This window comes from Curvibacter sp. GW821-FHT09D12 (assembly GCF_059416245.1).
Map to the genome: position 1 here is coordinate 1 of NZ_JBWKOU010000019.1, position 55,859 is coordinate 55,859.

At 64.0% G+C, this 55,859-nt stretch carries 53 protein-coding genes (1 of these 53 running past the window's edge); 28 read left to right on the plus strand and 25 right to left on the minus strand.

Translation table 11 applies throughout. From position 1 onward, the window contains the following. The 6 genes from AC07PT_RS23415 to AC07PT_RS23440 all read right to left on the minus strand — a co-directional run. The coding region (locus AC07PT_RS23415) for a DUF1302 family protein (protein ID WP_494658287.1) at window positions 1–365 on the minus strand (365 nt) is incomplete at its 3' end. Window positions 366–451: 86 nt separating this feature from the next. After that, window positions 452–1,810, minus strand: coding sequence for a DUF1329 domain-containing protein (locus tag AC07PT_RS23420; protein ID WP_494658288.1), 1,359 nt, complete (start codon window positions 1,808–1,810; stop codon window positions 452–454). A gap of 127 nt (window positions 1,811–1,937) precedes the next feature. Continuing rightward, window positions 1,938–2,564, minus strand: a complete 627-nt coding sequence (locus AC07PT_RS23425; RefSeq protein ID WP_494658289.1) for a nitroreductase family protein — start codon at window positions 2,562–2,564, stop codon at window positions 1,938–1,940. Window positions 2,565–2,605: 41 nt separating this feature from the next. After that, a complete protein-coding gene (locus tag AC07PT_RS23430; protein WP_492347800.1) occupies window positions 2,606–3,223 on the minus strand; it encodes a cytochrome b in 618 nt (205 codons plus the stop codon). 35 nt (window positions 3,224–3,258) lie between these two features. Continuing rightward, window positions 3,259–4,710: an aldehyde dehydrogenase family protein gene (locus AC07PT_RS23435; RefSeq protein ID WP_494658290.1), complete on the minus strand. Its 1,452-nt coding sequence runs from the start codon at window positions 4,708–4,710 to the stop codon at window positions 3,259–3,261. Window positions 4,711–4,748: 38 nt separating this feature from the next. After that, window positions 4,749–6,092, minus strand: a complete 1,344-nt coding sequence (locus AC07PT_RS23440) for an aspartate aminotransferase family protein (RefSeq protein WP_492347798.1) — start codon at window positions 6,090–6,092, stop codon at window positions 4,749–4,751. 409 nt (window positions 6,093–6,501) lie between these two features. Between AC07PT_RS23440 and AC07PT_RS23445 the strand changes: the two genes are divergently transcribed. Further along, window positions 6,502–7,473 (plus strand): helix-turn-helix domain-containing protein, encoded by a 972-nt coding sequence (locus AC07PT_RS23445; RefSeq protein WP_494658291.1) that lies wholly within the window; start codon window positions 6,502–6,504, stop codon window positions 7,471–7,473. Window positions 7,474–7,478: 5 nt separating this feature from the next. On the opposite strand, the gene AC07PT_RS23450 is transcribed toward AC07PT_RS23445, so the two are convergent. The 5 genes from AC07PT_RS23450 to AC07PT_RS23470 form a co-directional block, all read right to left on the minus strand. Further along, entirely contained in the window at window positions 7,479–7,778 is a 300-nt protein-coding gene (locus tag AC07PT_RS23450; protein WP_494658292.1) for a hypothetical protein, read from the minus strand. A gap of 103 nt (window positions 7,779–7,881) precedes the next feature. Continuing rightward, the gene (locus tag AC07PT_RS23455) at window positions 7,882–9,495 is read right to left on the minus strand and encodes a bifunctional 3-(3-hydroxy-phenyl)propionate/3-hydroxycinnamic acid hydroxylase (protein WP_494658293.1); all 1,614 of its coding nucleotides are present in this window, start codon (window positions 9,493–9,495) and stop codon (window positions 7,882–7,884) included. A gap of 136 nt (window positions 9,496–9,631) precedes the next feature. After that, window positions 9,632–10,084, minus strand: a complete 453-nt coding sequence (locus tag AC07PT_RS23460) for a VOC family protein (protein ID WP_492347795.1) — start codon at window positions 10,082–10,084, stop codon at window positions 9,632–9,634. Continuing rightward, window positions 10,081–11,133 (minus strand): WD40/YVTN/BNR-like repeat-containing protein, encoded by a 1,053-nt coding sequence (locus AC07PT_RS23465; protein ID WP_494658294.1) that lies wholly within the window; start codon window positions 11,131–11,133, stop codon window positions 10,081–10,083. Before AC07PT_RS23465 ends, AC07PT_RS23460 begins: the two co-directional genes overlap by 4 nt. 1,164 nt (window positions 11,134–12,297) lie before the next feature. Beyond that, window positions 12,298–14,208 carry an FAD-dependent monooxygenase gene (locus AC07PT_RS23470; protein ID WP_494658295.1) on the minus strand — a complete coding sequence of 637 codons (1,911 nt, stop codon included), beginning with the start codon at window positions 14,206–14,208 and terminating at the stop codon, window positions 12,298–12,300. Window positions 14,209–14,361: 153 nt separating this feature from the next. Between AC07PT_RS23470 and AC07PT_RS23475 the strand changes: the two genes are divergently transcribed. Continuing rightward, window positions 14,362–14,781, plus strand: a complete 420-nt coding sequence (locus tag AC07PT_RS23475; protein WP_494658296.1) for a MarR family winged helix-turn-helix transcriptional regulator — start codon at window positions 14,362–14,364, stop codon at window positions 14,779–14,781. Between the two features lie 127 nt (window positions 14,782–14,908). Here the strand turns inward: AC07PT_RS23475 and AC07PT_RS23480 are convergent, their stop codons facing one another. Continuing rightward, complete coding sequence (locus AC07PT_RS23480; RefSeq protein ID WP_494658297.1) at window positions 14,909–15,355, minus strand: SRPBCC family protein; 447 nt, start codon at window positions 15,353–15,355, stop codon at window positions 14,909–14,911. A 163-nt stretch (window positions 15,356–15,518) separates the two neighbouring features. On the opposite strand from AC07PT_RS23480, the gene AC07PT_RS23485 reads away from it, so the two are divergent. Next, entirely contained in the window at window positions 15,519–15,926 is a 408-nt protein-coding gene (locus AC07PT_RS23485) for a cupin domain-containing protein (RefSeq protein ID WP_494658298.1), read from the plus strand. Window positions 15,927–15,959: 33 nt separating this feature from the next. Here the strand turns inward: AC07PT_RS23485 and AC07PT_RS23490 are convergent, their stop codons facing one another. Further along, on the minus strand, window positions 15,960–17,084 hold the full coding sequence (locus tag AC07PT_RS23490; protein WP_494658299.1) for a branched-chain amino acid ABC transporter substrate-binding protein: 1,125 nt from the start codon (window positions 17,082–17,084) through the stop codon (window positions 15,960–15,962). Between the two features lie 525 nt (window positions 17,085–17,609). On the opposite strand from AC07PT_RS23490, the gene yddG reads away from it, so the two are divergent. Beyond that, the gene (gene yddG, locus AC07PT_RS23495; protein ID WP_494658300.1) at window positions 17,610–18,521 is read left to right on the plus strand and encodes an aromatic amino acid DMT transporter YddG; all 912 of its coding nucleotides are present in this window, start codon (window positions 17,610–17,612) and stop codon (window positions 18,519–18,521) included. A 16-nt stretch (window positions 18,522–18,537) separates the two neighbouring features. Here yddG and AC07PT_RS23500 read toward each other — a convergent pair whose 3' ends face one another. Then, window positions 18,538–19,476 (minus strand): LysR family transcriptional regulator, encoded by a 939-nt coding sequence (locus AC07PT_RS23500; RefSeq protein ID WP_494658301.1) that lies wholly within the window; start codon window positions 19,474–19,476, stop codon window positions 18,538–18,540. Between the two features lie 116 nt (window positions 19,477–19,592). On the opposite strand from AC07PT_RS23500, the gene AC07PT_RS23505 reads away from it, so the two are divergent. The 8 genes from AC07PT_RS23505 (at window position 19,593) to AC07PT_RS23540 (ending at window position 28,860) form a co-directional block, all read left to right on the plus strand. Further along, entirely contained in the window at window positions 19,593–20,600 is a 1,008-nt protein-coding gene (locus AC07PT_RS23505; RefSeq protein ID WP_494658302.1) for a Bug family tripartite tricarboxylate transporter substrate binding protein, read from the plus strand. 6 nt (window positions 20,601–20,606) lie between these two features. Further along, window positions 20,607–22,133 carry a UxaA family hydrolase gene (locus AC07PT_RS23510; RefSeq protein WP_494658303.1) on the plus strand — a complete coding sequence of 509 codons (1,527 nt, stop codon included), beginning with the start codon at window positions 20,607–20,609 and terminating at the stop codon, window positions 22,131–22,133. Window positions 22,134–22,175: 42 nt separating this feature from the next. Further along, window positions 22,176–23,675, plus strand: a complete 1,500-nt coding sequence (locus AC07PT_RS23515; RefSeq protein ID WP_494658304.1) for an NAD-dependent succinate-semialdehyde dehydrogenase — start codon at window positions 22,176–22,178, stop codon at window positions 23,673–23,675. Between the two features lie 102 nt (window positions 23,676–23,777). Continuing rightward, window positions 23,778–24,581: a 4-hydroxy-2-oxoheptanedioate aldolase gene (gene hpaI, locus AC07PT_RS23520; RefSeq protein WP_494658353.1), complete on the plus strand. Its 804-nt coding sequence runs from the start codon at window positions 23,778–23,780 to the stop codon at window positions 24,579–24,581. Window positions 24,582–24,613: 32 nt separating this feature from the next. Beyond that, entirely contained in the window at window positions 24,614–26,041 is a 1,428-nt protein-coding gene (locus AC07PT_RS23525; RefSeq protein ID WP_494658305.1) for an FAD-binding oxidoreductase, read from the plus strand. Between the two features lie 97 nt (window positions 26,042–26,138). Further along, window positions 26,139–27,704: an acyl-CoA synthetase gene (locus AC07PT_RS23530; RefSeq protein ID WP_494658306.1), complete on the plus strand. Its 1,566-nt coding sequence runs from the start codon at window positions 26,139–26,141 to the stop codon at window positions 27,702–27,704. Window positions 27,705–27,826: 122 nt separating this feature from the next. Then, entirely contained in the window at window positions 27,827–28,378 is a 552-nt protein-coding gene (locus AC07PT_RS23535) for an Xre family toxin-antitoxin system antitoxin (RefSeq protein WP_494658307.1), read from the plus strand. 50 nt (window positions 28,379–28,428) lie between these two features. Beyond that, window positions 28,429–28,860 carry an RES family NAD+ phosphorylase gene (locus AC07PT_RS23540; protein ID WP_494658354.1) on the plus strand — a complete coding sequence of 144 codons (432 nt, stop codon included), beginning with the start codon at window positions 28,429–28,431 and terminating at the stop codon, window positions 28,858–28,860. 53 nt (window positions 28,861–28,913) lie between these two features. Here the strand turns inward: AC07PT_RS23540 and AC07PT_RS23545 are convergent, their stop codons facing one another. From AC07PT_RS23545 to AC07PT_RS23560, 4 genes are all read right to left on the minus strand, one after another. Continuing rightward, a complete protein-coding gene (locus AC07PT_RS23545; protein ID WP_492347772.1) occupies window positions 28,914–29,636 on the minus strand; it encodes a response regulator in 723 nt (240 codons plus the stop codon). A gap of 15 nt (window positions 29,637–29,651) precedes the next feature. Continuing rightward, the gene (locus AC07PT_RS23550) at window positions 29,652–31,463 is read right to left on the minus strand and encodes an ATP-binding protein (protein ID WP_494658308.1); all 1,812 of its coding nucleotides are present in this window, start codon (window positions 31,461–31,463) and stop codon (window positions 29,652–29,654) included. 46 nt (window positions 31,464–31,509) lie between these two features. Beyond that, a complete protein-coding gene (locus tag AC07PT_RS23555) occupies window positions 31,510–32,823 on the minus strand; it encodes a cytochrome-c peroxidase (protein ID WP_494658309.1) in 1,314 nt (437 codons plus the stop codon). A gap of 154 nt (window positions 32,824–32,977) precedes the next feature. Beyond that, on the minus strand, window positions 32,978–33,691 hold the full coding sequence (locus tag AC07PT_RS23560; RefSeq protein ID WP_494658310.1) for a GntR family transcriptional regulator: 714 nt from the start codon (window positions 33,689–33,691) through the stop codon (window positions 32,978–32,980). Window positions 33,692–33,775: 84 nt separating this feature from the next. Here AC07PT_RS23560 and AC07PT_RS23565 point away from each other — a divergent pair, with 84 nt between their 5' ends. Continuing rightward, window positions 33,776–34,816 (plus strand): Rieske 2Fe-2S domain-containing protein, encoded by a 1,041-nt coding sequence (locus AC07PT_RS23565; protein ID WP_492347768.1) that lies wholly within the window; start codon window positions 33,776–33,778, stop codon window positions 34,814–34,816. Then, window positions 34,813–35,793, plus strand: a complete 981-nt coding sequence (locus AC07PT_RS23570; protein WP_492347767.1) for a PDR/VanB family oxidoreductase — start codon at window positions 34,813–34,815, stop codon at window positions 35,791–35,793. Before AC07PT_RS23565 ends, AC07PT_RS23570 begins: the two co-directional genes overlap by 4 nt. A gap of 56 nt (window positions 35,794–35,849) precedes the next feature. Here AC07PT_RS23570 and AC07PT_RS23575 read toward each other — a convergent pair whose 3' ends face one another. Further along, complete coding sequence (locus tag AC07PT_RS23575) at window positions 35,850–36,380, minus strand: GNAT family N-acetyltransferase (protein WP_494658311.1); 531 nt, start codon at window positions 36,378–36,380, stop codon at window positions 35,850–35,852. Continuing rightward, on the minus strand, window positions 36,377–36,850 hold the full coding sequence (locus AC07PT_RS23580; RefSeq protein ID WP_494658312.1) for a cupin domain-containing protein: 474 nt from the start codon (window positions 36,848–36,850) through the stop codon (window positions 36,377–36,379). The genes AC07PT_RS23575 and AC07PT_RS23580 overlap by 4 nt, the downstream gene beginning before the upstream one ends. A gap of 378 nt (window positions 36,851–37,228) precedes the next feature. On the opposite strand from AC07PT_RS23580, the gene AC07PT_RS23585 reads away from it, so the two are divergent. The 3 genes from AC07PT_RS23585 (at window position 37,229) to AC07PT_RS23595 (ending at window position 40,925) form a co-directional block, all read left to right on the plus strand. Further along, entirely contained in the window at window positions 37,229–39,085 is a 1,857-nt protein-coding gene (locus AC07PT_RS23585) for an FAD-dependent oxidoreductase (RefSeq protein WP_494658313.1), read from the plus strand. Further along, on the plus strand, window positions 39,066–39,977 hold the full coding sequence (locus AC07PT_RS23590; RefSeq protein WP_494658314.1) for a VOC family protein: 912 nt from the start codon (window positions 39,066–39,068) through the stop codon (window positions 39,975–39,977). Before AC07PT_RS23585 ends, AC07PT_RS23590 begins: the two co-directional genes overlap by 20 nt. Window positions 39,978–40,136: 159 nt before the next feature. Further along, window positions 40,137–40,925: a phosphotransferase family protein gene (locus tag AC07PT_RS23595; protein WP_494658315.1), complete on the plus strand. Its 789-nt coding sequence runs from the start codon at window positions 40,137–40,139 to the stop codon at window positions 40,923–40,925. Between the two features lie 274 nt (window positions 40,926–41,199). Here AC07PT_RS23595 and istB read toward each other — a convergent pair whose 3' ends face one another. Together istB and istA are read right to left on the minus strand one after the other, a co-directional pair. Beyond that, window positions 41,200–41,997: an IS21-like element helper ATPase IstB gene (gene istB / locus AC07PT_RS23600; RefSeq protein ID WP_494658316.1), complete on the minus strand. Its 798-nt coding sequence runs from the start codon at window positions 41,995–41,997 to the stop codon at window positions 41,200–41,202. Next, window positions 41,987–43,513 (minus strand): IS21-like element ISCsp3 family transposase, encoded by a 1,527-nt coding sequence (gene istA / locus AC07PT_RS23605; RefSeq protein WP_494658317.1) that lies wholly within the window; start codon window positions 43,511–43,513, stop codon window positions 41,987–41,989. The genes istB and istA overlap by 11 nt, the downstream gene beginning before the upstream one ends. A gap of 247 nt (window positions 43,514–43,760) precedes the next feature. Between istA and AC07PT_RS23610 the strand changes: the two genes are divergently transcribed. Continuing rightward, window positions 43,761–44,138 carry a hypothetical protein gene (locus AC07PT_RS23610; RefSeq protein ID WP_494658318.1) on the plus strand — a complete coding sequence of 126 codons (378 nt, stop codon included), beginning with the start codon at window positions 43,761–43,763 and terminating at the stop codon, window positions 44,136–44,138. Between the two features lie 233 nt (window positions 44,139–44,371). Here the strand turns inward: AC07PT_RS23610 and AC07PT_RS23615 are convergent, their stop codons facing one another. Further along, window positions 44,372–45,286, minus strand: a complete 915-nt coding sequence (locus tag AC07PT_RS23615; protein WP_492346123.1) for a LysR family transcriptional regulator — start codon at window positions 45,284–45,286, stop codon at window positions 44,372–44,374. 165 nt (window positions 45,287–45,451) lie between these two features. Here AC07PT_RS23615 and AC07PT_RS23620 point away from each other — a divergent pair, with 165 nt between their 5' ends. From AC07PT_RS23620 to AC07PT_RS23640, 5 genes are all read left to right on the plus strand, one after another. After that, a complete protein-coding gene (locus AC07PT_RS23620) occupies window positions 45,452–46,213 on the plus strand; it encodes an SDR family NAD(P)-dependent oxidoreductase (RefSeq protein ID WP_492346124.1) in 762 nt (253 codons plus the stop codon). Between the two features lie 55 nt (window positions 46,214–46,268). Further along, window positions 46,269–46,802, plus strand: a complete 534-nt coding sequence (locus AC07PT_RS23625) for a carboxymuconolactone decarboxylase family protein (protein WP_494658319.1) — start codon at window positions 46,269–46,271, stop codon at window positions 46,800–46,802. Between the two features lie 7 nt (window positions 46,803–46,809). After that, entirely contained in the window at window positions 46,810–47,745 is a 936-nt protein-coding gene (locus AC07PT_RS23630; protein ID WP_494658320.1) for a DMT family transporter, read from the plus strand. Further along, window positions 47,742–48,395 carry a peroxiredoxin-like family protein gene (locus AC07PT_RS23635; RefSeq protein WP_492346127.1) on the plus strand — a complete coding sequence of 218 codons (654 nt, stop codon included), beginning with the start codon at window positions 47,742–47,744 and terminating at the stop codon, window positions 48,393–48,395. Before AC07PT_RS23630 ends, AC07PT_RS23635 begins: the two co-directional genes overlap by 4 nt. Window positions 48,396–48,604: 209 nt before the next feature. Beyond that, the gene (locus AC07PT_RS23640; protein WP_494658321.1) at window positions 48,605–50,341 is read left to right on the plus strand and encodes a methyl-accepting chemotaxis protein; all 1,737 of its coding nucleotides are present in this window, start codon (window positions 48,605–48,607) and stop codon (window positions 50,339–50,341) included. Window positions 50,342–50,399: 58 nt separating this feature from the next. Here the strand turns inward: AC07PT_RS23640 and AC07PT_RS23645 are convergent, their stop codons facing one another. After that, the gene (locus AC07PT_RS23645; protein ID WP_492346129.1) at window positions 50,400–50,546 is read right to left on the minus strand and encodes a hypothetical protein; all 147 of its coding nucleotides are present in this window, start codon (window positions 50,544–50,546) and stop codon (window positions 50,400–50,402) included. A gap of 220 nt (window positions 50,547–50,766) precedes the next feature. Beyond that, the gene (gene gcvA, locus AC07PT_RS23650; protein ID WP_492346130.1) at window positions 50,767–51,684 is read right to left on the minus strand and encodes a transcriptional regulator GcvA; all 918 of its coding nucleotides are present in this window, start codon (window positions 51,682–51,684) and stop codon (window positions 50,767–50,769) included. Window positions 51,685–51,896: 212 nt separating this feature from the next. Here gcvA and AC07PT_RS23655 point away from each other — a divergent pair, with 212 nt between their 5' ends. The 5 genes in view from AC07PT_RS23655 to AC07PT_RS23675 are tightly spaced (at most 29 nt apart) and all read left to right on the plus strand, a layout consistent with a single transcriptional unit that may run on beyond the window. Then, complete coding sequence (locus tag AC07PT_RS23655) at window positions 51,897–52,763, plus strand: fumarylacetoacetate hydrolase family protein (protein ID WP_494658322.1); 867 nt, start codon at window positions 51,897–51,899, stop codon at window positions 52,761–52,763. Between the two features lie 29 nt (window positions 52,764–52,792). After that, window positions 52,793–53,776 carry a tripartite tricarboxylate transporter substrate binding protein gene (locus AC07PT_RS23660; RefSeq protein ID WP_494658323.1) on the plus strand — a complete coding sequence of 328 codons (984 nt, stop codon included), beginning with the start codon at window positions 52,793–52,795 and terminating at the stop codon, window positions 53,774–53,776. Between the two features lie 2 nt (window positions 53,777–53,778). Then, window positions 53,779–54,330 (plus strand): VOC family protein, encoded by a 552-nt coding sequence (locus AC07PT_RS23665; RefSeq protein ID WP_492346133.1) that lies wholly within the window; start codon window positions 53,779–53,781, stop codon window positions 54,328–54,330. After that, window positions 54,327–55,766: an aldehyde dehydrogenase family protein gene (locus AC07PT_RS23670; protein WP_494658324.1), complete on the plus strand. Its 1,440-nt coding sequence runs from the start codon at window positions 54,327–54,329 to the stop codon at window positions 55,764–55,766. Before AC07PT_RS23665 ends, AC07PT_RS23670 begins: the two co-directional genes overlap by 4 nt. A gap of 12 nt (window positions 55,767–55,778) precedes the next feature. After that, window positions 55,779–55,859 carry the 5' portion of a malonic semialdehyde reductase gene (locus AC07PT_RS23675; protein ID WP_494658325.1) on the plus strand. The gene runs 522 nt beyond the window's last position, so the window shows 81 of its 603 coding nt (coding positions 1–81); its start codon is at window positions 55,779–55,781; its stop codon lies beyond the right edge, outside the window.

A 55,859-nucleotide genomic window follows, 5' to 3' on the forward strand; every position in this document is an offset into this window, starting at 1 on the left:
GTGTTGGTGGCGCTCACGTCCTTGAGCCAGGTGATGCGGCCCATGAAGGTCAGGTCTTCACTGGGCTTGAGCACCAGTTCGTGCGAGCCCTTGAGGTAGGTGGTGAAGGGCTGGCCCTTCTTGTAGTTGAGGTCGCCCTGGTCGCCCAGGCCCGACACGGCGCTCAGGCCGCCGCCCGGCGAGCCGGTGTTGCCCGCCGCGATCAGGCCGGGGCTGGGGTCTTTGGCACGGATGCCCGTGCCCACCGACACGGTCGAGTCGAAGCTGCCGCGCAGGCCGTCTTCGGTCTCGAAGGTGAAGGCTGCAGCATGGCCACACGCCAGGCAGGCAGCCGTTGACAGAACGGAGAAGCGAAGTCCGATCATGGGGAACCCTCTTGTAAGTCAATCTTGGAATGGGCAGACACCGACCCCCAGCCCTTGCTGGCGGTGTCTGGATGGAAGACCATGAATCAACGCTCGCTGATTGAGCGCAGGTTGTCCGCCGTGTAGAAATTGGCCTTCAGGCGAGGATGCTTGCCAGGTTCAGTGAGCCAGCGAATGTCTTTGCCGGTGCCTACGGTATGGGTGTCAAAGACATATCGACCTTCAGCCAAGTTGTTTTGCACCATGGCCATGGCATCACAGGTGCCCGTTTCATAGACCGGGATCAGAAAGCCTTCACGCATCTTGGCGAGTTGGTTGCGACCGTCAAAGTCATCCATCAGCACGGGTGCCCAGCTGTCCTCATCCAGGTAGATCGTCCGTTTGGGGGCCGAGTGGCGCATGCCAGCCTTGACTGTGGCTTCGATGACCCAGACCCGATGCAGTTCATACCGGCGATGGGTCTGCGCGATGAAGTCATTGCCCGCCACGTCTTCGAACTTGGCTTTGAAGTCGTGCGCACCGAAGGCGTTGTAGGGCACGTAGATTTCCTTCTTGCCCACCAGCTTCCAGTCAAAACGATCCAATGCACCGTTGAAGACGTTGGGCTCATCCAGCGTGTACTGGTTCTCCATACCGATCTGGGGCGAATCATGGGAGTAGGTCGGCATGCGACGAACCCGCCGTTGGCCAGGGAAGTAGTAGAAGGTTTCGTTTTCAGGCTGGTTGATGTACTGCGTGATGGCCAGAGACTGTCCAGCCAATGCCGCTGGTGCGACATAGCCAAAATAGACATAAAACTCGACGGGCGGGTATGACGAAAGTGCGTTGGAGCCCTTCACGCCCCAGGGGATGAACAGTGTCTGCTCGGAGTCTGCACGGATCCACTCGTTGCTGCCGCGGCGGGGCGACACCGCCGTGATCGTGGCTTTGTAGTCGATGCCCACGCCCCGATAACGCATCTTGGCGTTCCACATCGCTTCAACACCTGTTGCGGGAATGGGAAACGGATACCCAGGAACCGCGGCGTCTTTGAGACTCCAGCCGTCTGAATTCAGCGTTGCAGTGCCAACATTCTTGCGCGTATTGCTGGCCACAAAGTCAGGGACGCCGCAGGTTCGGTGGCTGGGGAACACATCCATTTTGTAGCCCTTGGTTTGCTTGACCATGGCCACCTGTCCAGCAGATAGCTTATCGGCGTACTTGTCAACGTTGTTGGCATCAATGGTGAAAAGGGGCTTCTCATCCTTGTATTTCCAATGCGCCTGGCGCAGCTTTCCCCATTCCCAGCCTGGCAATGGAGGCTCTGCGCCCTCCCATGCAGGAATGCTGCCGTCTTTGTTGCCACTTTTTTCCGCACCTGATGGTGTCAGCTTGTCGAGTTGGGCGAGATCGGCCGCCAGCGCCAGGGGGCTACCTACCACCAGGCCCACCACGATGGCGGTCATTTTGAGAGTGTGCGCAATCGGGCCGCGGTGCAGACATGAGACAGACATGGATTCTCCAATCGAGTAACAGTTGAAGGAGTGAGTTGAAAAAGACGGAAGAGCGATGGCGTACGTGCGAGCCAGCGACTTACAGCACCTGAAGCATCTCGGCGACGGGACGCCGCCTCTTGCGTGGCCAATTGCCGGCAGCCGGCTTGCCCACAGCGATCAGCATCACAGGCAGGTCCTCAGGCGCCAGGTCAAACTCTTGCCGCAGCGCGTCGACATCAAAGCCCCCGATGGGAGCCGTGACAAGGCCCATGGCCTGGGCGGCCAGCATCAGGTTCATGGACGCCAAGGAACCCGACCGGATGGCTTCATCCCGTTGTTTGGCGGGCTTGTCCTGGAAGGCAGCCTGCGCATCGCCAACCCAGGCTGCCAGCTCTTTCTCGCTGATGCGGCCCTCGTCATGAAGGGGCAGCAGTGTCAGTCCAAGTTCAAGGTGAGCGTCCAGCCGGCCGCACACAATGAAAGTCACCGCAGCATCGGCGACCTTGCGCTGGGCATACGCCGCCTGCGCCAACGCTTGTTTGCGTGCCGGCGATTTGACCGCGATGAACCGCCAGTTCTGCAGGTTGTAGGCACTGGGCGCTTCTGTCGCATAAAAGGTCAGCGTTTGCAACACCGAGTCATCGATTTCAAAGGTCGGATCAAACCTGTCGATGGAAGTGCGTTCGCTGATCAGATCGAGCACGGGATGAAGAGAAAGGTCCATGAAGTCAGTAGGTCAGAGGTGATCGGTTGAGGCAGGACGGCTTATCGACGAGGCAGCATGCGACGCAACACGGCGTCGCGGCGAATGAAGTGGTGCATGAGCGCGGCAATGACATGCAAAGCGACGAGTACCCACGCGACCCATTTGCCCAGAAAGCTGTGGACGGCCCACATGCCCTCCTCCAGTTCGAGTACCGTCCACCCCATGCCCGAGCGGAGCATCTCGGCCCAGGCGGTGTCGCGGCAGGCCGGCAAGACAAACAGGCCGAAATCCGTCGGGTCGTAGGTGGTCATGTAGCCCGAGATCGGCATCAACAGAAGCAGGCCGTAAAGGGCTCGATGGGTCATCTCGGAGGCCAGATGCTCAAGGCGGGTCCCCGGCACCGGGTCAGGACGTGTTCCCACCAGGCGCCAAAGCAGGCGTGGCAGTGTCAGCACACCGATCGTGATGCCCAACACCCAATGGATGTTGAGCACGGGAACCACTCGATGGGCGTCCGCCGTCAGACCCAGAAGGGGGGGCTTGATGCTCGTCTCAGGGTCCACGATCCAGATGACGTAATAGACAACGACATAGGCGGACAGGAACCCGGCGGCAGTGAGCCAATGAAAGAGCATGGAGGCTGAACCATAGGCATCAACCGTGTTTTTCCACTTCATGGGTCTCTCCTTGAATTGAGGGTGACGCGTCAGTTTCAGGGCAGAAGCACCGTGATGACCTTCTCTTCGGTGTAGGCAATCGCACCTGACAGGCCACCTTCACGACCGATACCACTGGTCTTCAACCCCCCCCAGGGCAGATTGGCATCCAGGGGACTCCAGCAATTCACGCCGACGGCGCCCACCTTCACGGCCCCGGCCACCTTGTGTGCGCGAGCCAGGTCACGGGTCCAGACGGTGGCGGCAAGCCCGTAATCAGAGTCGTTGGCCAAGGCAATGGCCTCTTCGTCCGTGTCGAAAGCGATGATCGTGCCCACCGGCCCGAAGATCTCTTCGCGAGCGATCGTCATCTGGTTGTCGGCGTCAGCAAAGATCGTGGGCTTCACAAACCACCCCTTCTGGGAGGTCGCGACACCACCCGCCAACAACCTGGCTCCCTCATGAATACCGACCTCGATGTATTTGTTGACCCGGTCGTATTGCGCCTTCTTTGCCACAGGCCCCATCTGGACACCTGGCAGGCTCGGGTCGCCGATGGTGATCGCTTCCGCCGCCTGTGCCAGCGCGGCGGCGAATCGATCGGCGATGCTGCGATGCACCAGAATCCGAGAACCCGCTGCGCAGACCTGCCCCTGATTGACGAACAAGCCCAGAGCACAGCCGCGCACCGCGTCATCAAAGACTGCGTCGTCGAAGACGATCTGCGGGCTCTTGCCCCCCAGTTCCAGAGCAACCCGTTTGAACATGGGCCCTGCGATGCGCTGGATGGCGCGTCCGGCTTCCGGACTGCCAGTGAAGCTGATCTTGTCCACGCCAGGGTGCTCACACAGGGCACGTCCGACGACTTCACCGTCACCCGTGACCACGTTCACGACGCCATCTGGAAAGCCCGCCTCTTGGCACAGCAAGGCCAGGTGCAATGCCGATTGCGGTGTTTCTTCCGAGGGCTTGATCACGACGGTGCATCCAGCAGCCAGCAGGGCCGCCAGCTTCCAGGTCGTGATCATCAGGGGCGAATTCCAGGGCACGATGGCCCCAACCACCCCGATGGGCTCCCGCACGGTGTAGGACAAGGTCCTGGTGCCCATGTAACCCGCGGTAGGAATGGTTCGCCCTTCGAGCTGATTCGCCCAGCCTGCCGCGGCGCGCAGATTCGCCACCGCATTGGGAACGTCCATCATGCGCGGCTCCATGGGCGAACGACCGATGGCCATCGCATCCATATCGGCCAGGAGATCCGTGTCGCGCAACACCAGATCGGCCAACTTGCTGAGCAGCAAGCTGCGTTGGGAGCCATTGAGCTGGCTCCAAGGCCCGCCATCCAGCTGGGATCGGGCCGCGGCAACAGCCCGCTGCACGTCTTCAGCGGTACCACGCGCCGCGGTCGCGTAGACCTGTTCACTGACGGGGCTGATCAGGTCCATTCGGGCGCCATCCGAGCTTTCGGCATGCGCGCCTTCGATGAAGTGTTTCCAATGTTGATTCATGGCAATGCCTGCATGGTTGGGATCGATGAACCGGCCACTCAGCGCACAAAAGGCACTTCGCTGAAGCCGGCTTCCAAGGCCGAGACGATCGAGTCGATCTCGGGGCGCTGCATGACCAATGGGGGCGAGAGAATGATCTTGGTGCCCACCGGCCGCACGATCGCGCCGTGCCGACGCGCCACCTCTGCCACGCTGTAGGCGTACCCTGACATCGGGCTGATGGACTCGCGGGTCTTCTTGTCATTGACCAGATCGATGGCGAGCATCAACCCCTTGCCACGCACTTCGCCCACGGCTTCAAAGCGGTCCACAAAGGGCTTCAGGGCCTCAAGCAGATACGCCCCCTGCCGACCGGCATTGGCCGGCAGATCTTCTTTTTCGACGATGTCCAGGCTGGCGATCGCCGCGGCGCAACCCACCGGATGCCCGGCATAGGTATAGCCGTGCATCACGACGCCGGAAAAGTCCTGGTTGGACTCGAAGGCATTTGCAACTCGGCTGTTGAACACCGTAGCGCCAAGGGGCACATAACCAGAGGACAGGCCTTTGGCGAAGCACATGAAGTCAGGCTTGACACCCCAAGCCCGTGCGCCGAACAGACTGCCTGTGCGACCAAAGCCAGTGACGACCTCGTCGGCAATCAACAGCACGCCATATTTGTCACACACCTCGCGAACGCGCGGCCAGAAGCTGGCCGGCGGAACGATCACGCCACCGGCGCCCTGCACGGGTTCCGCAATGAAGGCTGCCACGGTATCCGGACCCTGGAACTCGATTTCACGCTCTAGCAAGGAGATGCAGATGTCGACGAGTTGCTCGGGATCCTGGGTAAATGGATTGCGATAGACCCAGGGGTTTTGCACCTGCGAGCAGCCCGGCATCAGTGGCTCGTAATTGCGACGAAACACTGTATTGCCGTTGACGGACGCACTCAGGAAGTGACTGCCGTGATAGCCCTCCTTGAGTGAGATGAACTTGGTGCGGTCCTTCTGGCCCAGCACCTTCCAATACTGGCGGGCCAGCTTCAAGGCGGTTTCGGTCGCATCCGATCCGTTGGAGCTGAACACCACACGCTTCATGTCTTCCGGGGCCAGCGCGGCGATCAACTTGGCCGACAACTCTTCGGCCGGCGGATTGGAAACGCCGTCAAACAACTGGAAGTACTCGAGCTGATCGAGCTGATCAACGATGGCCTTCTTGACCTCACTTCGGTTGTGCCCGACGTTCACGTTCCAAAGGCCGCCAACGCCATCAACGTACTGCTTTCCAGCATCGTCAAAGACGTAGCAACCGTCGCCACGGACGATGCGAAGCGGCTTGCGCTCCTTCATTGCTCCAGGGTGCATCATGGGGTGCCAGAAGCGGGCGTTTTCGTAAGTCATCGGTTCTCCGAACAAGACGCGCACACACGGAGGTGTGCAGATTTCAAAGGGGCGTTGCCACCCGTTGAGGTAGTGGACGAGCAAATTCTCGCCAGCCCCCTTGTTCATCGTTAGCCCAAATTGGCATCTGCCGACGCCACCGCTTCACGTCATCCGCGCACCAATTTCAAGCACGTCGATGACGGCATGCACCAGCTGCACGCAAAGGAATCAGCGCACGCCAACCCGGCACGAGAGCCGCCGCACAACGCCGCTGAATCCCAAGGGTTTCCCCGATCAACGGTCCCTCTGAACCGGTCGCAAAATCCGCGCTCTGAGCAGTCACACGGACATCGTTCCGGACTTGCACGGTTCTTGCAGCGTCGCCCACACGTCAGCCCGCCCCTCATTCAAACAACACAGAAACGCCATGAACCTCAGCATGAATTGCTTCAATGATGTGCAGATGCACGCCTCAGCAGTGAATGATTGGCGTCAGACCTACAGCCAGATCAGTGCGGGCAATCTGCAAAGCTCTCTGGCGCAGATCAAGAGCCAGCGCCTGCATGTATTTCGCGAACAGATCAATCAACGCGTGGTTCAGCACGGTGAAGCGCCCCGCGGAAAGGTTTGTTTCGCTGTTCCCATTGCGATCCCTGGTGCCATCAGAATGCAAGGGCGGGAGGCGGATGAAACCAGCTTGTTCGTGCTGCGCGGTGGCGAGGAATTCATGTTCCACATGCCCATGGGCATGGACATGCTGTCACTCACCTTCGACAGCGACCTCTTCGACCATGCACTTGATGACTCGCCGGATGCCGAAAACATCGAGAAGCTGCTCAAGCAACCCGTGATCCGAATCCCGACGTCCCGTTTCAGTGAATGCCGGCGTCGATTGCTGGCCATGTTCTCTGAAGCGATTGCCGATCGTCGTGCGACCCTGCAAACGGGGTTCGAGCCCAATCTTGAAAGTGCCATGCTCCATGAGCTGATGGAGTTGCTGGCCGATCCCCACCTGAAGACGCTGGAACGACAACCCACGTCTGTTCACAGTTTCATTGTTGAGAAGTGCCATCACCTCACGGTGTCCGACACCTTCAACCCACCGAATGTGATCGACCTTTGCCATCGACTGAAGATCAGCCGCCGCACGATTCAGAACAGCTTCAAGAACGTCACAGAAACCACCCCGACGCACTACATCAGGTCCATTCGCCTCAACGGTGCCAGGCGCGAGCTGATGACCAGCAACGCCTCGGAAGTGTCGATTGGAGATGCAGCCAGCAAATGGGGCTTCAGTCACTTGAGCCACTTTGCCGCCGACTACCACGGCCTGTTTGGTGAGTTGCCATCGCAAACCCACCGAGCAGACCAGCGCCAGCCCGCACGTCACCAACACTGATCCGCCTATTGGACCGCCTTCTGCGACCGTAGCAGCCCCGCGTGTAGAGGCCGGGCCTTTGGCTCTGCTTCAGTGGTCATCATCTGCCCCTTGACGCCCAGGCGGAGCATCGCGTCCAGACAGGCGATGGCGGCGGCGGCGCCCGCCACGGCCACCTGGGCGCTGCCGATGTCCTTGCCCACCCGCTCCCGGCCGTTGTGCAGGGCGGCCGGCGAAATGATGGCGGAGTATTCAAGGGCGGCTTCGCACAAGGCTTGCTTGGCGGCGCACAGGGACACAGGGACACAGTGGGATGTGTGGAGCATGGCTCGTGTCGTTCTTGAGGCTGTAAAAAGGGCCTCCCCTTTCGCACGGCCCTGTTGGGGTTCAGGCGACAGGGGAGGCCCCAGGAAAGGGATTGATCCTGGCTCAATGTCCCCGCAACTGCCGGGCCAGCTTGTCCAACACTTCGGGCACCCGTCCGGTGGTGCTGATGGCCGCCACGAATCGGTCAGGACGCACGACGGCGACATGCGCACGCGCCTTGTCGAACCAAGCCTCCAGCTTGTTGTCGGCGTCTTCGACGCTGATCACACCGGGTGTCACCAGGGGTTGATGACGGCCACTGCCACTGCGAGACCGGTTGACCTGGATGAAACGTGCGCCCATGCCTTCCCAATGGCGAATATCGTCGTCCGACAAACCCGCCTTGGGGTTCGTTCGATAGCCGATGATGGCGTAAAAGTCGCCCAGCACATCGTCAAAACGCAATCGCGTGCCACGGCCATCTTCGACAAAGGGCTGGATGAACAACTGCCCGACGACGTCGTCGTCGCGAATGTCTGGCCACTCTCGGTGGATCAGACCTTTCGCGATGGTGGCCTTGGGCTTGAACTTGAACTCCAGCAAGTGGGAGCGCAGGTTCTCGACCGTGTCGACCGCCTGGAAGACCCAGTCACGCACCCCCGCCAGCAGAGGACTTGTCATGCCCAGAATCGCGCCCATGTTGTCAGCCAGCGCGATCAGATCAGTGGCATGCCCACGCCGCTCCACATCGTAGCTGGCCAGGATCGAAGCGCCGGCATGGCCCTTGACGATGGCTGCCACCTTCCAGCAGACATTGACCACATCGCGCAGACCAGAGTTCAGACCCTGCCCCGCCCAAGGTGGCGTGATGTGGGCCGCATCACCGATCAGCGCCACCCGCCCCTGCACAAAGCGCTCGGCCACACGCGAGTTGTGGGTGTAAGCCCGGATGCGGATGATGTCGAGCTGGTCCACAGCATCGCCAATGTGAGAACGAATCAGGGCTCGGATATTGGGCTCTTCGCACATCTTCTCTTCGTCTTCATGCTCCATCAGCATGAACTCCCAACGACGTTGGCGATAGGGAAGGTAGATGCACACGAAGGGACGGCTTGGGTCGGCATGCAGCGCCGTGTAGGGCGCATCGAGCGTGTCATTGGCGGCATCGACAACGACCCATTTGCGTGGATGCGTCAAGCCCACCAGTTCGATGCCCAGTTGCTTGCGTACCCCCGACCGGCCCCCGTCTGCACCGATCACATACTGAGCCTTGAGCTCGTAAACCTCGCCCTCCGGGTTCTTGACCTTCAGGGTGACGCCAGATTCATCCTGGGTCAATTCCAACATCTCATGGCCCAGACGCAACTCAACTGTGGGGCGCTTCTGTAGCTCTTCGCGCAGGGTGGCCTCCAGCAGTTGCTGCATGAAGATGTTGCGCATGGGCCAGCCATACTCTGCAGTCGTTGGCTTCACTTCTGCAAAGCAGACCCCACGCGCATTGAAGTAACGCAGTGGCACATCGGAGATCATGTCCTGCACCGCAGGCTCAGCCACGCCGGCACCTTGCAGAACCCGAAGCGCTTCATCATCCATGCCGACGGCCCGCGGATAAGGCAGGATCTCACGGGCCACCTCAAGGACCACGCATTCAATGCCGTGGAGGCCCATGTAGTGGGCTGCTGCAATGCCGTTCGGGCCACCACCGACGATGACGACCTGGGTTTGTTGCTTGTTCATGTTCAATCCTGTTGGGACAGGGCACCGGCGCTCTGGCCGGGCCGATGTCGGTGAAGAAGGCGATGTCAATGGAGAATGGCGAACTCGTTCGTTGCGCCCGAAGGTTTTCGAGGCCGAACCGAAGCAACGCCTGGGATCAGAGGCGATCGAGCGTGATGTTCCTGCTCGGTGCATGCGCATCGGCAAAGCGCTGCTTGGCTCGCTCGTCGTCGTGGTCGGTTTCGAGAAAAAACTCGATCCGATTACCGTCTGGGTCGTTGAAGTACAAACCGGTTCCAATCTCGTGGTCGGTCACCTTCACAATCTCCACGCCCCTATCCAGCAGCATCCCGTACAAGCGCCGCAAGGTGTCCAGATCACCCGCGATCTCCAGCCCGTAGTGCTGCAGGCCCAGGCCACCTCGTTGCGCCCCCGGCTCGGCTCGAATCAAGGCGATGTCATGGTGCTTGGGCCCGAAGGACATCATGATCCAGTTGTCGGCACGGGCACTTACAGTCATGCCGATGATGTCCACATACCAGCGCGCAGACAGCTCGGGATCTTTCACCAGCAAGGCCAGGTGAGTTCGCAACACTTTGGGATGGGTCATGCGGCAGCCTCTTCATGGGCGACGACCGAGCGATGCGCGACATTGATCTGGGCAACCACGGGTGACCAGGCCACCTCGGTGATCTCACTGAACTCCCGCCACTGCTTTTGCCAGCTGTTGCCGCCATCCACCGAGGTGAACAGGTGGCCGTACTTGGTGCCTGCCACGATCCTGCGCGGATCCGACGGGTCCATTGCAATCGTCCAAAAGCAGGAGTTGGGTTGCTGTGGAAGCGGCAGCACCTCCCAGTTTTCGCCGGCGTCGACAGAGCGCAGAATCCGGCTGGTGGTCCCCGGCGTACCGTCCGACAAGCTCAGGTACAGGGTGCTCTCGGTTCCCAGCGGGGCACTCAGTGCGCGGGCGTAATAAAGCCCATGGGTATCGTTGGGCAGAAAACCTGTCCAGCTCAGGCCTTCATCGAAGCTGCGGTAGACCGCGTTCACGCAGGCCACCACGACCACCTTGTTCCCATGGTTGGACAGCACCTGGATGTTGTGAATGTCCGAGCGGAAGGGCCAAAGCAGGCGGGCGTCCACCCGCTCCCACGCCATTCCACCATCGCGGCTATGAAACAGGCCCCCCTCCTCCAAGCCAAACCACAGTTGATCTGGGTCGACAGGGTCGAATGCGAATGCCAACAGACGTGGTCGGTTGACCCCGGCGCAGAACTCAGGGATGTCAACCGCGGCACGTTCCCAACTCAGGCCGCCATTCAGCGTGCGCCACAGGACAGCATGCGATGGCGCCCCGGTTCCCACGAAAATGCGTGCCGAATTCCCCGGATCCACCAGTACCTTCCAGACCATCTGCCCGGTGAAGGGGCTCTGCACCTGCTCCCAGGTGTTTCCCAGATCTTGACTGACACACAGCCCGATGTCCGTGCCGGCATAGACACGCCGAGGCTCCGACGGATCGAGGCAGACTGAGCGCACCACCGCATCGAACTCCAAGGGCTGCCCAAGACCCAGTCGATGCCAGGTCAGGCCCTGGTCGTTGCTGCGCACGACAGCTTGGCCAGCCGTGCCTACCAACCACGTTCCTTCGCTCATGTAACACATCCTTCCAAAGTTGACGGCCCCAACGCCAGTGGCTGAAAACGGCCAGCCAAGCGCCCTGTCGCCGCAATGAAGCTCATCGATGCACGCTGGATTGCCACCCCATGCGAGTGCACCGCCCACAAACAAGGGTTGACACCACTTTTGCAAACACCCGCCTAAAAAGTCGTGCATATGCCCCTTATTTATTGCTAGTTTATTTCATAGAGATAAATTAGCAATAAATAAAAAGGCATTTTTCTCAGCAAGGACGCACTTTCTCCCAAAGCTGATTCAACGCAAATCCAAGAGGCAAGAAATGAAGTAACGACGCGAACATTGCCGTGTTCCAGCGGGAACGGAGCAGATGCTCCATGGTCGCCAGACCCACTCAGGACCGAGGTTGCTTGTAGTCAACGCCGTTCACGGTCCAAGTGCTGAAAAATGAAGCGAGGTTGCCTCGTGACAGTGCCAGCCCCGCCCTCACAGAAGGTTTGACGCGCGAGGCCAGTGCGGCGGCGAGACACATGGCCAAGGGGGCGACGGTGCGTTCAGGTGCGAGGTGAACCCTTGACGGTACTTCGGGGCGCCAGGGCATCGGGTGTGACGCGGGTGGAAGCATCGGTGCAACCCATGCCATGCGGCGCCCAGAGCGGGTCGCCAGGGTCTTGAGGGGGACCGTTCGTGGTTGACCGCCACGGAGTTGGCACGCACGGTGTCGCCCACGCCGAGCGGCGTGTCCAGCGGACGCCGCACCGCCACCCGGGGCAAATCGACCTCGACGTTGACAGCGTTGTGCCACAAGTCAATCCAGCCACCGAGGGCGCGATCCGGCGCCAGGCGCCAGGACTTGGGTGCTGGGTGCTGGGTGCTGGGTGCTGGGTGCTGGGTGCTGGGTGCTGGGTGCTGGGTGCTGGGTGCTGGGTGCTGGGTGTTGGGTGCTGTTGCGAGAGGGCACCCAGGGTCTACAACCAAGGGGCCAAGCAAGCGGTCAATGGCCTGATAAGAGCCCCCATCAAACTGATGCGGCCTCTTGAACACCGGCACCATGTTGCGCAGCAGTGCCGACTTGTGGGTCGAAAACCTGGCCAACGCCAGTTCAGCGGAGAGACTCAAGGCCTGATCTGCCCAGACTGAGGCGGCCAAGTGGGCGTTCGACGGTCTATAGCCGGCGCCTCTTCAACGCAGGATGCCGGCAAAGAAGGCCGACAAATCGGCATACCCGTCAAGGGGCAACACATGGGCGATGTACTGATCGGGACGGACCACGATCAGGCATCCGCGCTCGCGATCGATGCCGCGCAGGTCAAAGATATCGCCCGCGCCCTTGTGATCAACACAAAACGCCTTCTCGTGGTCCTGCAGGCCCAGCCGGCCGGTCCTGGGCTTGAGCAGCGAGGGCAGGTGCTCATAGGCCAGTTGGTCGAACGTCTGCTGGAAGATGGCACGCAAATCGATCACGGCATCAATGTCATCGCCTGGGCGGGTGTGGCGGCGCACGGGCGAGGCGGGGTCGGTCTCCAGCCAGTCGGCCAGGCGGTGGATGGCCGAGCCGGGAGCCGAGCTGTCGGCCTGGCCGGCAAAGGCGTACAGGCGCCAGCGGGCGTCGGCCTCGGCCGCATGGCCCAGTTGCATCTGCTTGGCATCGGCCAGCCGCACCACGGGGGCCGAATGGAAGCGGCGGCCGATCTCCTCACCGCGGGCCAGGGCCTGGTGGGTGGCAGGGCCGACCAGGGCCGAGGCATCGTACTTGACGGCGGTGCCGCCGGTGAACTCGAGGTTGGCCTTGAATTGGCGGATGATGCGCGGCTCTTCGGTACCGTCACGCTCGGCCTGGGTGGTGGGTGCAGACATGATGCGGGCCCACTCGTGATCGGTCTCCACCAGCCGGCGCGCCTCGGTCAGGCGCTCTTTGGAGTAGCTGCGCAGCAGGCTGGGATCGGCCCGACCCTGCAGCACATGCACCAGCTTCCAGCCGAGATTGAAAGTGTCTTGCATCGAGACGTTCATGCCCTGACCGGCCTTGGGCGAGTGGGTGTGGCAGGCATCACCCGCGGTGAACACGCGCGGATTGCGGTGGCTGCCCTCGGGCACATCGTCAAACTTGTCGGTGATGCTGTGGCCGATGTCGTAGATGGACCACCAAACCACCTCCTTCACGTCGATCGAGTACGGGCGGATGATGCGGTTGGCCGCGGCAATCATGTCGTCCTGCGTGAACTTGCGGCTGGCCGCCTTCTCGTCGGGGCGCAGCTTGTCGAGTTCGACATACATGCGGAACACATAGCCGCCTTCGCGCGGCAGGATCAGCACATTGCCCTCCTGGGCCGACGAGATCAGGCATTTCTGGCGCACATCGGGGAAATCGGTGTTGGCCAGGATGTCCATCACGCCCCAGGCCTGGTGGGCCGCATCGCCGTGCAGCACGCCACCGATGGCCTTGCGCACCGCTGAGTGGGCACCATCGCAGCCCACCACATAGTTGGCCCGCACGGTGCGGGTGGCGCCCCAGTTCACGCCGCTGGCGTCCTTGAGCGTCACGGTCACGGGGTGGTCTTCGGTGTCGGGGTCCACCGTCAAGCCGACGATCTCCCAGCTGTAATCCGGCTCCAGTCGCGAGGGCGAATTTTTCATCACCTCCAGGAACAGCTCGTGCAGGCGGGCCTGGTTGATCAGGATGTGCGGCATCTCGGAGCTGTCATCGGCCACGTCCTGCACCCGGCCCACACGCTTGATGTGCTGAGGGTTGATGGGATCGGGCATCCAGAAGGCCGTCTGATTGACCCAATAGGTCTCGCGCTTGACCTTGTCTGCAAAGCCGAAGGCCTGGAACATCTCCATGGTGCGCGTGTTGATGCCGTCGGCCTTGCCCTTGATGATGTTGGTGGGCATGCGCTCGATGATCAGGGTTTCGATCTCGGGAAACTGCGCCAGCTGGGCTGCCAGGCACAGGCCGGCGGGCCCGGTGCCGGCGATCAGCACATCCACCTTCTCGGGCAGCGGTTCGTTGATGCCGCGGTTGCGGCGATTGGGCGCGGCCTGCTTGACGTCGGGGTTGCCGCCTCGGAATCCGTCTTTATAGAACTGCATGTCTTGTCTCCTTGGGATGGGGTGGTGCCGGTCCGGGGCTGCCGGCGTGCCCGCAAATAATAACTATGCTTACTATTTGTTGTCAATTAAATAAGTACACTTACCAAAACACCCGTTACAGTTCTTCTCCAGACCCCATCCCGGAACGCAGGCATGAACTCACTCGACATGGCGGGGCACCTGATACGTCGGCTGCACCAGCAGTCCACCCAGGTGTTCACCCAACGCACGCAGGCCGCAGGCTTTGACCTGACCGCGGTGCAATTTGCCGCACTCGATGCCATCCAGGCCAACCCTGCAACCGATCAGGCCACGGTGGCCGAATTGATTGCCTACGACCGGGCCACCATCGGTGGGGTGATTGATCGCCTGGAGCAGAAGGGTTGGGTCAAACGAATCGTCAGCGAACGCGACCGTCGCGCCCGCGAGCTGTCGCTCAGCCCCGAGGGGGCCCGCATCCACGCCGCCTTGTTGCCCATCGTGCAAGAGTTGCAGAACGACATACTGAATCCACTGAGTGAGGCCGAGCAGAGCGCGTTTCTGGCGCTGGCCAGCCGCGTGGTGCAAGCCTGAGAGGGCTGCCACCTTGGCCGGTCAGGATTGACGGGATGGGGCACGCTCAGGCTGAATCCCCTCCCGGATCGGTGCGCCAGACCGCTTGATCAACACGGTAGCCGCTTTGCGGCGCGCGAGGTTGCACTCACCCCGGGATCTCAGGCTCCACCAGCCAGGCCAGCAACTGCAGGGACTCCTGCCAGCCAAGGTAGCAGGCCTCGGCCGGAATGACGGCGGGAATGCCCTCTTGCTTCACCTGCAGCTCCACCCCGCAGGACACGGGCTTGAGCATCACCGTGGTCTGCATGGTGCCTGGCAGATGGGGATCGTCGAAGAGGGCGGTGTAGCGCAGCTTTTCGTGGGGCACCAGTTCCAGGTATTCGCCACCGAACGCGTGGCTGTGGCCGGTGCTGAAATTGGTGAATGACATCCGGTAATGCCCCCCGACCCGAGGCTCCAGCAGCTCGACCGCGCCGGTGAAGCCATGGGGCGGCAGCCATTTGGCCCAGGCCGCCGGATCGATGAAGGCACGGTACACACGCTCAGGCGTGGCGCGCAAAACTCTGTGCAATTGAATGGTCTGGGTCGGCATGGTGGGCTCAGCTCCTTTGGACATGATCAACGCCCCCAGCGGGGACCGGTGGGCCAGTATGCCGTAGCCGGCCCGGCGACCTCAATCACCGCCCTGGCACAAACCCGCAGTGCTTCATGCCGCCTTGCTTTCATACTGCCGGCTGCACAACACAGGAGGTTTCATGTCCGGATTTCTTCAACGCACCCTGTTCGGGATCGGCTGCCTGGTGGCGGCACCACTGTGCCTGGCCCAGGCTTCGGGCCTGAGTCGCACCCTGGTCGCCAAGGCCGATGTCTCCGTCACCAACCGCGAGGCCGTGGTGGCGCGGGTCGAGGTCAGCCCGGGCAGTGCGGCGGGCTGGCACACGCACCCGGGTGACGAGATCAGTTACGTGCAGGATGGCGAGGCCACCTTGCTGCAGGCCGGCCAGCCTCCGCGCAAGGTAGCGGCAGGCGAAGCCTTTGTGATCCCGGCCGGGGTGGTGCACAACGCCATCAACCACGGAACCGCCCCCATCAAGCTGATCGGCGTGTATGTCGTCGAAAAAGGCCAGCCCCTGGCCACGCCGGCACCTGAGCCGGCGCGCTGAAGTGCGGATGCAAGGCCGCTCGGCCTGTGTTGATTACAGGCTCTTCAAGGGCACCACGTCCTTGCCCTTGAAGGTGTAGACCGTCACGGCCGACGATTTCAGGTCGTGCTTGGGGTCGTAGGCAAATTCGCCGGTCACGCCCGCGTATTTGCCGGCCGCGATGGCTTGCACGATCTTCTTGGTGTCGAATGACTGGGTGGCCTCGATGGCGCCGGCCAGCAGGTACATGCCGTCGTAGAAGGCCGCCGCGTAGGTCAGCGGGTCGCGCTTGTACTCGGCGCGGTAACGCTCGACAAACTTCTGGCCCTTGTCGCTCTTGTCGAGCATCGAACCGCCCTGGGTGCAGAAGGTGTTCAAGTCGCCGCTCACCTGGGCCAGCGTGGCCGTTTCAGACGAGCAGATGCCGTCACCGCCCAGCAGGGGCACGGTCAAGCCCAGCGAGCGCATCTGGCGCAGCATCGGGCCACCCTGCGGCGAGTAGCCGCCATAGAACACGGCGTCGGCCTTGGAGGCCCGCACATTGGTCAGGATGGCGCTGAAGTCGGTGGCCTTGTCGGTGGTGAACTCATTGGTCACCACCTTGAGGCCCAGTCGCTTGGCCTGTTCACTGAACTCCTTGGCCACGCCCTGGCCGTAGGCAGTGCGGTCGTCGATCACGGCCACGGTCTTGACCTTGAGGTCTTGCGCGGCATAGGTGGCCATCTTGGCGCCCAGTTGGTTGTCGCTGGCCCCGATGCGGAACAGGTTGTTGTAGCCCAGTTCGGTCACCTTGGGGTTGGAGGCCACGGTCAGCACCACCACATCCGACTCATTGAGCACCCGCGAAGCAGGCACGGTCACGCCCGAGTTGTAGGGGCCCAGAACAAACTTCACCTTTTTGTCGGCCAGGGTCTGCGCCACTTGCACGCCTTGCTTGGGGTCGGCGACGTCGTCATTGATGTCCAACTCGAACACCACGGGCTTGCCGCCCACTTTCAGGCCCTTGGCGTTGAGCTCCTTGATGGCCAGTTGCGCACCATCGCGGTTGTCAATGCCATTGGCGGCCTGGGGCCCGGTGATCGGGCTCATGAAGCCGATGCGGATGCGCTCTTGCGCCTGGGCGGCCACCGCGGTCATGGCCAGGGCCACTGCTGTCATGCTGAACAGGATTTTTTTCATGAAGACGTCCTCGTGAGTCGTGGTTGAAAAAGGAAAAGGCAAATTTAAAAAGAAGCTGCCCACCAGCTGTCCCAACCCGGCGCGGGCCGTCGACCGGGAAACAGACGCTCGGGAGCGGGCGAACGGAACACTCAGAGGCGCGGCGCGAGACGGTGCGCCAGCACAGAGCGCAGCAAACCTGGTGTGATCAAAAGGGGGGGTTGGGCCCGGGCCGCTGAAGGCGCCTGGTGCGAGCGTGGCAGCACGGCAAAAAGTGGCACGTGCGCCAAGGCGTGGATCGCCATGTTGAATTCTTTCTTGTCTCGGGTATCGCGTTGGTGTGCCGCCCTGGTGAGGTGGCCACCCCGTCTTGTCACTCCGCCGGTTCGTGCCGACGGATCCGCAAAGTGGGGGTGATATTAGCCACCGCCGGCATGGCCTGCCGGCTCAGCGGCCTTGCATCAGTTTTTTTCAAGCACCACAACTGCAACCATCAGCAAACGCTTCGGCCTGCCTGCGGCGGCCTGGACTCGGATAATCCGCCTGATGCCCTCACCCCAATTCAGTGCCCGCAACGCCACCCTGATCGGCCTCATCGCGATTGTTCTCTGGTCCTCCGTCGTGGGCCTGATCCGCAGCGTCAGCATGGGGCTGGGGGCCACCGGGGGCGCCGCCATGATCTATACCCTGGGGGCGCTGCTGCTGGCCCTGACGGCGGGTTTCACCCCCCTGCGCAGCATTCCGCGGGCCTACCTCGTTTGGGGCAGTCTGCTGTTCGTGGCCTACGAATGGTGTCTGTCACTGTCCATTGGCTACGCCAACACCGCCCAGCAGGCCATCGAAGTCGGCATGGTCAACTACCTGTGGCCCACCTTCACCTTGCTTTGCGCCATCGCCTTCAACGGCCAGCGTGCCAACGCCTTGATCGTGCCGGGCGTGCTGGTTGCCCTGGCCGGCATCTGCCAGGTGCTGGCGGGCGAACGCGGGCTGGACCTGGCCGGCATGCTGGCCAACGTCCAGAGCAACCCCTTGAGCTACGGGCTGGCCTTTCTGGGGGCCCTGCTGTGGGCGGCCTACTGCACGGTCACCGCCCGGATGGCCCAGGGGAAGAACGCCATCACGCTGTTCGTGACGCTCACGGCGCTCACGCTGTGGTGCAAATACGCCTTGGCGGGGGGCGAGCCCATGCACTGGAGCCTGGGCACCGGCATCCACCTGGCCTTTGCCGCCGCCGCCATGGGCCTGGGTTACGGGGCCTGGAACGTGGGCATCCTGCACGGCAACGTCACGGTGCTGGCGGGCGCCTCGTACTTCACGCCCGTGTTCTCGGCCGCCCTGGCCGCGGTGCTGCTGCAGGTGCCCCTGACGCCCGCCTTCTGGCTGGGCACCGGCATGGTGTGCGGCGGGGCGGTGCTGTGCTGGCTGGCGACGCGGGCAAAGTCACCCTGCACCGCCTGAAAACCGGTTGCCGTACTCAGGCCCGCTCGGTCGCCACCGCCCGCAGCAGGCTCACCAGGCGCTGGGTGATCGGCGTCAGCGGCCGCCCGCGCAGGGTGATCAGGCCCACGGGAGGCACCTCGGCCTCCACATCGAGCGCCAGGGGCGTGAGCAGGCCCAGGGCCGCAAAATGCCGGGCCACCGAGTCAGCCATCAGGGCCGCGGCGTTCTGGTCGCGCAGCAGGGTCAACTGGCCCAGGAAGGACGCGGTCTCGACCACATCGAGCGGTGGCGTCAGGCCCAGGCGGAAGAACTGCTGCTCCAGCTTCACCCGCATCGAGGCCCAGGGCGGCGGGGCCACCCAGCGGCCATTGGCCAGCTCAGGCCAGCCTGGCTCAGCCGTGCCCGCCAGCAAAGGGTGATCGGGGCGCAGCACCACGCGCATGCGCTCCTCATACAGCGCCTCGGTCAGCAGGTCGGGGGCGGCATAGCCGGGCTCCAGCCGGCCCACGAACAGATCCAGCTCACCCAGGCGCAGCTTGGGCAACAGGTGGGTCAGGTCGCCCTCCTCGATCAGCACGGTGGCCTCTGACGATTCGGCCTTCAGGCGCTCGATGGCGGGTGCCAGCAGCGTGGGCAGGCCCACCACCATGGCACCGACACGGGCGCGCCCAGCCACCCCGCGTTCGATGGTGCTGATCTCGTCGCGGGTGCGTTCGTAGTCGGCCAACACCGAACGGGCAAAGCGCAGCATCGACAGGCCCGCCGCCGTGGGTTCGGTGCCCCTGCGGGAGCGATCAAACAGCTGCAGGCCCAACATGTCTTCGACCTCGCCCAGCATCTTGGACACCGCCGGCTGTGTGACCGACAGAAATTCGGCCGTGCGGCCCAGGTGGCGGAACTCGTTGAGCGCCAGCAGCAATTGCAGGTGGCGCAGCTTGATGTTGGAGCGCAGAGCGCGGTCAATGTGGGACATGGGCGCGCATGTTACATGAGGTATTACTCATATCAAGTTTCCATTTTTCGATTGGACGGTTATGAATCAAAAGCGCACCATGCGGCCCAACAACCACAGACGGAGACACTGTCATCATGAAATTGCCTCGCCTCAATCGCCGCGAGTGGCTGGCTGGCGCCGCGCTCGGCCCCCTGGTGGGCGCCGCCGCCACCACCGTGCCGGCCCTGGCCGCCGCCGCAGACGACTACCCCAGCCGCCCCATCAACTTCATCTGCCCCTGGCCGGCCGGGGGCACGGCCGATGTGTCGATGCGGGCCATCTGCCAGGTGGCGGCGCGCATCCTCAAGCACCCAGTGACCGTGGACAACAAGGCCGGTGCGGCCGGCATGATCGGCGTGAAAGCGCTGGCCGGGGCCAAGGCCGACGGCTACACCATCGGCCAGATCCCGATCTCGGTCACCCGCTTCTCGCAGCTGGGCACGGTGCAGACCAACCCGCTCAAAGACTTCACCTACCTGGCCCGCAGCTCAGGCCAGACCTTCGGCATCGCCGTGCCGGCCGACTCGCGCTTCAAGACATTGAAGGACATGGTCGAGTACGCCAAGACCCACCCCGGCGAGCTGACCTATGCACACGCAGGCATCGGCGGGGCCACCCATGTGGGCATGGAAGAATTTGCGTTTGCCGCCGGCATCCAGCTCAACGGTATCGCCTACAAAGGCGGCGCCGCAGCCCTCAACGACACCCTGGGCGGCCAGGTCGACATGCTGGCCGATTCCAGCTCCTGGGCACCCCATGTCGAGGGCGGCAAGCTGCGCCTGCTGGCCACCTGGGGCGAGCAGCGCACGCCTCGCTTCAACAGCACACCCACCCTGCAAGAGCTGGGTTTCAAGGTGGTGGTCGATGCCCCTAACGGCATCGGCGCCCCGGCCGGCCTGCCGGTTGCCGTCGAGAAAAAGCTGCGCGATGCCTTCCGCCAAGCCATTGCCAGCGAAGAATTCAAGGCCGTCGCAGCCCGCATCGACGCCCCCCTGATGTACCTGGACGGCCCCGACTACAAGCGCTATGTGGCTGAGGTCTACAAGCGCGACACCGCCCTGATCGAGCGACTCAAACTCAAAGAACTTCTGGAAAAAGGCTGATTGGCCATGAGCACCTCCCCCCACCTGATCCGCCTGCACACGGCCGACAACGTGTTGATCGCGAAGCTGCCAGTGGCCATCGGCCAGGCCCTGCCCGAGCTGGGCGCCAAGGCCCGGGCCCAAGTACCCGCCGGCCACAAGATCGCGGCCTGCCGCATTGCAGAAGGTGAGGCGGTGCGCAAATACAACGCCGTCATCGGTGTCGCCGCGCGCGACATCGAGCCCGGCGACTACGTGCACACGCACAACTTGCGCCTGGTCGAATTCGACCGCGACCCGGGCTTCGGCCTGGATGTGCGCCCGGTCGACTATGTGCACGAATCCGAGCGAGCCACCTTCCAGGGTTATGTGCGCGAAGACGGCCGAGTGGGCACCCGCAATTTCGTAGGCATTCTGGCCTCGGTGAACTGCTCGGCCACCGCCATCAGCCACATCGCGGCCCATTTCACGCCTGAGCGCCTGAGCGCCTATCCCAACGTGGACGGCGTCGTCGCCTTCACCCAGACCACAGGCTGCGGCATGTCCTCGCCCAGCCCGCACTTCGACCTGCTGCGCCGCACCCTGGCTGGCTACGCCCGCCACCCCAACCTGGCCGGCGTCCTGGTCGTGGGCCTGGGCTGCGAGCGCAACCAGGTGGCCGACCTGATGGACTCCCAAGGCCTGAAAAGCGGGCGCTTGATGCGCAGCATGGTGATGCAGGACGTGGGTGGCACCCGCGTCACCATCGAGGCCGGCATCCGCGCCATCGAAGAGATGCTGCCCCTGGCCAATGCCTGCCAACGCCAGACCGTGCCGGCCAGCCACATCAGCATCGGCCTGCAGTGTGGCGGCTCGGACGGTTTCTCGGGCATCACAGCCAACCCAGCCCTGGGCGCGGCCATGGACATCCTGGTGCGCCACGGTGGTACGGCCATTCTGTCCGAGACGCCCGAGATCCACGGCGTGGAATACATGCTGACGCGCCGTGCCGTCTCCCCCGAGGTAGGCCAGAAGCTGCTGGACCAACTCACCTGGTGGGCCGAGTACACCCGCGGCCACAACGGCCAGTTCAATGGCGTGGTGGGCCCGGGCAACCAGGCCGGCGGCTTGGCCAACATCTTTGAAAAATCGCTGGGCTCGGCCATGAAGTGCGGCACCACCCCGCTGCAGGGCGTGTACGCCTACGCCGAGCCCATCGACCGCAAGGGCTTTGTCTTCATGGACTCGCCGGGCTACGACCCGGTTTCGGCTACCGGCCAGATTGCCAGCGGCGCCAACCTGATCTGCTTCACCACCGGGCGTGGGTCAATGTTCGGCAGCAAGCCGGCGCCCACCATCAAGCTGGCCAGCAACACCCCCATGTACCAGCGCCTGAGCGAGGACATGGACATCAACTGCGGCGCCATCCTCGACGGCGAGGTGGACCTGCCCGGCATGGGCCAGCGCATCTTCGAAGCCATCCTGCGCCACGCCTCGGGCGAACGCACCAAGAGCGAACTGCTGGGCCTGGGCGACCACGAGTTCGTGCCCTGGCACCTGGGCATCGTGAGCTGACAGCCCTCCTTCGCAGCTGACCCTTTTTCAAGACGAGACCCCATGACCGTGTCCCACCCGCTGGCCCTGAACCGGGCCGACCTGATCGAAACCCGCCATCTGATTGCAGGCCTTTGGTGTGCCAGCCTGCAGGCAGACGGCGCCACGCTGCCCGTCTACGACCCCGCCGACCTGAGCCAGATCGCCACCGTGCCCGACGGCGGTGCCATGGATGCCCATGCCGCCCTGAACGCGGCCCAGGCGGCCTTTCCGGCCTGGAAGGCCCTTCCTGCACGCGAGCGCGCCGCCATCCTGAAGCGCTGGAACGACCTGATCGTGGCCCACCAGGACGACCTGGGCCGGCTGATCAGCCGCGAGCAGGGCAAGCCCCTGGCCGAAGGCCGTGGCGAGGTGCTGTACGCCGCCAGCTATGTGGCGTGGTTTGCCGAGCAGACCACCCGCGCCAATGGCGAGGTGATCCCCACCCCGGCGCGCAACAAGCGCCTGCTGGCGGTGCGCGAGCCCGTGGGCGTGGTGGCGGTGATCACACCGTGGAACTTTCCAGCCGCCATGATCGCGCGCAAGATCGCCCCGGCCCTGGCCGCCGGCTGCACCGTGGTAGCCAAGCCTGCCGAAGACACCCCGCTCACCGCCCTGGCCCTGGCCAAGCTGGCGCAAGAGGCGGGCGTACCCGCCGGCGTGTTGAACCTGGTCACCGCCTCACGAGACCGCACCCCCGAGGTGGTCGACGTGTGGCTGGCCGACGAGCGCGTGCGCAAGATCAGCTTCACCGGCAGCACCCCCGTGGGCCGCCACCTGGCGCGTGAATCGGCCGCCACGCTCAAGAAGCTCTCGCTGGAGTTGGGCGGTAACGCCCCCTTCATCGTGTTCGAGGACGCCGACCTGGACGCCGCGGTCGAAGGCCTGATGGTGGCCAAGTTCCGCAACGGCGGCCAGACCTGCGTCTGCCCCAACCGCGTTTATGTGCACGAGGCCGTGCACGAGGGCTTCGTGGGCAGGCTGGTGGCCCGTGTGGCTGCACTGCAGGTGGGGCCGGCCAGCGACCCGGCCTCGCAGATCGGCCCCATGATCAATGAGCGCGCCGTGGCCAAGATCGAGCGCCACGTGCAAGACGCCGTGGCCAAGGGCGCGGTGGTGCGCACCGGCGGCGAGCGCCTGAAGCGCGATGACGCCCCCGGCGCCGCCTACTACGCACCCACCGTGCTGACCGAGGCGCAACCGGACATGGAATGCGCCTGCGAGGAAACCTTCGGCCCCGTGGTGCCGGTCACCCGCTTCCAGACCGAGGCCGAGGTGATCGCCGCCGCCAATGGCACGCCTTATGGCCTGGCCGCCTACTTCTACACCCAGGACCCGGCGCGCATCTGGCGCGTCAGCGAGGCGCTGGAGTGCGGCATCGTGGGCATCAACGAAGGTGCCCTGGCGGCAGAGGCCGCGCCCTTTGGCGGCGTCAAGGCCTCGGGCTACGGTCGCGAGGGCTCGGTGCATGGCCTGGACGACTACCAGCACATCAAGTACCTGTGCCAGGGCGGGCTGGGCTGATTCTGCCAACCCGCCCCGCGGCCATCCCCATTTTCAACCCCTGGCGGCAGCAAGTTGCCGCCAGCGCAAATCCATCCTCAAGCCATGACACCCACCAGCAGCCTGCCCAGCGGCAACCCCTTCAAATACGCCCTGCAACAACGCCAGGCCCAGGTGGGTCTGTGGCTGTCCATGGCCGACCCCTACCTGGCCGAGGTCAGCGCCACCGCCGGCTTCGACTGGTTGCTGATCGACGGCGAGCACGCCCCCAATGACCTGCGCAGCACCCTGGCCGCGCTGCAGGCCGTGGCCCCTTACCGGGCTCAGCCCGTGGTGCGCGCCGTCCAGGCCGACACGGCGCTGATCAAGCAACTGCTGGACATCGGTGTGCAGAACCTGCTGGTGCCCATGGTGGATACCGCTGAACAGGCCGCCCAGGTGGTCAGTGCCACCCGCTACCCGCCCCAGGGCATCCGCGGCGTGGGCAGCGCCGTGGGCCGGGCCTCCCGCTGGAGCGCCCGCGGCGACTACCTCCAGGTGGCCGACAGCGAGGTGTGCCTGTTGGTGCAGGCCGAAACCGTGACCGCGCTCAGCCATCTGCAGGCCATCTGCGAGGTCGACGGCGTGGATGGTGTCTTCATCGGCCCGGCCGATCTGGCCGCGTCGATGGGCCACCGCGGCAACCCGGGCCACCCCGAGGTGCAGGCCGCCATCGAAGGCGCCATGCGCACCATCATCGCCAGCGGCAAGGCCGCCGGCACCCTGACATCCGACCCGGTCCTGGCCCGCCGCTACCTGGAACTGGGCTGCACCTTCGTCGCCACCGGGGTCGACGTGCTGCTGTACGCTCAGGCAGCCCGTCGCCTGGCCGCCAGCTTTCTGAACACCGCCCCCGTGGCAGCGCCGGCCCCCGGTGCGGCCTACTGAGCCCCGCCACACGCCTCACAACGTCATCTGCCATGCCTACCTCCGCTGAAACCCTCCAGGCCCTGGGCCAGATCGTCGGTGCCGCCCACTGCCTCACCGCCACGGTCGACACCGAATCCTTCACCACCGACTACCGCAAGCTCTACCGGGGCGACGCGCTGGCCGTGGTACTGCCTGCCAGCACCGAAGAGGTCAGCCAGGTCATGGCCTGCTGCCACGCCCACGGCATCCGTGTGGTGCCCCAGGGCGGCAACACCTCTTTGATGGGCGGTGCCGTGCCCGAGCGCGACTCGGGCGCCATCGTGCTCAACCTGCGCCGCATGAACCAGGTGCTGGGAGTGGACACCGTCAACGACACCTTGACCCTGCAGGCCGGCGTGACCTTGAGCGGCGCCCGTGCCGCGGCCGACGAGGCCAAGCGCCTGTTCCCGCTGCGCATCGGCTCGGAGGGCTCGTGCCAGATCGGCGGCAACCTGGCCACCAATGCCGGCGGCACCGCGGTGCTGCGCTACGGCAACATGCGCGATCTGGTGCTGGGCATCGAGGCCGTGCTGCCCGATGGGCGCGTCTATTCCAGCCTGCGCGGCTTGCGCAAGGACAACACCGGCTACGACCTCAAGCAGTTGTTCATCGGCTCGGAAGGTACGCTGGGCATCATCACCGCCGCCGTGCTCAAGCTCTACCCGCAGCCGCGGGCCGTGTCCGCTACCTTCGTGGCGGTCAGCGACCCGGCGGCCGCGGTGCAGTTGCTGGGCCTGGCCAAGCAACTGGCCGGCCCTCATGTGACCGCCTTCGAACTGGTCTCGGCCGACGCCATGGCCCTGGTCTGCGACTACCTGGGCGGTGCCCGCCCGCCACTGGCGGGCCAGCCGGCCTGGATGGTGCTGATGGAGTTCAGCTCCACCGGCGAGCAGGCCGCCCTGGACGCCCAACTGACGGGCGTGCTCGAAACCGGCATGGAACAAGGCTGGGTGCAAGACGCCGCGCTGGCGGCCAGCCTGTCGGATGTGCAGGCCTTCTGGCGCCTGCGCGAAGAAATCTCGGACGCCCAGACCCGCACCGGCGGCAGCATCAAATGCGATGTGTCGGTCCCGCTGTCGGACATCCCGGCCTTCATTGAACAGGCCAGCCAGCAGGTGCAGACCCTGGCCCCAGGCAGCCGCATGGTGATCTACGGCCACATGGGCGACGGCAACGTGCACTTCAACCCGCTGCGCCCCGCCAACACCCCGGCGCGCGACTACCTGGACGCCCACTACGCCGAAGTCTCGACCGCCGTGGACCAGCTCGTGCACCGCCTGCATGGCTCGATTTCGGCCGAGCACGGCATCGGTGTGGCCAAGCGCGACGACCTGCGCCTGTACAAATCCGAGGTGGAACTGGCCCTGATGTGGCAGGTGAAGCGGGCATTGGACCCGCAGGGCCTGCTCAATCCCGGGAAGATGCTGCCGGCGGTATGAGGCCGGGCTGACAACAGGCTCCCCAGGCTTTCACCGATTGCCAGTGCCGGCGGCGGCGGTTCAGATGGGGGCTGCCTTCACCAACCCTGCCGCCGCCATGAACCCTTCTCTCAGCCGTCGCCAGACCTTGGGCGACATCCTGCGCCGTACTGCGCAGCGCCTGCCGAACAAGACCGCCATCGTGTGCGGTGCCACCCGCTGGAGTTACAGCGAATTCGACGCCCTGGTCACCCGCCTGGCGGCCGGCCTGGCCCAACAGGGCATTGCCCCTGGCGACAACGTGGCCCTGCTGGCGCGCAACTCACACGCCTTTGCGGCCATGCGCTTTGCCCTGGCCCGCCTGGGGGCCGTGCTGGTGCCGATCAACTTCATGCTCAAGGCCGACGAGGTGGCGTTCATCCTGCGCCACGCAGGTGCGCGCACCCTGGCCACCGACTCCGAGTTTGCCCCGGTGGCACGCCAGGCCGCCACCTTGCAGACCCAGGTGCGGCAGTTCATCTGGCTGCCCAGCGAGGAGCCCACTGAGCCCGAACCCGACATGCTCGATTTCGACCACCTGGCGCGCTGTGACGCAACGCTTCAGGCCACTGGCCCCGACAGCACCGATCTGGCCCAGATCGTCTACACCAGCGGCACCGAGTCCAGCCCCAAGGGCGCCATGCTGACCCACGATGCGGTGTTGTGGCAGTACGTGAGCTGCGTGATGGACGCAGCCATTGCCCGCGACGACCTGATGCTGCATGCCCTGCCGCTGTACCACTGCGCCCAGCTAGACGTGTTCTTCGGGCCCGCCATTTACGTGGGCGCCACCAACATCATCACCGGGCGGCCAGTCGCCGATCGCTTGCTGGACCTGATCGAAACCCACCGCATCACCAGCTTCTTTGCCCCGCCCACGGTATGGATTGCCCTGCTGCGCTCGCCCGCCTTCAGCGAACAGCGGCTGGCCAGCCTGGCCAAGGGCTATTACGGCGCCTCGATCATGCCAGTGGAGGTGCTCAAGGAACTGGCCCAGCGCCTGCCGCGCGTGCAACTGTGGAACCTGTATGGCCAGACCGAGATCGCGCCCCTGGCCACCATGCTGGGCCCCGAAGACCAGCTGCGCAAACCGGGCTCGTGCGGGCGCGCCGTCACCAATGTGGAGACCCGGGTGGTCGATGACCAGATGCGCGATGTGGCCGCCGGCGAGGTGGGCGAGATCGTGCACCGCTCGCCGCATCTGATGCTGGGCTACTTCCATGACGAAGAACGCACCCGGGCCGCCTTTGAGGGCGGTTGGTTCCACAGCGGCGACCTGGCCACGGTGGACGCCGAGGGCTACATCACGGTGGTCGACCGCAAGAAGGACATGATCAAGACCGGTGGCGAAAACGTGGCCAGCCGCGAGGTCGAAGAAACCATCTACCGCCTGCCCCAGGTCAGCGAGGTGGCAGTGGTAGGCCTGCCCGACGCCCGCTGGGTCGAGGCGGTGACCGCCGTGGTGGTGGTGAAGGCCGGCCTGGCCCTGAATGAGGCTGAGGTGATGGCCCATTGCAGCGCCCACCTGGCCGGCTTCAAATGCCCCAAGCGCGTGGTGTTTGTCGAGGCCCTGCCCAAGAACCCCAGTGGCAAGCTGCTGAAGCGGCAATTGCGCTTGGAGTTGAATGAGGCAGGCGCCGGCTAGACGCTGCATCTTGTCGGCGACACGACTTGAATTTGACACCCCTGCACAAGGGGCTTTGATATTGCATGTTGCAAATTCAACTCCACCATGATGCAATTGCATCATCATAAGGAGAACCCTGGATGTCCAGCCTGACCTCAAAACGCCCCTCAACGAGAGCCGAGCAGCGTCTACAAGACTACAGGGCGCTCATGGCCATCATCGTCTCTGGCGGGCACGGAACGGCCTGCAAAGAGTCTGAATCCTCTGGTTCGACTTTCCGGCTTCCGGATCTGGATGCTCTGATCACGGTGAATTCGATCCCCGCAACCACAGCCCATTGCATCGTGCGTCAGGGGATCCCCAGTCGCTCCTTGGTTGCGCTCGGTGAGTACTTGGGGATTGGCAAAGGGGCCCTGGCCGAACTGGTAGATCTGGACAGAGCCACGGCGTTCCGAAAGGTGGCCGTGGAGAAGCCCCTTCCGATGCATGCCGCTGAGAGCGTGCTGCGCCTGCTGGAGTTGAACCAACTGGCCGAGGACACTTTTGAGAGCCCGGAGGAGGCGGCGGCGTGGTTGCGTCGCGGCCATCCGATGTTGGGCGGTGAATCGCCCTTGGATTGGGCAAGGACGGCCTACGGGGCTGAGCGCGCGAAGGAAATACTGATCGCTGTGAAGTACGGCGGTGCAGTTTGACCTCGGTGTTTCGCATCGGCTTCTGCAGAGCCCCTGTCCCCGCCTTACCCGTGTTGCTTGCGGAGTTGGGTCTTGGTTCTACCCTGGCCAACGGACGCTGGCACACCCGAGGCCCGCTGCAGATGGTCTACGCCGGTAGCACCCGCTCCCTGTGCCAGCTGGAAATGCGAGTCCATGCCAACGGGTCCAATCCCAAGAATCAGGTTCTGATGCGTCTGGATTTGCCTGCAGGAGCCGAGCTGCCAAGCGTGCACGATTTAGGACTGCACGGCGATTGGCGCAACAACGAGGCGGCGACACGCGCCATCGGTGACCACTGGCTTGCTGGAGGGCTCTCTCTCGGTCTGTGGGTCCCTTCGTTTGTGGAGCCGAGAGAATTCAACCTGCTCATCAATCCCCAAGTGCCCGCCTACGCGAGCATCGTGGTCGATATCGAACGCAACCCCTTCGTTTTCGACCCCCGCCTCTTCTCTGGGTCTTGATGTGAGCTGCAGCGCTACCGTTTGACCTCAATCGGTCAACCTCGGATCAAGCCTCACCCCGGCAACTCCATCCGATACCCCACCCCATACACCGACACAATGCCCGAGCCCTCAGGGCGCAGGCGCTCGATCTTCTTGCGCAGGTTCTTGATGTGGCTGTCGATCACCCGGTCGCTCACGTCGCGCAGGTCGCCCTCGTGCACCTCATCAAGCAGGCGGCTGCGCTCCAGCACCTGGCCGGGGCGCGACAGCAACAAGCGCAGCAGGCGAAACTCAACCGCAGTCAGGCCCAGGGGCTGGCGCTGCCAACGCACCTGCAGGGCCGACTCGTCCACCACAAAGCCCTGTTCGGGCGGCCAGGCCGCCTGGGCCAGTCGACCTTCGGCGCGGCGCAGCAAGGCATTCAACCGGGCCACCACCTCGCGCGGGCTGAAGGGCTTGCAGACATAGTCGTCAGCGCCGGTCTCCAGGCCTTCCAGGCGATCGATCTCGTCGACACGGGCCGTGATCATCATCACCGGCACGTCGGAGAAAGCACGCAGCTCGCGGCAGACCGACAGGCCGTCCTGGTCGGGCAGCGTGAGGTCCAGCAGCACGGCCGAGGGCTGCAGCTCGCGAACACAGGGGCAGACCTGCCGCCCCTCCGACAACCAGACCCCCCGGAAGCCCTGGGCCCCCAGGTAATTGCTGAGCATGTCGGCGATCTTGAAGTCGTCCTCCACCACCAGCACGGTGCGTTTCGGGGCAGAGACTGGGGGGGCGGCAGGGGTTGACATGACGGGGTTAGGAACTCAGGCGGGTTGACGGGGCAGTTCGATGTCCATGCGCAGGCCGCCCAGCGGGCTGAGGCTGGCCGCGATGCGGCCCTGGTGGGCCTTGACGATGGCCTGGGCAATGGCCAGGCCCAGGCCGCTACCGGCCGAGCCTGGGCGCTGGCGCAGGCGGGCGCCCTCGGTGCGAAACAGCGGCTCAAACAGGCGGTGCAACTGTTCGGGCGCCACGCCCGGGGCACTGTCTTCGACGATGAAACGCACGCCCAAGGCGCTGGCCTCACAGCGCAGACGCACCAGGCCGGGTGCATCGGTGTAGCTCAGACTGTTGTCGATCAGGTTGGCCAGCATCTGCTCGATGCGGCCCAGGTCCCAGCACACGGCAATGGGCTCGTCCAGCACCAGCAGTTCCAGACGCAGGCCCTGGCGCGCTGCCTGCCCCTCGAAACGGTGCGCGCAGCGTTGCACCAACTCAGCCGCGTTGCCGTCACGCCACACACAATGCAGCTCGCCCATGTCCGACAGGGCCAGGGTGTGCAGATCGTTGACCAGGCGGCCCAGCTTGAGCACCTCTTCGCGCAGGCTGGCCAACACTTCGGGCGTGGCCTGTCGGGCCCCGTCCTCGATGGATTCGAGTTCGCCTTGCAGGACCGACAAAGGTGTGCGCAGCTCGTGTGAGACCTGGGCGATCCAGGTTCGGCGGGCGTTTTCCTGGCTGGCCAGGGTCTGGCCCATCACGTTCATGTCGGCCATCAACGCCGCGATCTCGGTGGCGCCTCGGGGCTTGAGCTGGGCCGTGAAGTCACCACGGGCCATGCGCCGGGCGGCAGCTTGCACCGCGCGCAATGGCGCGCTCCAGCCCCGAGCAATCAGCACCGCCGCCGCCAAGGCCAGCAACACCGTGACCGCCAGGGCCCAGGCCAGGCGCCCGTACTGTTGGCGCAGAAAGACCGAGTCGGCCGAGCCCTCGGCCGGGCGCAGGTTGAGGCTGGCGTAGCCGATCACCTGGCCTTGCCATTGGATGGCGTGCGTCAGCACCTCGTCCCCCGGCGGTGGGGCGGCTCCCGCCAGGCGCCGGTGGTTCTTGTCGAAAATCTGCACCCGCCCCGCCATGCTGCCCGGCGGATGCGGCAAGGGATGCGGCGGCGACCAAGCCTCGGTGGCCGCCTGGGCGGTGCCAGGCTGGACCAGCAGATCCACCCAGCCGGCCAAGCCGGCCGGCAACGAAGAGACGGGCCCGGGGCCCCAGCCGGGCTCGGGCGCCCGCGGGCGCGGCGGGTGAGGTGGGTGAGCTGGGGGAGGCGGCCGCCCCCACCCTGAACCCGGGCCTTGCCCAGGGTGCGGAGGCGGTGGCCGCCAGCCGGGCGCGGGCGGCTCGGGCCAGGGGGGAGGGCCGCCCTGTGGCTGTGGCTGTGGCTGTGGCTGTGGCTGTGGCTGTGGCTGCGGTTGCGGTTGCGGTTGCGGTTGCGGTTGCGACCAGGAGGGTGCCGTGACCGGAGGAGCACCGGACGACGGATCGGCTGCCGGCCGGGGCGCTGCGGGCTCCGGCAGCGGCGGGCGGGGGCGATCGCCCTGCAACAGCAGTTCGTGCTCATCCACCAGTTGGCGCATGGCCTCGGGGGCATGGTCCAGCCATTGCAGGCTGGGGTCTTTCTCTGCGTGGCGCTCGACCACACCGATGAAGCGGTCCAGCTCCTGCTCCTCGCGGGCGCGCAGGTAGTCGTTGAAGCCGTTGCGCAGGCTGATGGCCATCACCGTGCCCAAGCCCAATGTCGAGGCGAGCACGGCCGCCAGCAGCAGCAGCGCCAATTGCTGGGCCAGGCCTAGACGCATGGCGGGTACCGGCGAGAGCGCCACGGAAAGCGACAGGCGGGGCAGGTCATGGCGCAGTGTAGCCGTCGCTCAGGGTGCCCAGAAACACCACCAGGTCATTGATCTCGGCCGGGGTCAGCACGGGCCCCTGGGCCGCACGGCGGTTGAACGGTGGCCGCTGGGTTTCGAGGTTGGCCTGGTAGGTGGCCGGCAGGTCATTCGGCACACCGCTGGGGCCGTACCAGTGCTGCGGGTTGCTGACGCGGGTCGAATAGAAGGCCACCACATCATGCAGGTCGCTGAAAAAGCCGTTGTGCATGTAGCGCTGGCGCAAGGCCACATTGCGCAGCGAGGGCATGCGGAACTTGCCACAGAGGCTGGCCACGTCCACGCCGACCGGCGGCGTGGGGGCGGCGCGCTTGGGGCCGCACAGACCCAGATCGAAGAACGCCGGGTTGGCATTGGCCGGGATGGCCGGGTTGCGCGGCACGCCGGTGGCCATGTAGCTGAAATCGGTGAAGGGGGAATCCAGCGGATTGCCGGTCGCGGGGTTGGCCCGATGGCAACCCGCGCAGTTGCCGCGCTGGCGATCCACGAACAGATTCAGGCCCCGCTGTTCGGCCGGCGTGAAGGTGGCTTGTTGCCGCACGACGGCGTCGTACTTGGAGGTGAAGGGCTGCAGCAGCTGCGATTGCTCGAAGGCCTGCAGGGCCTGCCCGATGGCGGCAAAGGCCTGGGCTGGCGTGCTGAACACCGAGTTGCCGAACTGCGCCATGAAAGCCGGTGCATAGGCCGCCTGGGCTACGGCCCGCACCACGGCGCCGGCGTCGGGGTTGTTCATCTCGGAGGGTTCAAGAAACGGCCCCAAGGCCTGCTGGGCCAGGGTGTCGGCGCGCCCGTCCCAGAACAGGCCGCCACGGGCGATCACCCCCTGCCCGTTGGCGGCGGGCACAAAGCCGAAGGCGGGCGTGCGGGCACTGTAGGCATTGGAGAGCGAGTTGCGCAGACCGATCGAGCCCGGCAGGCTGCCCACCGCCACGCCAAAATTGCCGCCGTGGTTGTCGGCGAAGCCCTTGCCCGGGGTGTGGCACGAAGCGCAGGAGGTGCCCCGGGGCACCGACAGATTGCCGTCGTTGAAGATCTGCTGCCCCAGCTGGGCCAAGGGCGACAAGGGCGACAAGGGCGACAAGGGCACGGTGGCACGGGCCGTGACCGTCACCGGGGCATCCAGGGCGGCCAGGTCGACGGTGCTGCTGGCGGCCAAGGCCCCGTTGCCCGGATCACCGCCACCGCCGCAGGCACTGAGCAGCGCAGCGAGTCCGATCAAGGTGGCCGACCGGGCCAGTTCGCGCAAGGACGATTCGACGGGATGAGGATGCATGGCTGACTCCGTGGAGGATTTGTATCAGCAATGTATCGATCGAATCTGGATGAATTGTGGAGCCAGCTCCGTGAAATCCCGTGGGCCGGTGCCCTCGCCCCGTCGAGGGTTCGGCAACTGAACTCAGGTGCTCAAAACGATGACCCCGATCGGCTCAGGGCCGCAAACCGCCCACCCCCGCCGGCCCCAGCAGGGGCCCATAACGCAGCCCGATGTAGGCGTGCTCACGCATCAGCATCTCCACCCTCGCCGACTCACCGCGCAACAGGGCATCGAACACCAGTTGATGCTGCAACTGGGCCACTCGCAGTTTCTGGTATTCGCGGTCGAGCGCCAGCTTGTCGATCTGGATCGAGCCGGCCGAGGCAAAAGGCAAGTGGTTGTTGCGCGTGATGGCGTCGCCGATCACCTGGCTGCCGGCCGCCCCCACGATGGCGTTGTGGAAGCTGTCGTTGAGCGCGCTCCAGGCAGCCACGCTCTCCAGTTGCAGGGCACCCGGGGCCAGCACCCGCTCGCCCTCGTCCAGGCAGGCCTGCAAGCGCTCGCGCAGCGTCGCATCGAGCCCGCGCTCGGCCAGGCGCCGTGCGGCCAAGCCTTCGAGCACGCCCCGCACCTCCAGCGCGCACAGCACGTCGGCCTCGGAAAAATCGCGCACCACCAGGCCGCGCTTGCCGGTCTTTTCGAGCAGGCCCTCTTGCTCCAGCGTGCGAAAGGCCAGCCGGATGGGGGTGCGTGAAACGCCCAGCGCCTCGGCCACCGCCTCTTCGGCCAGGCGCGCACCCGGCGGAAAGTGCCCATCCATGATGAGCTGGCGCAGACTGGCCACGACACTGAGCGAATCGGCGGACGCGGGCCTTATTGGATCCATTTTTAAGATTTCTTTTGTGTTTTCAGACATTATTTTCTAGAATTGGATCCAATAAATCCAACCCACCTGCGAAAGAGACAAGCAATGTTCCCTCAAGATACCTGGTATGTGGCCTGCACGCCCGACGAAATCAGCGACAAACCCCTGGGCCGAATGATCTGTGGGCACCGCATGGTGTTTTACCGCGGGCCCGAACAGCAGGCGGTGGCGCTGGAAGATTTCTGCCCGCACCGGGGCGCCCCGTTGTCGCTGGGCAAGGTGTGCGAGGGCAAGCTGGTGTGCGGCTACCACGGACTGGAGATGGGCTGCGATGGCAAGACGGTGGCCATGCCCGGCCAGCGTGTGCACGCCTTCCCGGGCGTGCGCCCCTTCCCGGTGGTGGAGCGCTACGGCTTCATCTGGGTCTGGCCCGGTGATGCGGCCAAGGCCGACCCGGCCCTGATCCCGCACCTGGAGTGGGCCGTCAGCCCCGAATGGGCCTATGGCGGTGGCCTGTACCACATCGGTTGCGACTATCGCCTGATGATCGACAACCTGATGGACCTGACGCACGAAACCTATGTGCACAGCACCAGCATCGGCCAGAAAGAGATCGACGAAACCCCTTGCCGCACCCGGGTCGAAGGCGACGAGGTGATCACCAGCCGCTTCATGGAAGGCATCCAGCCCCCGCCCTTCTGGCAGATGGCACTGCGCATGAACGGCCTGCCTGATGACCAGCCGGTGGACCGCTGGCAGATCTGCCACTTCACGCCGCCCAGCCATGTGCTGATCGAGGTGGGCGTGGCCCTGGCCGGCCACGGTGGCTACGACGCCCCCGAGGCAGTCAAGGCCTCCAGCATCGTGGTCGACTTCATCACCCCCGAGACCGAGACCTCGATCTGGTATTTCTGGGGCATGGCGCGGCACTTCAAGCCGCAGGATGCCGCACTCACCGCGCAGATCCGCCAGGGCCAGGGAGGCATCTTTGCCGAAGACCAGGAAATGCTGGAGCGCCAGCAGCAAAACCTGCTGCAATGGCCCAACCGCAAGCTGTTGATGCTCAACATCGACGCCGGCGGCGTGCAGGCACGCAAAATCCTGGACCGCATCATGGCCGCAGAGCAGGCCGGTACCAGCGCATGAACGAAGCCCTGCTGACCCTGCGCGTGGTGCGCAAACAGGCCGCCACCGAACGCATCTGCACGCTGGAGCTGGAAGCACTGCCAGGCCAGACCTTGCCCCCCTTCAGCCCGGGGGCCCACCTGGAGCTGCAGTTGGGCGAGGGGCTGGTGCGCCAATACTCGCTGGTCAATGCGCCGGCTGAGAACCGGGTCTACCGCCTGGGCGTGTTGCTCGACCCGGCGTCGCGCGGCGGCTCACGGACCGTGCATGAGGCCGTGCAGCCTGGGCAAACCCTGCAGGTGCGTGGCCCGCGCAACCACTTTGAGTTGGCCCCATCGGCAAGCCACCACCTGCTGCTGGCCGGGGGCATCGGCATCACGCCGCTGCTGAGCATGGCCCAGCACCTGGCGCACCCTGATCAGCAGGCGACCGGCGCCCGCTTCAGCCTGCACTACGCCGCCCGCTCACGCGCCCAGGCGGCCTACCTGGAACGCCTGGCAGAACCCGATCTGGCCGCGCGGGTGCAGCACCACTTTGACGACGGCCCGCCGGAGCAAAGGCTGGACCTGAACGCACTGCTGGCCCACCCCGAGCCCGGCACCCATGTGTACGTGTGCGGCCCGCAGGGCTTCATCGAAGCCACCCTGGCCGCCGCTCGCAGCGCCGGCTGGCCCGAAGCGCAGTTGCATTACGAATACTTTGGTGCCAGTGTGCAGACCCAGGCGGGCGACCGCGGCTTCGAGATTGAACTGGCGCGCAGCGGCAAGACCGTGTGGGTGGCCCCTGATTGCAGCGCCGCCGACGCCCTCACTGCGGCCGGTGTGCCATTGATGACGGCCTGCCTGCAAGGCGTGTGCGGCACCTGCCTGACCCCCGTTCTGGCCGGTCAGCCCGAGCACCGCGATGCCTACCTGAGCGCCGAGGAAAAGGCCGCGAACCAGCAGTTCCTGCCGTGTTGCTCGCGCGCGCTGTCAGAGCGCCTGGTGCTGGACCTCTGAGGCGGGGGCCGGGCAGCCCCTGGGCTGCTGGCATGGCGCGCATCAAGCCCCCACCATCATCCATCCACGGGGTTCAGCGGCGTTTGCAGGGTCAGCTGATAGAAGGCCAGATCCAGCCAGCGCCCAAACTTGAATCCCACCTGCGGCAAGGTGCCGACATGCTGAAAGCCCAGGCGCTTGTGCAGCGCGATGCTGCCGGCATTGGCGGCATCAATCGCGTCAACCAGGGCGTGCACATCCGACTGGCCTGCCGCTTCGATCAGCGCCTGCATCACCTGCACGCCCAGGCCCTTGCCCCGGTGGTCTTTGTGCACGTACACCGAGTGCTCCACCGTGTACTTGTAGGCGGGCCAGGCGCGAAACGTGCCATAGCTGCCAAAGGCCAGCAGCGTGCCCGCCCCATCCTCGACGCCGATCACCGGAAAGTGGGCTTTTTGCTTGTTGGCAAACCAGGTCTCCATGCTGGCCGGCGAGCGGGGCTGGTAGTCATACAAGGCGGTCGAGCTTTCGATGGCCTGATTGAAGATGTCGAGAATGGCCTGGGCGTGGCGCTCTGGCGTGCACTGGACAAGGTGGTGCTGGGTCATGCAAAACTCCCATGAGGGGCTGGGGTCAGGATGGGTGTCTGGGCGGGCGCGATCAGGGCCAGCAGATAGCGTGCGGGGGCAGCACCGGGGTTGTGAAAGGTGATTCGGGACCCCAGGGTGATGAGCAGGCAATCCCCGGGCGCCAGTGGCCAGCGCTCGGGGGGCACGCTCACTTCCATCACCCCCTCCAACAACCAGAGCTGCTGCTGGGTGGGCGCCTTGCGCACCGGGTTGTCAAACACCACGGTTTCACCCGGCGGAAAGGTCACCTCCACCAAATCCAGCGGGGTGTCGCTGCCCGTCGGCGTCAGGTGGCGCCGCACATAGCCCGAAGCGGGGTCGGTCCAGACCGGCTGATCGGCCCGCCGCGCCAGGGGCTCGGGCGCTGGGCCGGCTGCGGTGCCGGCAAACAGCGCGGCCAATGAGATACCAAACCCATCGGCCATGGCCGGCACCAAGCAACGGGTCAACCAGCACCACTTGGCCCTGGCCGACTCCCCCGGCGCCCCCCTCCGATCTCAGCCTTCAAGTACACCAGCCGTGGCAAGCTGGTGGCTGTGATCACCAGCACCGCCGTGCCGGGCCTGGGCAGCATCGGCCCGCTGGCCGCCAAGCCGGCCACGGAGAGCAAGAGCGTGCGGCCCAAGAAATAACGGCGCAGACGGTCACGGAAGCGAATGTGACGCCAAGCCAAGACTGAGCGGCCAAAGTGCCGTGCTACTTTTCGGTAGACCCATTCGTCAGCATGTCCCGTGCCCCGCCGATCCAATCGCTAGGATGTCGCACCCACTGCGCAGATCGTCTGTGGCTTCGATAGACTCCGTGAAACCTTGACGCTCTATGAGCCCATGATGATGTTCTTGAACCGCAGGCGAGTCTTCCTGGCAGTGCTGTCAGCCCTCTTCTCACCCTTTGGCAGATCAACCGAGGTGAGGGCTGCAGCGCGCAGTCAAACCCTGCCGTCTCGTGCACGCCCCGGGAGCAGCGCATGGCCAGCGCAAGAGAAATGGGCAGACCTTCGCGCGCAAGTCGGTGACGCCCTCATCGAGGTGCGATCACCTCTTGTAGCGTGTGCCGCCAGCAGCGGTACCTCGTGTACAGCGCTGTTCCAAAACCTGAAGAACCCCTACTTCATCAGCGATGAGCCGGGGCTGACGCAGACACTGGGCTGGGTGGATGGCTGGACCTCGATGCCCAGTGTTTATGCCGTCGCGGCACGACAAGCTGCTGATGTGGTGGCTGCCGTTGATTTCGCCCGTCAGAACAAGCTCCGCCTGGTGATCAAAGGCGGCGGACACAGCTACCAGGGAACTTCGAATGCACCTGATTCGCTGTTGGTGTGGACTCGGCAGCTCAGACAGATCCATCTGCACGAGGCCTTCACAGCGCAAGGCTGCGAGGGTCATGCCACCCCGGTTCGCGCGGTCACCGTGGGCTCTGGGGCTTTGTGGGGTGAGGTCTACGATGCCGTGGTCACCCACGGCGGCGCTTATGTGCAGGGCGGCGGCTGCCTGAGTGTGGGTGTCGGGGGCCTCATTCAGAGCGGCGGCTTTGGAAGTTTCTCGAAGGCATTCGGCCTGGCGGCGGCAAGCCTGATCGAAGCACAGGTCGTGACGGCAGACGGCTTGCTCCGGACCGCGAACGCCAGAACAAACCCAGACCTCTTTTGGGCCTTGAAAGGTGGCGGTGGCGGAACCTTCGGCGTGGTGACTCAGCTCACACTCAAGGTTCACCCGCTGCCAGAGACCTTTGGCGCGGTCAATTTCACGGTTCGAGCCACCTCGCAGGAGGCCTACAGAAGCCTGATTGCACTGGTGGTTGATTTTCTTGCCAAGAGATTGGTGAGCCCGCACTGGGGCGAGCAGATCCGGTTCACCGGCTTGACGATCAAGGTGTCCATGGTGTTTCAGGGGCTCACACGCCACGAGGCCAAGGAAGTATGGCAAGAGTTCTTCGACGCATTGGACCGTGCGCCGGAGCTGTACCAGCTTGATTTCGCTCCCCTGAAGATCCTCTCTACGTCTGCCCGGACATTTTTTTCACCCACCCTGCTCAAGCGTGTACTTGGTTTGATTCGGCGCGACGATCGGCCAGGAGCCCCGGCCACCAATGTCTTCTGGCCCGGCGACCAAGGCCAAGCCGGCCAGGTGTTGCACGGCTTTGATTCGGTGTGGCTGCCAGAGTCGCTGCTCCAGCCCGCTCGCCGGGTCGAACTTTTGGACGCGTTGATGAGGGCGGCCTCTCACTGGGGGCTGTCACTCCATCTGAACAAGGGACTGGCCGGAGCCCCAAGCGATGTGGTTGATGCCGCCCGCGACACGGCGATCAACCCGGCAGTGCTCAGTGCATTTGCCCTGGCCATCAGTGGCGCCGAAGAACCCCCTGCGTACCCGGGTATTGCAGGCCACGAGCCAGATGAGGCTTCCGCCCGAAAACGGAGGACCGCTGTCAGCGCCTGCATGGCAGAGTTGCGAAAACTGGTGGGCTTCGATGCGTCGTACCTTGCAGAAAGCAACTACTTCGAGCCCGCCTGGGCAGATGCATTCTGGGGCGAGCACCACAAGCGATTGCAGCAGGTGAAGGCACTCTACGATCCCGACGACCTTTTCATCGTGCACCACGGCATCGGCAGCGAACGATGGAGCGCTGACGGCTTTCAAAAGACGCCCTGGCGAGGGGCGGTGAATGGGGCCACTGTTCAATGAAAAGGCACATCACCTGGCATGCTTGCGTCCTGCCATTGCAATGCTCAATTCAATTCACCGGCACCGTGCCATCCTCGATTTTCAGCCCGTGAGCCTCTCCCTCGGAATAGACCACATTTACATCCGCGTGAAGAACCTGGATGACGAGCTTGATCTATTTTCGGGAATACTGGGGCTTCCCCTGAGTTGGCCTGTCCGCACCGAAACGTTCGCTCGCTATGCATGGGTCAATGCCGGCAACGTCCAACTGGAACTGTGGCAAGCGCTATCCGACAACGACCTTCCACAGGGCACAAAATTACCTTGCTTTGCTGGAATCGCTCTCTGGCCATCCGATATTCAAAACGTCTCTCAAACTCTCGAAGCTCAGGGCGTTGGATGCCAAGCCCTCAAGACGTGGCAAACACCTGGGCGAGATGGGCAGCTTGAGAACAATTTCACCAACTGCCTGGTCACTGATGCGTCAGGTCCTGGATGCCAGGTTTTCTTTTGCCATTGGAATCCACAAGCCCCCATTTCACCGTGGCCAAAAGGCGAATCCACAGCCGAACGGCGCGCGCGATTCGCAGCTGAGTTGGATGCGCTGTCGGGTGGTCTACTCGGCATCCAGGGGTTGCACTCGATTCATTTAGAGACTATCGACACGGCATCGACGGCGAATGCGTGGGCATGCATCGGCGGATCCGTCGGTCTTGCCTCGCCAGGAGTAGGCCTCACGCTATCGCCGGGCCCGGAGCTTCGAATCGCGGCCCTGACATGGCGCGTGAGTGATCTGGCTCACGCCGAATTCGTACTTGAAGATCGCGGCATGGGCACTAGGCCAGACGGCGCCATTCTCTGGATTGACCAGTGTTCGACCCACGGACTGCGTCTCGGTCTGATCGGCCCGTAAGGTGTCCCAATGAGATCCTTCCCGGAAGTATCGCAACTGGAAATTGAGACCTTCTTCAATGCAAGGCTGGTACAACCCATCAGCGCCATCCGCATCCCCACGTTTCTCGGACGCCACCAAGTATTCGAGTTGGCGCCGCTGTAACTGATCGCAAAGATATTGCATGTCTCTCCCTCGAAGAGGCTGCATGCCGAGTGCGAGTCGATGCGCTTTCTGGACCCACGCGGGATACCGGTGCCCAGGCTGATTGACAGCGGTGATGAACTGGCAGCTTGCCACTGGCTTGTAGCAACCAAACTCCGAGGGGGCGCAGCGGACACAGTTTTCCCCGCGCTTTCTCCACACCGCCGAGAAGACTTGGCTTACAGCCTAGGGGCGCTGTTGGGAAAAATGCATTCGATGCGCCCAGTCGACTCGCTGAAACTTCCGCGAATGGCCGCCTCCGAAAAAGCACAGGCGGCGTTGAAGGCCGACCGTCATCGCCCGACCGATGCCCACGAGGTTTTCAACGCGGCGCTCAAGGTCCTGACGGCAGGCCCATCGAACAGAATCCAGCGACCGATCGTGCTGGTTCACGGCGACTTCTCGCTTCGCAATGTGATGGTCACGCTGCCCGCAGAGGGCACGGCACAGATCGAGGGAATCATTGACTTCGAACGGGCCTTCCTGGGCGACCCCATGGAGGACCTGGCAACCTTGATCCGGCGCGACTTCTGGCCTGACCCCGTGTTGATCAAGGCCGTGCTGGGTGGGTCCGGCTCGGCAGAACTCGGGAGAGAACTCATCGAGTTTGAATTGCTTCAAGAGACCGTGCTGGTTCAACTGTTGGAGATCATGGCCTGGTCTGCACTTGATGATCCAGCGTTCTACCAGCGGACCAAGCAAATTGCAGATGAAATTCTCTTCGCCGATGCTTGGTCGTCTTTGGAGCTGTCAATTTTTCGGTGATAGACCCAGACAGTCATGCCCACGCATTCCTACAAGGCGACCTTGTCCTGGTCATGGCGACCTGGCCATTTGATGCCTACAAATTTCGAAGAAATTTCAGTCACGTCATTGACGTCAACTTTCTCAAAGGCCGGCAGACGGGGATTCATCGTTGCCGTAGGTGCGTATTTCGGTTGCTACTGGACAGTGAGGACGAATTGATGTTGATTTCCATGCAATCCGAACCCACCAATTCCATCTCGATCTGACCCACCCTGTTGCGTGAACTTGAAGCTCACGTTGTGGATAAGTTCTTGGTGTTCCTTTCCTTTTTAGGTTGGGGTTGTTGGGCAGAACTGTTCTTGAATCGGTAGCTGTCGTTGCCGGTTTCAAGAATATGGCAGTGATGGGTGAGTCGGTCCAGCAATGCCGTGGTCATCTTCGCGTCCCCGAACACGCTAGCCCACTCGCTGAAGCTCAGGTTGGTGGTGATCACGACGCTGGTGCGTTCGTAGAGTTTGGACAGCAGATGGAACAGAAGTGCCCCGCCAGAGGCACTGAAGGGCAGGTAGCCCAGCTCATCCAGAATCACCAGGTCGGCATACGCCAGCCGGTGAGCGAGCTGTCCAGCCTTGCCTTGAGCCTTCTCCTCCTCCAATGCGTTGACCAACTCCACCGTTGAGAAGAACCGCACCCTGCGGTGGTGATATTCAATCGCTTGCACGCCCAGGGCTGTGGCAATGTGGGTCTTACCCGTGCCCGGTCCGTCCACGAGCACCACGTTGTTGGCATCTTCCAGGAACTCACAGCGGTGCAACTGCCGAACCAAGGCTTCATTGACCTCGCTGTGGCTGAAGTTGAAGCCCGTCAGGTCTCGATAGGCTGGGAACCTTGCCACCTTGAGCTGATAGGCCACCGAGCGTACCTCCCGTTCGGCGGTCTCGGCCTTGAGCAACTGCGACAGGATGGGCTGCGCAGCGTCAAACGCTGGGGCCCCTTGTTCAGCCAGTTCATTGACCGCCTGAGCCATGCCATGCATCTTGAGCTCTCGCAGCATGATGACGATGGCTGCAATTGCTGGATCATGTCGCATGGCGCACCTCTCTCAACTGGTCATAGCGCAGCACATTGGCCATGGGTTCCACCACCAAGCGCAAGGCTTGGGGGGAAGTGACCGGAGCCGGAGCGGGTCGGCCATCGACCAATCTGTGCAGAACGTTCAGGATGTGCGTCTTGCTGGGAGCCCCGGCCTCCAACGCCAGCTCAACTGCTGCGAGCACCGCCTGCTCATCGTGGTGAAGCACCAGTGCCAGGATCTCCACCATCTCCCGATCTCCTCCTCGCTGCTTGAGCAGCAAGGCCTGCAGCCTCTTGAAGGCCGGGGGTAACTCCTGGAATGGGGCTCCATTGCGCAAAGCGCCAAGTTTGCGCTGGAGGACGGCTAGGTAGTGACGCCAGTCGTAGATCGTCTGGCCTACACCGTGGTGATTGCGCTCAATGACCCGCTGGTGCTCGCATAGCAGCTGCCCTTCAGCCGCCACAACCAGCCGACTGGCATAGACACGCAGGCTAACGGGCCTGTTGGCATACGGGGCCGGGACACTGTAGCGGTTGCGCTCAAAGTGAATCAGGCAGGTGGGTGAGACTCGCTTGGTGTGCTCCACGAAGCCATCAAAGGCCCTTGGCACGGGCATCAGGGCAGAGCGCTCCTGGGCCCAGACGTCCGCAACGGTTCCGGGAAGCTTGCCATGCTCAATCTCGTGCCACAGCGCCTGGCAGCGCTGCTCCAACCAGGCATTGAGGTCGTCCAGCGTTGCAAACGCTGGCACCGACTGCCACAGGCGGTGACGAGCGTCACGCACATTCTTCTCCACCTGCCCCTTCTCCCACCCGGAGGCCGGGTTGCAGAACTCGGCTTCAAACAGGAAGTGGCTGACCATGGCGGCAAAGCGTGCATTGACGTCCCGGTCCTTGCCCTTGCGGACCCGATCCACGGCGGTGCGCATGTTGTCGTAGATGCCCCTGCGAGGTACGCCACCAAGCACCTCAAAGGCGTGGTTGTGAGCGTCAAACAGCATCTCATGGGTCTGCAGGGGGTAGGCACGCAGATAAAAAGCACGGCTGTGGCTGAGCTTGAAGTGGGCCACTTGCAGCTTGGTGCGCACACCGGCGATGACGGCCCAGTCCTCGGACCAGTCAAACTGGAACGCCTCACCGCAATCGAATATGAGGGGCACGAAGGTGCCGCGGCCGGTCGTTTGCTGTGCCTGCATCTGCTGGGCTTGCCAGACTCGGGCGAAGGCCGCCACGCGGTTGTAAGAGCCACTGTAGCCCAGCACCTTCAGGTCAAAGTACATCTGTTTGACGGTGCGTCGCTGCTTGCGACCTCGGGTGGACTCGGTCTTGAGCCAGTCGGCCAGCTTGGTGGCGAACGGATCGAGCTTGCTGGGACTGACCCGCTTGGCATAGCTGGGCTCGGCAGAGTCAGCGCGCAGGTACTTGCGAATGGTGTTGCGAGACAGGCCTGTGCGGCGGGAGATCTCGCGGATGGACAGTTGCTCGCGCAGGGCCCATCGCCTGATGACACTCAGTGTTGCCACGTCTATCACTCCTGGTCTCCTGCTGCCTAAGAAAGCAGCAGGTTAGGGTTAATACGTGGATCAGATTTAGATGGAAATCCTGGGGGTTAGTGGGTCACTTCCAGATGGAAATCAACACAGCGGCCTCCAGGCGTTGGGCTGCACTGCCTCAGGGACCGGGTCTGGGTAACCGCTACCCCCCGCAGCCCTTCAAGACCTACGAGGCATTTCTGGCCCGTTACAAACACAACGGCGGCACGACCCCATGACACCCCTCGTGCCCCACAAGCTCCGCCTCAAACCCCACCATTACCTGTTGGCCCTCATCTGCGTGGCCGCCCTCTCCCCAGCCACAGCAACCACCGCCGCCAAGCTGCACCCCGGCGCCCCCTTTCTACCCACCCGGCAGCACTTGCTCGCCCAGGGCTGGCAGCCGCTGGATGTGCACCTCCAGGCCAACGATGAGTTCATGGGCACCGAGAAGGCGTTGCGGCAACAGGCGATTGCCGAGGTGGAGTCTTGCGCCATGGACCGGGCCATCTGCATCTTCAACTACCGCAAGGGGCGCCAATGCCTGAAGCTGTTCACAGAGGGTGAGCAGGTGGGCAAGATGAAGATTTACCGGTGGACGTGGGATTGTGCCCAAGGGCGATGAGCACCGTTTGGCCGAGCACGCCCGGTGCAAACGGCTTGGGTAGAGTGCAGGTGCCCTGCCATTCGCGGGTTGGCAGGGCAGGCAGCCTCGTCGCCCTGCTGATGCAACGGGGTGGGCCAGCAGGCCGGACTGAAATGGCTGCGAAGACCGACCGTTTGGGTGGTGAAGGCCTCTCGCACTGGGGCTCATCTCAAGGCGAAACCTGGCCCAAGGGCCGGGGGCTTTCATCCAAATCAACACCCGCTGGCCACCACAAAATCCCCAAATGCGCGCACCTTGGCGGAGTGTCTGCGGTGGGGCGGGATCACCAGATGCAGTGGCAGGTCTTGCACGGTCCAGTCTGAGAGCAATGAGGTCAGTTCGCCGCTGGCAAGCTCTTGTTCGAACAGGAACACGGGGGCGTAACCCACGCCGTGCCCGGCCAGCACGGCGGCCCGCACCACTTCACTGGCGTTGGTCTGCAGGTTGCCAGCGGCCCGGATGGTGTGAACGCTGCCGGCTTCGGCATCGGCGCCCGGTCCGGCAATGAAGCTCCAGGCATTTCGGGTGGCCAGCTCGCTGTAGACGATGCAGTTGTGCTGCAGCAGGTCTTCTGGCCTGCGCGGCAACGTGCGCCCTTCAGGCAGCTTGCGCAGGTAGTCGCGGCTGGCGATCAGGCCGCGTCGCGTGGTGCCGATGCGCCTGGCGATCATGCTGCTGTCGGCCAGTTCGCCGATGCGAACGGCCATGTCGACGCCCTCCTCGACCAGATCGATAAAGCCGTCGGCCAGCCGCAGGTCGATGCGCACGCCAGGGTGAAGCGCCAGAAAACGCTGCACCAGCGGGAACAGCTTGAGCCGGCCAAACGCACCGGATGCGGCGATCCTCAGCCAGCCCTGCAACTGCTGCTCTTCTGCACGAAGCTGGGCCTCGGCCTCGGCCACCTCAGACACCAGGCGCCGGGCCTGCTCGAAGTAACGATCCCCGGCCTCGGTGAGCGACAGCGAGCGCGTGGTGCGCGCGAGCAATTGCACGCCCAGCGCGCGCTCCAGCCCCGCAACCTGCTTGCTGATCGCGCTTTGGGAGGTGTTTGTTTCACGCGCGACAGCCGAAAAGCTGCCGGTTTCGACGACCCGAACAAAGGTCTGCATGGCCAGCAATTTGTCCATCGAATGGCCTATTTAAGTCCAGATAGGAATGAATTATAGGAATCGAATGGGTCTATTCGATCGGTTGGGATTGAATCAAAGTGCGTCCATCGCAACACCCGCGGTACTCAGACCGGTTCTTTGATTTTCTCTTCAACCCATCACCAAAGCCTTGAGGAACACCCCATGACCCCCGAAACCACCCACCCCGTCGTCCTTGTCACCGGTGCCCTGACCGGCATCGGCCGTGCAACAGCGCTGGCATTTGCCCGCGAAGGCAGTCACCTGGCCATCAGCGGCCGCCGCGAGGCCGAAGGCCAGGCACTGGCAGCCGAGTTGCGCGCGCTGGGGGCACAGGCCGAGTTCTTTCGCGCCGATGTGCGTGACGAGGCCGAGGTCCGGGGCTTGGTCGAGCAGACCGTTCAGCGCTTCGGCCGGCTGGACATCGCCATCAACAATGCCGGCGTTGAAGGCGAGATGGGCCCGATCACGGAACAGGGCGTTGACAACTTCGCCCATACCTTCAACACCAATGTGCTGGGTACGCTGCTGTGCCTCAAACATGAGCTGCGCACCATGCTCAAGCAAGGCAGCGGCAGCATCGTCAACCTGTCGTCCATTGCGGGGCAGGTGGGGGCTGCAGGCGCTTCGGTCTACGTGGCCAGCAAGCACGCGGTCGAAGGCCTGACCAAGACAGCGGCACTCGAAGTGGCGGCCACCGGTGTGCGGGTGAATGCCGTGGCGCCGGGCCCGGTCGCCACCGCCATGTTGGACCGCTTCGTGGGTGGCAGCGACGAGGCCAAAGCCGGCTTTCTGGCCTCGATGCCTGCCAAGCGCGCCGCCACGGTGGAAGAAATTGCTCAAACCATCGTCTTTGTGGCGGGTGACAAGGCCCGTTACCTGACCGGCCAGTCGATCGTGGTCGATGGTGGATACACCGCCCAGTGAGCGCAACCCATTCCTGAATTCCAGCATTCCTATCCTCCCCGAAAGGCCCCCCGCCATGAACACCCTCCAAGTTCCTACCCGTGACCAGGTCAGCCCCGCCAACCAGGCCATCTTCGACAAGCTGCAAAAGGCGCTGGGCTTTGTGCCCAACCTGTACGCCACGTTCGCCTTGTCCGAGCACGCCCTGGGCAACTACCTGGCTTTCCAGAACGCCAAGAGCAGCATCACCGGCAAGGCTCGTGAAGTGGTCAACCTCGTCGTGAGCCAGGTCAACGGCTGCAAGTACTGCCTGGCCGCGCACACCGCACTCGGTGGCATGGTCGGTTTCAGCCCCGAGCAGATCCTGGAGATCCGTCGCGGTGGTGCCTCATTCGACCCCAAGCTGGACGCCTTGGCCCAACTTGTCAAGCAGGTGGCGGTGGAGCGCGGCCACGCCGACCCGGCCTTGGTGGACGCCTTCTTTGCTGCAGGCTGGACCCAGGAGAACCTGGTCGACACGCTGGTCGTGATCGGCGACAAGGTGGTCAGCAACTACCTGCACTCGACCACACAGATTCCGGTGGACTTTCCCGCCGCACCGGCCCTCTGAGGCGGCCATGGCTGCAACGACTGCACCGGCCCCCCGTCACTTGGCCCTGGGTCTTGCTGTGGGCTTGCTCGCCGCCAGCATCGGGGCGCTGTACACCGTCTTCGCCCGATGGGGCATCGCACAGGGCATGAGCTCTCCGGACCTGACCGTGCTTCGATTCGGCACGGCGGGCCTGGTCACACTGCCGGTGCTGGTCTGGGCCCTGTGGCGTGATGTCGACGCGATGCTGGCACGCTGGCGGGTTTGGCTGCTGATCGCCGTGCTGGCCGGAACGCCTTTCGGACTGCTGATGTTCGGCGCCTTGCAATGGGCGCCATCCAGCCATGCGGCGATCTTTCCATTCGCTGCCATGAGTGTGATGGGCATGCTGCTCAGTGCCTGGGTGCTGGGCGATCCGCTCACCCGTCGGCGTCTGACGGGCATCACCATCGTGTTGGTGGGTCTGGTGGTGCTGTCAGGTGTGACCGCCACGGCCTTCACGGGCCTCACGCTGCTGGGCGATCTGATGTTCATCGCCGCCGGAACCCTCTGGGCCGGTTTTGGCATCGTCCTGCGCCGGCACCAGCTGAACCCCCTGCTGGCCACCGCCGTCATTTCGTTTTCAGCGCTGGTCACCTACGTGCCGGCCTACCTGCTGATGGGCGGCACGGCGCGACTGATGGCGACCGAGCCCCGCGTGCTGGTGGTTGAAGTGCTGGTTCAAGGCCTGATTGCAGGCGCTGGAACGCTCTACAGCTACGCCAAGATGGTGTCCTTGCTGGGCGCCGCACGGGCCGCTGTGTTCCCTGCGCTGGCGCCCGGGCTGGCCGCCCTCATGGCCTGGCCCGTGCTCGGCCGCCTGCCCAGCCCAGCCGAAGGCCTGGGCCTTTTCATCGCCATGTTGGGGCTGCTGATCGCAGTCACACAGACCCGTTTCCCCACCCGTTCACAGGCAACACCATGACCACCTCACTGACCCAAGCCCTGGCCGACTACAAGACCGCCTTCATCGCTCGCGTGGATCCCGCGCGCGTCCAGATGATGGAGGCTGCCACCGATGAACTGCGCGCCACGGGCATCGAACGCTCGGCCCTGCAGGTGGGCGACCCGGCACCAGACCTCACACTGCCCGACGCCCTGGGAAAGCCGGTTCGCCTGTCAGATCTTTGGGCAAGCGGCCCACTCGTGCTGGTGTTCTACCGCGGTGGTTGGTGCCCGTACTGCAACCTGGAGCTGCGAGCCTGGCAGCAACAGCTTGATGAATTGCGCCGCCGAGGCGCTGGCCTGGTCGCGATCTCGCCTCAGACGCCGGACAACTCGCTGTCCACCGCCGAGAAGAACGCCTTGGCCTTCCCGGTCCTGAGCGACTCGGCGCTGGCCGCCGCCCAGGCCTTCGGTGTGGCATTTGAGCTGCCACCCGAGTTGGTGGACCTGTATGGCCGGGTTGGCAATGACCTGCCGACCCTCAATGGCAACGGCCAATGGGTGCTGCCTGTTCCGGCAAGCTATGTGGTTGGCAGGGATGGTCGAATCGCCTGGGCCCACATCGATTCAGACTACCGGCTGCGCGCCGATCCTTTGGATGTCTTGCAAGCAGTTGGGCAGATGGCTTAGCCGCCAGGCTGGCGCACCGCAGCAAAGGCTTCCGAGCGGGCCGGCCCAGGCCGAGGCCGAGGCGATGGCCAGACCCTGGGAGCCGGCAGGGCCTGAATTCGAGAGGGCTCCAACAAGGATCAGGCAAGCACGCGATTCGCCATTAACATGGCGGCCACCAGGCGCTGAAACGAGAGCGCTCAGAACGCTCTATTGATTGCGAGGACATCATGGTTTTCCCAAGTCTGAAGATCGGCTCGCGCCTGGCGCTGGGCTTTGGCGTCATGGTCTTGCTCATGCTGGGCATCGCGTACACCGGCATCCATTCCATCAGTGGCTCGAAGGACGCGATCAGGTCCATCACACAAGACCGTTACCCGCAAATCGTTCGAGCGACCGAACTGCAGGTGACCATCAACGAGCAGGCCCGCATTCTGCGCAACCTGATCATCTCGGCCAAAGACCCGGAGAAGTCGACAGAGTGGCAGCGCCAGATCGACGAAAAGGCAAAGCGCGGGGGCGAGATCATTGACCGCCTCAAGGCCGACATGACCCACCCCAAGGCCTTGGAGCTGTTGAATGACCTGATCGTCAAACGAGAGGCTTACGCCAAAGCCCGGGCTGACCTGATGTCGTTCCTGGCCATCGGCAAGGTCGAGGAAGCCGGTGTTTACATTTTTGACGACTTCCAGAAGCCGCAAGATGATTACTTTGCAGCGGTGGCGGCTTTCACGGCCTACCAGGAAGCGCTGATGAAGGAAGACGGTCAACGCGCCGATGACGCTGCTGATCTGGCAATGAAGCTGGCCATCGCGATCTCGGTCGCCGGGGTGTTGGTGGCCGTGGCTGCGGCCTATGTGGTGGCCAAGTCGATTGTGTTGCCACTGAACCGCGCGGTGAAAATTTCCGAGAGCGTCGCCTCGGGAGACCTGACGGCCGATATTCAAGCCCATGGCCAGGACGAGACGGCGGTACTGCTGCGTGCCCTGCAAAGCATGCAGGCCGGCCTGGCCAAAGTGGTCTCGAATGTCCGAGCCAACTCCGAGCGGGTTTCCACCGCAGCCGCCGAGATCGCCCAGGGCAACAACGACCTGTCCATGCGCACCGAGCAACAGGCCAGCTCGCTGGAGCAGACCGCCTCCAGCATGGAAGAACTCAGCGCCACGGTCAAACAAAATGCCGACGCGGCCAGCCAGGCCAACCAGTTGGCCCAGAGTGCGTCCGCCATCGCATCCCAGGGGGGGCAGGTGGTCTCTGACGTGGTCGAAACCATGCGAGGCATCAACGACGCCAGCCGAAAGATCAGCGAGATCATCGGCGTGATCGACGCCATTGCTTTCCAGACCAACATCCTGGCGCTGAACGCGGCCGTCGAAGCGGCCCGGGCCGGTGAACAGGGGCGCGGCTTTGCCGTGGTGGCCAGCGAAGTCCGCTCGCTCGCCGGGCGCAGTGCAGAGGCCGCCAAGGAAATCAAGACCCTGATCAACGCGAACGTCGAACGGGTTGAGCGGGGCACCGACCTGGTCGACAAGGCGGGCGGCACCATGGCCGAAGTGGTCAACAGCATCCGCCGGGTGACCGACATCATTGGCGAAATCAACGCCGCCAGCGCCGAGCAGGCCGCAGGGGTGACCGAGGTGGGCGTGGCGGTCGAAGACATGGACAAGGTGACCCAACAGAACGCCGCGCTGGTCGAACAGATGGCCTCGGCCGCAGACGGCCTGAAGTCACAAGCCCTGGACCTGGTGCAGGCCGTGGCTTCGTTCAAGCTCAATGATTTGCCAGGCCAAGCGTCCCGCCGCGCACCGATGCCCCCACCGGTGCGCATGGTGGCCGCAGCGCCCACGCTGGGCCAGGTGCACCACCTGCCCAAAAAGGCGGCAGCACCCGTGGCACTGCCCAAACCCGCGGGCAACAGCAAAAACACCGCAGCGGGTGGGGCCGACGATCAATGGGAAGCCTTTTGATCGCCTTCGGCGAGGGCCGGCCACCGCACCCCCACCGCACCCCCACCGCATACCCACCTCAGCGCATCTGAAGCTGTGAAGGCTTGGGCACTTCGGGCGCGCACCTGAAATCGTCGGCCTCAAACTGATGAGCCGGGCGGGCTGTCATGGCGGCCAGCCGCTGCAGGTCATCGGTGGCGGGCTTGGGATGGAGGTATGCGCGCATTCCAATGATCCGCGCCGCGCCGTTTTGGGTCGGTGGACAGGACGCCGGCAGGTTCGCAGGCACGCATGCACGCAGGTGGTCAACCAGCAGGTCACCTGCACGTGATTGACGTGGCGCCTGTCGATGAGCGCCATGAAGACATTGACAGCCGGCAGAGTGATCATCTGTCAACGTCGAAGCAAGCTCGCGGCCAACCTGGTCGCTGGGTAACTTGACGCTCTCAAGCCTGGAGATGGCGGCTCGCGACATCCAGGCCTTGAGTCTCCGCGACCAACCATGCCTTGAAGAGCTTGAGCGTCGGAGACTCTGCCTTGTGCTCCGGGTAGGCCAGGTAGTAGGCCCGATCACTGGGGCAGGCATGCTGGATGGGGATGATCAAGCGCCCTGAGGCGATGTCGCTGCCGAGGTCGTATTCCGGCACCAAAGCGACGCCGAGCCCCACGACCGCGGCCTCCAAAGACATGAAGAACAGCTCATAGCTGGGGCCCGCGAGCTCGTTGCCAGGCAGGTACCCCACAGACTCGAACCACTGGCGCCAGGCATAAGGGCGCGTGCTTTGTTGCAGCAGCGGGAATTGGGCCAACTCCTGTGGCGAAAGTGCGCGCCGCGGCGCAATCAGCTCAGGGCTGCAGACCGGGATCAGCGCTTCCTGCATCAGGCAGGTGGTGTTGGCACCGGGCCAGTTGCCATCCCCGGCATAGATGGCAGCATCGATGCGGGTCTCGTCAAACAAGAATGGACGCGTTCGACTGCTCAGGTTGATGGTGATGTCGGGATGCCTCTTCGAAAAGTCGGGCAGGCGAGGGATCAACCAACGGGTCCCGAAGGTCGGTACCACCGCCAGATCCAGACGCCCTCCTCGCCCTTGCCGAGCCATGAGATCCAGCGTGTCGCGCTCGACATCGTCCAGACGCTGGGTCACCTGGCGGTGATAGACCTCGCCCGCTTCGGTCAGCAGCACACCTCGGCGGGTGCGACGGAACAGCTTCACGCCCAGAAACTCTTCCAAGCCCCCGATCTGCCGGCAGATGGCGCTTTGGGTCAAGGCCAATTCGTTGGCGGCCTCGGTGAAGCTGGAGTGGCGGGCGGCGGCTTCGAAAGCGCTCAGAGAACTGGTGCTGGGGATTTTTCTTCGCATCCCGCCATTGTCTTTCGGAGTGCAATAAACGCAAGACATAGTGAGAAGAAATCGTTTGAATGCCCATTTCTTACTGGATAAAGTCCGCCCGACTGATTTAACAAATGAGTTGATTGCAGATCTAAGGGTTTTCCTCAGGCTGCAGAGCCAGGCAGGTGTTCGAAGAGCTTGCCGGCTGTGACGATTTTTTTCTTCGCCTCTGAAAGTCGACCATGAAGCTTTTGTCGTTCCAACACCAGGGTGTGGCCTCTTGGGGGGCCGTGATCGGCGACCGAGTCGCCGACCTGGGTCGCGCCCATCCGCAATACCCGACCCTGCAGTCCTATCTGAACGCGGGCCGCCTGCCACAACTCGCCCAGGACAGCGCCTGGGTCAAGGCCGACATTGCGCTGGGTGACATCACCTACCTGCCCGTGGTCACCCAACCCGAGAAAATCATCTGCGCCATCCGCAACTACCACGACCACCACAAGGAAGTGGTGGCTGCCGGTCTGGATCGCGAGCTCTCCGACCACCCCCCGATCTTTCTGCGCACCTGGCGTTCGCAGGCCGCTCATGGCCAGGCCATCCTGCGCCCGCATTGCTCGGATTCGCTGGACTGGGAAGGAGAACTGGCCGTGGTGATCGGACGCAGCGGCCGCAACATCCCCGAAGCCCAAGCCCATGACTACGTGGCCGGCTACTCGATCTACAACGACGCCAGCATCCGCGAATGGCAGTTTCACGCCAAAGCCATCGCAGCCGGCAAGAACTTCGAATCCACCGGCGCATTCGGCCCCTGGATGATCACCGCCGACGAGATCGATCCGGCCCGCCCACTCGAACTGAGCACCCGACTCAACGGCGAGCGGATGCAGCACACGAACACCGGGAACATGATCTTCTCGGTGGCGCAACAAATCGCCTACGCCTCCACCATCTTCACCCTGGTCCCCGGTGACGTGATCGTCACCGGCACGCCAGGTGGGGTGGGCTGGAGCAGCAAGCCCCCGCGCTTCATGGTGCCCGGCGATGTGGTCGAAGTCGAGATCGAAGGCATCGGGGTGTTGCGCAACCCCGTGGCACAGGCCGCGCAATAAGGCCCTGGCCCGATCACAAGGAGACAAAGATGACATTGACGCGCAGACGCGCAGGCTTTGCCCTGGGTGCGGCCTGCCTGATGCCCGCCGTGAGCGGCTGGGCTCAGGCCTCCCGTTACCCCGATCGGCCGTTGAGGCTGTTGCACGGCTTTGGCGCCGGCGGCAACGCCGATGCGGTGGCTCGCATCCTGGCCACCGAGTTGGGCAAAGGCCTGGGGCAAGCTGTGGTGGTCGAGCCCAAACCGGGCGCTGGCGGCACGATTGCCGCCGGCACCGTGGCCGCAGCACGCCCCGACGGCTACACCCTGCTGCTGGTCACCGGCGGGCACGCGATCGCAGGTGCCCTGTATGACCGCCTGCCCTACGACACGCTGAAATCATTCCAGGCCGTGTCGGCCCTGACCACCTTCCCCTTTCTGGTCGTGGCCCAGGCCGGTAGCCGGTACACGGGCTTGCAGGATGCCCTCAAGGCAGCGCGGTCTCGAGGTAACGAATTGACCTATGGCTCGGCCGGCGTAGGTACCGGTCAGCACATGGCCGGCGCCCTGCTGGCCCAACAGGCCGGGGTTCAGATGGTTCATGTGCCCTACCGCGGCGAAAGCGCCGCCATGACCGGCTTGCTGGGGGGTGAGATTGACCTGGTTCTGGTGGCCCCGACCGCAGCCGTGCAGCACATCCGATCCGGCAAGCTACAGGCACTGGCCACCACGGGGCCCTCTCGCTGGCCAGGCATGCCTGAGGTCCGCACCGTGGCCGAACAGGGCGTTCCTCAGTTCGATGTCCGCTCCTGGACGGGTTTGCTCGCGCCAGCCGGCCTGCCAAAACCCCTGTTGGAGCGCTTGCAACACGAGGTGCGCAAGGCCCTGGCCGACGAAGCGGTGCGCGCACGGCTCGAAGAGATCACGGGCGGCGAGGTCCGTGCCAGCAGCCCTGCCGAGCTGCAGGCCACGATGCAAAGCGATCTCAAGCGTTGGACCCAGCTGGTCAAAGACGCCCACATTCAAAAGGAGTAATCATGAAAGTCTCGCGCCCGACCCCCGCTCACTTCGGCATCTATGTCTACGATGTCGACCGCATGGTGGACTTCTACACCCGGGTCTTTCGCCTCACCATCACCGACGAAGGCCTCGGCAAGAACTTTGGCAATCGCCTGGTCTTCATGAGTGCAACCGAAGACCAACACCACCAGTTTGTCTTGTCTGGGGGCCGCTCGGCCGAGTCGCCGGTCAGCACGATCATGCAGGCCTCGTTCATCGTGCCCGACCTGGCCGAACTGAGATGGAACCGCGAACAGGCAGCGGCGCTGGGAGCCACCCAGATTCAGCCCATGAACCACGGCAACGCCTGGTCGGTCTATTACTTTGATCCTGAAGGCAACCGGGTCGAGGTCTACATGGACACGCCCTATTACGTCAACCAGCCGTACGGCACCCCCCTGGACCTGGCGAAGACCGAGGAGGAACTGCTGGCCGAAACCTTGGCCATGGTTCGTGAAGACCCCAGCTTCATGCCCCTGGCCGAATGGCAGGAGCGCTTCCGCCAGAAGGGCAACGGAGCGCGCTCATGAAACCCAACTACATCGGCGGGCAATGGCGCGAAGGGGTTCGCGCCGTGCCCAACATCAACCCCTCGGATGTGCGCGACGTCATCGGTGAATTCGCCCAGGCCGATGCAGCACAAGCCCGAGAGGCCGTGGCGGCGGCCCATGCGGCCGCCCCAGCCTGGGCCCAATCCACTCCCCAACAACGCTTTGACGTGCTGGACCGGGTGGGCCATGAGTTGCTGGTCCGCGCCCAGGAACTGGGCGATCTGCTGGCCCGGGAGGAAGGCAAGACCCTTCCCGAGGCCATTGGCGAGGTGACCCGTGCAGGCCAGATCTTCAAATATTTTGCGGGCGAGGCCCTGCGCTTGCGAGGGGATGTGCTGCCTTCGGTGCGCCCAGGCATCACCGTGGAAGTCACCCGGGAGCCACTGGGCGTGGTGAGCCTGATCACCCCCTGGAATTTCCCGATCGCCATACCGGCCTGGAAGATGGCACCCGCCTTGGCCTACGGCAACTGCGTGGTGTTCAAGCCGGCCGAACTGGTGCCCGGCAGCGCCTGGGCCCTGGCCGAAATCCTGTCGCGCAGCGGATTGCCCGATGGCGTGTTCAACCTGGTCATGGGCCGAGGGGCCGAGGTCGGAGCCGTGCTGACCGAAGACCCCCGGGTGGCCGGCGTCAGTTTCACGGGATCGCAAGCCACAGGTCGCCGCCTGGCGCAATCCTGCGCGGCACACGGCATCAAGTTCCAGCTCGAAATGGGTGGCAAGAACCCCCTGATCGTGCTGGACGACGCGGACCTGCCGGTCGCCGTGAACTGTGCCGTGCAAGGGGCCTACTACTCGACAGGCCAGCGCTGCACGGCCACCAGCCGGCTGATTGTCACGGACGGCATCCATGACCGCTTTGTCGCGGCCCTCATGGAACGTCTCGGCCAGTTGAAAGTGGGCGACGCCCGCAGCCCGGACGTGGACATTGGCCCTGTGGTGGACGAACGCCAGCTGGCGGTTGACCTGGGCTATATCGCGTCCGCCAAACATGAAGGCGCCACGCTGGCGTTTGGCGGAGCGCCTGTGGCCCACGACGAGCAGGGCCGACCGGGGTTCTTTCTGACGCCTGCGCTGTTCACTGACACCCACCCCGAGATGAAGATCAACCGCGAAGAGGTCTTCGGCCCGGTGGCCACGGTGCTGCGGGCAGCAGACCTGGATCAGGCCCTCGCGCTGGCCAACGACACGCCCTTCGGGCTCTCCAGCGGCCTCTGCACCACGAGCCTGCGCCATGCCAGTCACTTCAAACGCCACGCCCAGGCGGGCATGGTGATGGTCAACACCCCCACCGCGGGCGCGGACTACCACGTGCCCTTCGGCGGGCGCAAGGCCTCCAGCATGGGGGCTCGCGAGCAAGGCAGCTATGCCAGCGAGTTCTACACCACGGTCAAGACGGCCTATACCGCCGCCTGAGCCCACCACGACATGATTCATACAGCCCATCAAGCCATGATGCACGCCCAAGAGCAGGCCTTTTTGGCGGCCCGCACCTACGCCCGATTCCTG

What these genes read in the sequence shown, in the direction of transcription:
- AC07PT_RS23420 (WP_494658288.1), bottom strand. Translation starts at nt 1,810, where the DNA reads ATGACCGCCATCGTGGTGGGCCTGGTGGTAGGTAGCCCCCTGGCGCTG.
- AC07PT_RS23425 (WP_494658289.1), bottom strand. Translation starts at nt 2,564, where the DNA reads ATGGACCTTTCTCTTCATCCCGTGCTCGATCTGATCAGCGAACGCACT.
- AC07PT_RS23430 (WP_492347800.1), bottom strand. Translation starts at nt 3,223, where the DNA reads ATGAAGTGGAAAAACACGGTTGATGCCTATGGTTCAGCCTCCATGCTC.
- AC07PT_RS23435 (WP_494658290.1), bottom strand. Translation starts at nt 4,710, where the DNA reads ATGAATCAACATTGGAAACACTTCATCGAAGGCGCGCATGCCGAAAGC.
- AC07PT_RS23440 (WP_492347798.1), bottom strand. Translation starts at nt 6,092, where the DNA reads ATGACTTACGAAAACGCCCGCTTCTGGCACCCCATGATGCACCCTGGA.
- AC07PT_RS23445 (WP_494658291.1), top strand. Translation starts at nt 6,502, where the DNA reads ATGAACCTCAGCATGAATTGCTTCAATGATGTGCAGATGCACGCCTCA.
- AC07PT_RS23450 (WP_494658292.1), bottom strand. Translation starts at nt 7,778, where the DNA reads ATGCTCCACACATCCCACTGTGTCCCTGTGTCCCTGTGCGCCGCCAAG.
- AC07PT_RS23455 (WP_494658293.1), bottom strand. Translation starts at nt 9,495, where the DNA reads ATGAACAAGCAACAAACCCAGGTCGTCATCGTCGGTGGTGGCCCGAAC.
- AC07PT_RS23460 (WP_492347795.1), bottom strand. Translation starts at nt 10,084, where the DNA reads ATGACCCATCCCAAAGTGTTGCGAACTCACCTGGCCTTGCTGGTGAAA.
- AC07PT_RS23465 (WP_494658294.1), bottom strand. Translation starts at nt 11,133, where the DNA reads ATGAGCGAAGGAACGTGGTTGGTAGGCACGGCTGGCCAAGCTGTCGTG.
- AC07PT_RS23470 (WP_494658295.1), bottom strand. Translation starts at nt 14,208, where the DNA reads ATGCAGTTCTATAAAGACGGATTCCGAGGCGGCAACCCCGACGTCAAG.
- AC07PT_RS23475 (WP_494658296.1), top strand. Translation starts at nt 14,362, where the DNA reads ATGAACTCACTCGACATGGCGGGGCACCTGATACGTCGGCTGCACCAG.
- AC07PT_RS23480 (WP_494658297.1), bottom strand. Translation starts at nt 15,355, where the DNA reads ATGCCGACCCAGACCATTCAATTGCACAGAGTTTTGCGCGCCACGCCT.
- AC07PT_RS23485 (WP_494658298.1), top strand. Translation starts at nt 15,519, where the DNA reads ATGTCCGGATTTCTTCAACGCACCCTGTTCGGGATCGGCTGCCTGGTG.
- AC07PT_RS23490 (WP_494658299.1), bottom strand. Translation starts at nt 17,084, where the DNA reads ATGAAAAAAATCCTGTTCAGCATGACAGCAGTGGCCCTGGCCATGACC.
- yddG (WP_494658300.1), top strand. Translation starts at nt 17,610, where the DNA reads ATGCCCTCACCCCAATTCAGTGCCCGCAACGCCACCCTGATCGGCCTC.
- AC07PT_RS23500 (WP_494658301.1), bottom strand. Translation starts at nt 19,476, where the DNA reads ATGTCCCACATTGACCGCGCTCTGCGCTCCAACATCAAGCTGCGCCAC.
- AC07PT_RS23505 (WP_494658302.1), top strand. Translation starts at nt 19,593, where the DNA reads ATGAAATTGCCTCGCCTCAATCGCCGCGAGTGGCTGGCTGGCGCCGCG.
- AC07PT_RS23510 (WP_494658303.1), top strand. Translation starts at nt 20,607, where the DNA reads ATGAGCACCTCCCCCCACCTGATCCGCCTGCACACGGCCGACAACGTG.
- AC07PT_RS23515 (WP_494658304.1), top strand. Translation starts at nt 22,176, where the DNA reads ATGACCGTGTCCCACCCGCTGGCCCTGAACCGGGCCGACCTGATCGAA.
- AC07PT_RS23525 (WP_494658305.1), top strand. Translation starts at nt 24,614, where the DNA reads ATGCCTACCTCCGCTGAAACCCTCCAGGCCCTGGGCCAGATCGTCGGT.
- AC07PT_RS23530 (WP_494658306.1), top strand. Translation starts at nt 26,139, where the DNA reads ATGAACCCTTCTCTCAGCCGTCGCCAGACCTTGGGCGACATCCTGCGC.
- AC07PT_RS23535 (WP_494658307.1), top strand. Translation starts at nt 27,827, where the DNA reads ATGTCCAGCCTGACCTCAAAACGCCCCTCAACGAGAGCCGAGCAGCGT.
- AC07PT_RS23545 (WP_492347772.1), bottom strand. Translation starts at nt 29,636, where the DNA reads ATGTCAACCCCTGCCGCCCCCCCAGTCTCTGCCCCGAAACGCACCGTG.
- AC07PT_RS23550 (WP_494658308.1), bottom strand. Translation starts at nt 31,463, where the DNA reads ATGCGTCTAGGCCTGGCCCAGCAATTGGCGCTGCTGCTGCTGGCGGCC.
- AC07PT_RS23555 (WP_494658309.1), bottom strand. Translation starts at nt 32,823, where the DNA reads ATGCATCCTCATCCCGTCGAATCGTCCTTGCGCGAACTGGCCCGGTCG.
- AC07PT_RS23560 (WP_494658310.1), bottom strand. Translation starts at nt 33,691, where the DNA reads ATGGATCCAATAAGGCCCGCGTCCGCCGATTCGCTCAGTGTCGTGGCC.
- AC07PT_RS23565 (WP_492347768.1), top strand. Translation starts at nt 33,776, where the DNA reads ATGTTCCCTCAAGATACCTGGTATGTGGCCTGCACGCCCGACGAAATC.
- AC07PT_RS23570 (WP_492347767.1), top strand. Translation starts at nt 34,813, where the DNA reads ATGAACGAAGCCCTGCTGACCCTGCGCGTGGTGCGCAAACAGGCCGCC.
- AC07PT_RS23575 (WP_494658311.1), bottom strand. Translation starts at nt 36,380, where the DNA reads ATGACCCAGCACCACCTTGTCCAGTGCACGCCAGAGCGCCACGCCCAG.
- AC07PT_RS23585 (WP_494658313.1), top strand. Translation starts at nt 37,229, where the DNA reads ATGATGATGTTCTTGAACCGCAGGCGAGTCTTCCTGGCAGTGCTGTCA.
- AC07PT_RS23590 (WP_494658314.1), top strand. Translation starts at nt 39,066, where the DNA reads ATGGGGCCACTGTTCAATGAAAAGGCACATCACCTGGCATGCTTGCGT.
- istB (WP_494658316.1), bottom strand. Translation starts at nt 41,997, where the DNA reads ATGCGACATGATCCAGCAATTGCAGCCATCGTCATCATGCTGCGAGAG.
- AC07PT_RS23615 (WP_492346123.1), bottom strand. Translation starts at nt 45,286, where the DNA reads ATGGACAAATTGCTGGCCATGCAGACCTTTGTTCGGGTCGTCGAAACC.
- AC07PT_RS23620 (WP_492346124.1), top strand. Translation starts at nt 45,452, where the DNA reads ATGACCCCCGAAACCACCCACCCCGTCGTCCTTGTCACCGGTGCCCTG.
- AC07PT_RS23625 (WP_494658319.1), top strand. Translation starts at nt 46,269, where the DNA reads ATGAACACCCTCCAAGTTCCTACCCGTGACCAGGTCAGCCCCGCCAAC.
- AC07PT_RS23630 (WP_494658320.1), top strand. Translation starts at nt 46,810, where the DNA reads ATGGCTGCAACGACTGCACCGGCCCCCCGTCACTTGGCCCTGGGTCTT.
- AC07PT_RS23635 (WP_492346127.1), top strand. Translation starts at nt 47,742, where the DNA reads ATGACCACCTCACTGACCCAAGCCCTGGCCGACTACAAGACCGCCTTC.
- AC07PT_RS23640 (WP_494658321.1), top strand. Translation starts at nt 48,605, where the DNA reads ATGGTTTTCCCAAGTCTGAAGATCGGCTCGCGCCTGGCGCTGGGCTTT.
- AC07PT_RS23645 (WP_492346129.1), bottom strand. Translation starts at nt 50,546, where the DNA reads ATGCGCGCATACCTCCATCCCAAGCCCGCCACCGATGACCTGCAGCGG.
- gcvA (WP_492346130.1), bottom strand. Translation starts at nt 51,684, where the DNA reads ATGCGAAGAAAAATCCCCAGCACCAGTTCTCTGAGCGCTTTCGAAGCC.
- AC07PT_RS23655 (WP_494658322.1), top strand. Translation starts at nt 51,897, where the DNA reads ATGAAGCTTTTGTCGTTCCAACACCAGGGTGTGGCCTCTTGGGGGGCC.
- AC07PT_RS23660 (WP_494658323.1), top strand. Translation starts at nt 52,793, where the DNA reads ATGACATTGACGCGCAGACGCGCAGGCTTTGCCCTGGGTGCGGCCTGC.
- AC07PT_RS23665 (WP_492346133.1), top strand. Translation starts at nt 53,779, where the DNA reads ATGAAAGTCTCGCGCCCGACCCCCGCTCACTTCGGCATCTATGTCTAC.
- AC07PT_RS23670 (WP_494658324.1), top strand. Translation starts at nt 54,327, where the DNA reads ATGAAACCCAACTACATCGGCGGGCAATGGCGCGAAGGGGTTCGCGCC.